Source organism: Cohnella luojiensis (genome assembly GCF_004564235.1).
In the GTDB taxonomy this organism is placed as follows: Bacteria; Bacillota; Bacilli; order Paenibacillales; family Paenibacillaceae; genus Cohnella; species Cohnella luojiensis.
The window spans coordinates 1-57671 of sequence record NZ_SOMN01000029.1 but is presented as its reverse complement, the minus strand read 5'-3'; the positions used below and the strand labels follow the sequence as shown (position 1 = coordinate 57671).

The following is a 57671-nucleotide window of genomic DNA, read 5'->3' as shown; positions in this document are numbered from 1 at the left end:
GACGCTGCGGGAAGGCCCGAAGCGCGATGATCCAGGAGCCAGGAAACCTACCTGTTTTCGACAAACACCCAAGGTACCTACGAGGAATAGGGGAGGTGTGGCGGCATATCCGCGGATGAATCGCTTATGGGCTTCATAAGCGACCGCGGCGGAGAAAGGCAGTCCTGAACATGGCTTCAGGCAGCTTTGACATCGCGCGAAAGCGAGATCGGCTCTGGCCCTCACGCGAACATCTTCCGAATCGGGGAGATGTTTTTTTGTTGCCTTCACTCGGCATGGGAAGCGTAACTCCGCCGCGAGGCGGGGACATTCGAGGAGGAGCGTGGAAAGATGAACGGGGAAGCATTAACGAATGCGTTTGGAAAGCTGAAAACATGGCTGCGCGCCGGATTAACACTAGCATTGGCGTTGCAACTGGTATTGGGCTCATGGGCGGGTATCGTACAGGCAGCCGAAACGACGGAGACGGATAGCGGGAAGTCTGCGGCGGCCGCGCCGACCAGGGAGCAAGTGGGGGCAGCGGTTAACGAGCTTCAAGGCATTCTTGGCAAAGCGGACCCGGTGAGCGATTGGGTCGCTTTCGGGTTAGCCCGTTCGGGACTTCAGGTGGGAAGCCGTTATTTACCTCAAGCCAATAAGAGCGTGGACGGCGGGAGCCTACGCTTGGTTACGGACTACGCGAGAGTAGCGCTAGCCGTTAACGCCAATGGCGGGGATGCGCGTAAAGTCGGAGCGGGCAAGGTCGACTTGCTCGGCAAGATCGCGAATTTCGAGAAAATAACGGCGCAAGGTCCGAATGCCCCGGCCTACGCCTTGCTTGCGCTGGATGCGGCGAGCTACGTGCCGGGAGCAGACGATCGTTGGTCGAGGGACGATCTGGTGAAGTGGCTGGTCGACCATCGCAATACGGACGGCGGCTGGTCGCTTGGCGGCGGTAATAGCGACGTCGATGTTACGGCCATCGTATTGACCGCGTTAGCGGGCTACAAGGATCGCAAAGAAGTATCTACTATAATAGATGGCGCTTTAGCATGGTTGTCCGGCGTTCAACGGGAAACGGGCGGCTTCGGCAATCCGGCGGAAACTAGCGAAAGCTCCGTACAGGTGCTTATCGCCCTGACATCGCTTGGACTTGACCCGGCAAACGATTCGCGATTCGTGAAGAACGGGAAGTCCACCTTGGCAAGATTGCTGGAATACCGCCAGCCGGATGGACAATTCTCGCATTTAGCGGCAGGTAAGGCCGATGGGATATCGACTTTCTACGCGTTGCTAGGGTTAACGGCCGTAGAGCGTTGGATGGACGGTCTTCCGGGCTTGTATTCCGGCGTTTCGGCGGCAGCGAAAACGAGCGTGATCGTGAATGGCCCATCAGGAACGGTGGCGAGTGGATCGGCAGCGGGGAAAACCGCTCTCGAAGCTCTGGTCAATGTGCTGAATGCGGCAAAAATATCGTATCACGTAGATCGTCATCCGCAATTCGGAGCGTTGCTTCAAGCGATCGCGGGCGTTGAGAACGGCAAGTTCGGCGGATTCGACGGCTGGCAGTATGCGGTCAAACGCGACGGGGTTTGGGTAACGATCGGGGAAGGCATGGGCACGTTCGCGCTTCAAGCCGGAGATGAGCTGTCCGTGTACTATGGAGGCGGAGAGACTACGCTTATCCACTCCGTGAAGCTCGAGCCTTCCGCGCCGCGCGAGGGACAGCCGGTTTCCGTGACGGTGGAGAAGGAAGCGTTCGATTGGGATTCGGGCAAGGTAGTCGTCAGCGCGGCAGAAGGTGCCCAAGTTAAGGTTGGCGGAAAGACGGTTAAGACGGATAAGGATGGCAAAGCGAATATTGCCGCACTGAAAGCGGGCTCCTATACGGTGACCGTAGACGGCTATCGCAGCGATGCGCCTCCTTCTTATCTCGCATGGGCGACCAAGCTGGAAGTAGCTTCGTATACGAAGAAAGTATCCGTTCGCGTGGAAAGCGACGCCGGAGTGCTTGCTTCCGGACACGCGCAAGGCGGAACGGCGCTGGAAGCGGTGGAGCAGCTGCTCAAAGCCAAAGCCGTTCCGAATGAAATCAAAGATTCCGCATATGGAAAATATATTAACTCTATCGGCGGGGTAGCGGCCGGCAAATACGGCGGTTACGACGGATGGTTGTTCGCGGTCGTACGCGGCGGCTCTTGGGTCATTCCCGCCGAAGGAGCAGGAACGTTCTTGCTGGAGGACGGAGACGAGGTTGTCGTCTATTACGGCGGAGATGCGACTAAGCTAGCCGATCCGGTTACGGTGTCGCCCGCGCAGCCGAAACCCGGCGAGGATTTCAAGGTGACGGTCACGAACCGCGCATGGAACTGGACGACGAACGAATTCGATTCGTCTAAGCCCGTAGCCGGCGCTAAAGTAACCGTAGGCAAAGCGACGGCGGTTACGAACGACAAAGGTCAAGCGGCGTTGAAAGGATTGGCTGAAGGGTTGTACACCGTGGAAGTGACGGGATACGCGAAGGACGCGGCTCCGAACGTCGTGCGGGCGGTTGTCTCCTTGCCGATCGCAGGCAGCTATGCCGATCAGATCGCTGTCGCGGCATGGGCGCAGGATGCCGTGAAGATTTCCCGAGCGGCTCCGCTATTGCGAGGAGTGGGGGATGGCAAGGCTTCGTTCAAGCCGAAGCAGGCCGTAACCCGCGCGGAGTTCGTCTCGGCGCTGGCCCGCGCGCTGGGCTTGAAGGGAAGCGCCGGCGGTACGGCGTTCAAAGATATTCCGAGCGACGCGTGGTACGCGAAGGACGTGGGCGCAGCGGTAGGCGCTGGCCTGGTGGGCGGCGTGTCCGCGAGCAAATTCGCGCCGGATGCGACGCTCACCAGAGAGCAAGCGGCGATCCTGTTAACGCGCGCGCTTAAGCTGAAAGCCACGCAATCCGTCGCGCTGATGGATGCGAAGCTGATCAGCGTTAGCGCGACGGCGTCGGTGCAGGCGGTCATTCAGCAAGGCTGGATGACTCCGTACGGAGGCAAGTTCGCGCCGAAGGCATCGCTTTCCCGCGAGCAAGCGGCCGTTATTGTCGTTAGAGTTCTGGAAGCCAAGCATGGATAGCGATGTTATGTATTGTATTTGAAGCGAAGTTACCACTTTAGAACATGGATAGTGATGTATTTCATCGCTGTTGGTGTATGAATTACAATAAGGGGCATGAAATTTACTCAACAGCGATGTTATTGATCGTACTTTGATTTCTAATAGTGCCGTATTGGTTGAATTACGTTGATTTTCATTGCTTTTCTAAATAAGGTAGGAAGGGGGAAGAGAGATGAGGAAAATCGTGTCGTACCTTTTCGTTGCCGCGTTGTGCCTAATGATCGTAGGGTGCTCAGGTGAGAATGCAGTGGAGTCCACCAGCACGGCAATGAGCTCACCTGTACCGACGGCGAATGAATCCGCGTCGACGTCGCCGAGCGAGACACCTGTGAGCACACCGGAACAGCCAAGCAGCGAAGGCGCTTCGACCGAACCCTCATCTTCTTCCTCCCCCGAACCTTCGAAACCGGCCATGGAAACGGGGAACGGCGAAGAAGCTCCAACCCAAACCCCATCGCTATCGCCGGCTTCACCTCCGAAGGCGACTCCATCACCGGAACCTGAGGCGGCGACGCCTGCTGTTGATTACATCACTTTATCTATAGTGGGGAATGCCGAATGGGGAACGATTCTTGCCGCGGAAAGCGTCATCCTAGACAAAGGGGATTCGGCTGCGAGCGTGCTTAAACGAGCAGCCAAAGCGCATCGCCTATCCTTTGAAATCCGCGGAAGCGGCGCGATGACTTACGTGGAAGGCGTCGATGGACTGTACGAATTCGACGATGGACCGACGAGCGGCTGGAAATTCCGCGTCAACGGCGTCGTCTCCGACATCGGAGCGGGCACTTACAAGCTGAAGCCCGGCGATCGCTTGGAGTGGTTCTACGTCTCCGAAGATGACGAGGCCAAGGAAGATAAGGAGTCCGCATCATGAAGGAAGGTTTCGGGTTCCGTTCGCTTCATCCTATCGTAATAGGGACTTACTATGCCGGAGGGATAACCTTCGGCATGTTGTTGTTTCATCCCCTTATTCTACTAGCGGGTTGGGCGGCCGCGGTAATCATTAACGTACACCTCGATGGCGGTAGAGAATGGCGAAAATGGAGCCTCCCCATGCTGATCGGCATCGTGCTGATCGTCGTGGTGAACCCTATTTTGTCCCACAGGGGTCGTACGGTGTTGTATTATTTAGGGGATATCCCGATTACGCTCGAATCCGTCATATACGGCGTGACGCTAGCGATGTCGATGCTGAACGTGCTGACGTTCTTCGTGACCTATCGCTTAACCATGACGGAGCAGAAGTTTCTGTACCTCTTTACGCGGATCTCTCCTAAAGCAGCTTTGATCGCCATGATGGCCATGGGCTTAGTCCCGAGGCTGCGCCGCCGGATGCAGGAGTTGATGCTTATCCAGCGGACGCGCGGTGTCACGGTGCTGGAAGGAACGATTGCGCAGAGGGCGCGAAACGGCGCTCGACTGATCGGCACGCTCTTGTCCTGGACGCTGGAGGATGCCTTGCAGACGGCGGATTCGATGCAGGCGCGTGGTTATGGAACGGGGACGCGCAGCTCGTACCTGGATTACCGGTTCCGCATGCGGGACTGGGGGACAATGGGGGGCCTATTGGCTTGTTCTGCCTTATTGCTCCTCACTTGGGGGAACGGACATGGCTTTATGGTTATTTATCCGCGGTTAGGATCGTTCGCGTTATCTCTGGGTGACGGAGTGGCATTAGCCGCATATATAGGGTATTTATTATTACCGCTAGGATGGGAATGGAGGGATCGCAGGGCATGGCTCATTACGAATTACGGAAGGTAACTTTCGCCTATCCGGAACAGGCTTCGCTTGCGCTCTCTGACGTTTCCCTATCCATTAAGCCGGGGGAATTCATCGTGATATGCGGGCCTTCGGGCAGCGGGAAGTCGACGTTGCTTAGGATGCTAAAGCGCGAAGTGTCTCCGGGCGGCAGAATGAGCGGCGCTATCCTGCTCGACCAGGTGCCGCTTCAGGAATGGCCGGCTCGCGAGCTTGCCGCTCATGTCGGTCTTGTCATGCAGAATCCGGACAACCAGCTGGTCGTGGACACGGTCGAGCATGAGCTGGCGTTCGGGATGGAGAACTTCGGTATCCCGCGCGATGCCATGCGTCGCCGGATGGCGGAGATGGCCGGTTTCTTCGGCTTGGAGCCGCTGCTTGACCGCAAGACGGACGAGCTCTCCGGAGGCCAGAAGCAAACCGTGAACTTGGCGGCCGTGCTGATGCTGCAGCCGAAGGTGCTGCTTCTGGATGAGCCGCTCGCGCAGCTCGATCCGCTGGCCGCCCGGGAATTGCTCGGCATGATCAAGCGGCTGAACGAGGAGTGGGGCATCACCGTCATCATGAGCGAGCACCGCATTGATGAATTGCTTCCGCTGGCCGACCGGGTCGTGCGAATGGGGCATGGAAGGGTCTTGTTTGAGGGAGATTCGCGCGCATTTGCCCTGGAAGCGTGGAACCGTTCGGACGAGGACTGGGCGAGCGCTCTCCCGTCGATTACGAGATGGGCGCTGGAGCTGGCTCCGCCCAAGATGACGCCGGCGGCGGACGAACCGCCGCTCACGGTAAAGGAAGCCAGGAAGTGGTTGGAGCGGGCGGGAATGGTCGGCAAGTCGGATGCGCGGTCGGCAGCCCATTCGGTTGACCGCGGGAAGACCTCTTCTACTACTGCGGAAGGGGAGCTTCTTGCGGCGCGGGGATTATTTTACGCTTATGATAAGCATTCGCCTGCCGTGCTCATGGGTTTGGAATGGCAAATCCGGCGCGGGGACTGGGCGGTTCTGTTCGGCGGCAACGGAAGCGGGAAGTCTACCTTGCTGCAGCTGTTGGCCGGGCTTCGTATCCCGCAGAGGGGTTCCGTCCATTGGGAGGGGACGCCGTTCGCGCGGATGAGCTCGAAGCAACGTTGCTCGGCGATCGGTTATCTGGCGCAGAATCCGGTCCTTCACTTCGCGTACGATAGCCTGCGCGAGGATTTGATGCAAGCTGCGAGCCGGGCGGGGGCGGACAACCCGGAGCAGGAAGCGAGGAAGATGGCTGAACGATTCGGTATCGCTCATCTCTTATCCCGGCATCCTCACGACATGAGCGGGGGCGAGCAGCAGCTGGGGGCACTGGCCATAACTTTGCTGGGAAAACCTCGCCTTCTATTGCTGGACGAACCGACCAAAGGACTGGATCCGCTGGCGAAAATGAGATTAGGCGAGCACTTGCGTCATATCCATGATCAAGGGACTACTTTGCTAATGGCGACGCATGACGTAGAGTTCGCCGCCGCGTATGCCACTCGATGCTCGCTTCTCTTCCATGGAGAGATCGTCGCGGACGGCGAGCCGGAGGCTTTTTTCCAAGGCAACCTATTCTACGCGACGCCTTTGCACCGTCTGATCGCGCTTGGGGAGGCTGGATCCCGATGAGTGGTAAGAGTAGGAGAAGGAGCCGGTCACTCCCCTCCGTGAAATGGATCATCGTTCCGATCGCGATCGCTTATCTCGCGCTGGCTTACTTGTCGCTGCAAAGGGGAAACTCTCTGCTCATTGGAATCGTGCTCGTGCTGCTCTCGATTATCCCCTTCCTGCTTCGCTTCGAACGCCGGGAGCGGAAAGCCCGCGAGCTCATGCTCATCGCGGTCATGGCCGCGGTCGCCACGGTGAGCCGAATCCCGTTCGCCACGCTGCTTCCCGGATTCACGCCGGTAACCTTCGTCGTCATCGTCTCCGGGGTCGTTTTCGGAGCGGAAGCGGGGTGGATGGTCGGCGCTGCGTCGGCGCTCGTATCCAATCTATTCCTGGGGCAAGGACCGTGGACGCCTTGGCAGATGTTCGCGTGGGGGTTGGCCGGCTATACGGCGGGATTGTTCGCGCATCGCAGCGGTTGGCGTCGCGGGCGGCTTCCGTTGTCGCTCTTCGGAGCGGCATGGGGATTTCTGTTCGGTTGGATCATGAACGTGACGCTAGCCCTCGACCAATGGGTCCAGACACATTCTTGGGAAGCCGTGGTCGGCAAGTACGTAACCGGACTTCCGTTCGAGATCATACACGCCGTCGCTAACGTGTTCTTCATCCTGACATTCGGTCCCTCGTGGATCGCGCTATTGGAGAGATACCGGCGTAAGTACGGGACGCTTGAACGATTGGAGACCTTAGAGGAGGGGACTTACGATGAGCAAACATCCGTTGTTCAATGAAGAGGAGCTTCAAGCAGGGTTGCAGGAGCTCGCGGAATGGAAGATCGAGGACGGCAAATGGCTGGTTCGCAAGCGGCTGTTCGGATCGTTCCGGGATGCCGTAGTGTTCGTGGGCAAGGTTGCCGATATCGCGGAGGACATGAATCATCATCCGTTCATCGGAATCGATTTCAAGCGGGTGACGCTGAGGCTCACGACCTGGAATTCCGGAGGATTAACTTCTCTGGACATCGATTCCGCTAAGGCGTACGATCGTTTATAATACAAGTTGTTGTGCTTCATGTAGGGGAGTGAGACCTTTGATTCGCCGTTTTCTATCTTTCTATGGTCCCTATAAAGGGTTATTCACGCTCGACTTCAGCTGCGCGGTTGTGGTTGCCTTATTGGAACTCGGGTTCCCTATAGGCGTGCAATGGATGATCGACAAGCTGCTTCCCACCGGGAATTGGGGACTCATTACTTGGGTCTGCGCCGGCTTACTGGCCTTATATATCGTCAGCATGGGATTGCAGTTCGTCGTGGCTTATTGGGGACACAAGCTAGGCATTAACATCGAAACGGATATGCGCAAGAACCTGTTTCAGCATATCCAGAAGCTGAGCTTCCGTTTCTTCGACAATACGAAAACCGGACAAATCATGAGCAGGATGACCAACGACCTTTTCGATCTCGGAGAGATGGCCCATCATGGTCCTGAGGATATGTTCATTGCGCTTATGACCCTTGTAGGCGTGTTCGGCATCATGTTCATGGTGAATTGGGAGCTGGCTTGCATTACGTTTATCGTCGTCCCGTTCCTCGCTTGGATTATCGTTTACTTCAACCAGAAGCTGAACAAAGCGGCCACGCAGATGTTCGAACAGATCGCCGACGTGAACGCGCGCGTTGAAGATAGCGTTTCCGGAATTCGCGTCGTAAAATCCTTCGGCAACGAGAGCTTCGAAATGGAGCGGTTCACGAAAAACAACCAGGGCTTCCGCTTGGCGAAGCTTCGCTCCTATTTCACGATATCCCTCAGCGCCTCGAGCATTTACATGCTGACGCGGTTCATTACGCTGGTGGTGCTCGTTTTCGGCGCATGGTATGCATATCAGGGGAAACTCACGTACGGCGAGTTAGTCGGGTTCCTGCTGTACATTAACATTTTCCTCAAGCCGATCGAGAAAATCAATGCCCTTCTAGAGCTCTATCCGAAGGGGATGGCCGGCTTCAGAAGGTATTGCGAGCTTATGGATACCGAGCCCGACGTCAAGGACGCGGAAGATGCGATCGAAGCACCGAAGCTGAAAGGGAACATCGAGTTCAGCAACGTGACTTTCGGCTACGAGAACCATGCGCACGTGCTTAAAGGCGTGGATTTGCAGATTCGCGCGGGAGAAACGGTTGCCCTCGTCGGCCCGTCGGGAGCGGGTAAATCGACGCTATGCAGCTTGATTCCGCGATTCTACGAGATTGATGACGGCGCGGTGACGATCGACGGCATCGACATTCGCAAAATGACGCAGCATTCATTGCGCAATCAGATCGGGATCGTGCAGCAGGACGTCTTTTTGTTCAACGGAACGATTCGCGAAAATATTGCCTACGGACGCCTCGACGCGACGGAAGAGCAGATTTGGGACGCCGCGCGCAAAGCCCATTTAGAGGGAATGCTGCAAGGATTGCCGGATGGGCTCGACACGTTCATCGGGGAGCGGGGGCTGAAGCTGTCGGGCGGGCAGCGGCAACGCTTGTCCATCGCGCGGATCTTCCTTAAGAATCCGTCCATTCTCATCTTAGACGAAGCGACGTCGGCGCTCGATACCGAGACGGAGACGATGATCCAGCAGGCGTTGGAGCAGCTCTCGCACAATCGCACGACGCTCATTATCGCGCATCGCCTCGCAACGGTAAGGCATGCCGACCGGATCGTCGTGGTCACGGAAGACGGGATCGCGGAGCAAGGTAAGCACGAGGAGCTTATTGCGGCCGGCGGAACATACTCGCGGTTGAGCGCGGCTCAATTCAGCGGGGTCGGTACGGTTTAGAGAATAGTGTTTACGGGCTGTCTGCGGGTGAGCGATTACCTGTGGGCGGCCTTTTTTCTTTGTAGCTGGAGAGCTGCCTTTTGACGATATCCCCTTCGCTCAGAGGGGGGGATGGCGGAGCTAAGGAAGGGATTTAGCTAACTCTGCTTAACTATCTCCGTCCGCCGTGGTCGAATCGAACCGAGATAGTAGCAAAAGCGTACTTTCTCCGTCCGCCGTGGTCGAATCGAACCGAGATAGTAACAAAACCGTACTATCTCCGCTCGCCGCGGTCGAATCGAACCGAGATAGTAATAAAACTTTACTATATCCGCCCACCGCGACCGAACAGCACCGAGATAGTAACAAAACTTTACTATCTCCGCCCGCCGCGACCGAACAGCACCGAGATAGTAACAAAACCTTACTAACTCCGTCCGCCGCGGCTGAACAGTACCGAATAAACAAAGGAAATTAGCTAAATACGCCCACCGTGATCCCTTTTTGACGATATCCCCTTCGCTCAGCGAGAAAGGGAAAGGGGGAGAGCGAGAAAGACGGAAAGGGGAGAGCGAGGAAGACGGAAATGGGGAGAGTGAGAAAGACGGAGAGGAGGAGAGTGAGAAAGAAGGAGAGGGGAGAGCGAGAAAGACGGAGAGGTGAGAGCGAGAAAGGCGGAGCGGGGAGAGCGAGAAAGACGGAGAGGGGAGAGCTAGAAAGGCGGAGAGGTGAAGAGAGCAAAACAAAACAAAACAAAAAAACCGCGAGACCAACCTCGGCATACCGCCAAAAGGTAAGGGTCCCGCAGCCGAAAAGGCTTCTTTCTAGTCGTCCTTAGATACTTTCGGGAGTAGCGCCAGCGCGTAGAGAGCCGCTAGACCGACGACGGTATACACGATGCGCGAGCCGACTTCATCTGCGCCCCCGAAGATTTCGCTGACGACGTCGTACTCGAACAAGCCGACGGCAAGCCAGTTTAATCCACCGAGGATAACGAGAATCAGGCTAATGACATTTAGCGCCTTCATTCAGAAACAGCCTCCTTAATGGGGTGATCGCACCCTTTTCTGGTGAAACTGCCTGACTGGAGCATGCTGACTCTTGGTTGTTCTTTATAGTTTTATGAGCAGCAATTACTAGTTATGCCATACCATGCACAACACGCCGACGATCCCGTGGGAAGCTCTGCGATCGTATTCGTCCGTGACGACGAAGCCCGATTTCTCATACACACGGATAGCTCGCTTGTTCCACTTCTCTACCTCGAGATCAATCTCATAACCTGGTCGGCGACGCAGCGCTTCTTCAACGACCAACCCCGTCAAGATTGTCCCCCAGCCCCGATCGCAGCAATCCGGCCGCAGACCCATTCCGATTCGCAATGTCCTATCCATAGGAAAAAGCTGAACATAACCGACCAGCTGACCGTCATCCGCATTTCGTACGGATACGTATTGCTCAAGACGGATTCGCGCATCTCCGAATTCCCGTCCTTGCTTCACCATCGTCTCCCAGGGAGGCCATCTGAACAACTCGTAAGGAGCGGGATATCGCCAATCGCAGATCGCTTGGCCGTCCTTTTCCGTCATAGGAGTTAACCTGAGCAGGATATCTGCATTCATGAGATCCCCCCCTTTTTTTATCCCCGTCATAAATCCTCTTAGGCCTTATTATAATAGTTGAAGAGAAATGGCGATACTGCGGGATTTCAATCTGCAAAATTTGTCGAAAAACATATTGTTAATTATGGGAAATACAATTAGTATTAACAGGTGCTATATGCACAATATTGGAAAAGGTGGAATTAGACGCATGCCGACAAATGCAGAGTTAAGGGCAATGGCAAGGGGAAGTTTGTCAGGAAATTGGACGAGCGCTGTGCTTCATATGCTTTTGTATTGCGTGATTCAGGGCGTGATTCAGTATTTTATCGAGGAGATGCCTTTCGTAGGATGGGTCGGAAACCTTCTTGTCTCTGGAGCTCTGACTTTCGGTCTCGTCAGTTTTTATTTATTGATCTCCCGCGGAGAGAAACCCGAAACTTCGGTCCTGTTCAGTGGATTCAATCGATTCGTGAATACGTTCTTGCTGAGCTTGTTAATGAGTATTTTCACGATTTTGTGGACCTTATTGCTTATCGTCCCCGGAATCATAGCCGCGCTGCGATATTCCCAAGCCTACTACATATTAAGAGATAATCCGGAGATCGGCGCCATGGAGGCGATCCGTCGAAGCAAAGCCCTGATGGACGGACAAAAAGGGAAGCTGTTCATGCTGACGCTCTCCTTCATCGGATGGTTCCTGCTCACGATCTTGACTCTCGGAATCGGAATACTGTGGCTTGCCCCGTATGTGTATACTGCATTCGGTCACTTTCATAATTCCTTGATCTCGCGTTCCGCAACGCTGCCTCCGCCGCCTAATCCTTACTCGGGCGTAACCGTCTGAACATAAGACAAATATAAGTGAAGCCGGGCCTTTAGGGTGCTCGGCTTTTTCATTTTCCGAAGCGTATAAGACGGACTCAATGGCAAGCAAAAGTGGTATTATAGAAGAGTTGCTTGACAGGATTGTTGTAAAGGGGATCGAATAATGGCTCGGCTAGTCTTCTTAGGATGTATCGCATATTTAGCAATCGGGCTCGGGCAAATGGTGATCGGAACGATCATGGAGCCGATGGTTGACGCCTATGGCGTGCAGTACGGCGACGGCGGACAATTGGTCATGAACCAATTTCTGGGCATGATGGTCGGCATCACGCTGGCTCCTTGGCTCATAGGACGTGTCGGGAAAAAGACGCTGCTGCTCTCCGCGCTCGTCATTATGTTATTAGCGCAAACCGTGTACTCCCTCCAGCCGGATTGGGGAATCATGTTAGCCGTGGGACCCTTCGCAGGGTTAGGCTTTGGCATAACGGAGGCAGTCGTTGGCTCGTTTATAATCGGCTCCGCGATGAGTAACGCTAACGTGGCCATGAGCAGGGTCGAAGTGTTCTTCGGGGGCGGAGCTCTGCTCATGCCGTTCGCGGGCGCATTTCTCATCTCGAGAGGGCATTGGGTCGCTGCATTCCTGGTCGTTGGCGCCGTAACGGTGGTTACGTTGGCATTGTGGCTCTTGTTCTGGCCGAAAATATTGGATAAACCTCACGAGAGCGCCGAGCACGGGGAAACACGTTTAATGAAGATGCCGCATCGTGGACCTACATTGGTCGTTTTGGCGGCATGCTCGCTATTCTTCGCGGTTTACGTCGGATTCGAAATGAGCTTTATCCACTACTTGCCCTCGTTGCTGGTGAATAATAACGGGTTGTCGGAATCGACGGCTTCGTTGTCTTTGAGTATTTTCTGGGGGGCCATGGTGCTGGGGCGTTTGGTGTCGGGGCATGCCGCAGATCGTTGGGGCGGAGGGACTTATATGCTGGCAACCTGTATCTCCGCGGCGGTATTGTTCGTAATGATGGGCGGGCTGGAAAGCGTATGGGCGACGTTCGTGCTTACTTTCTTGACCGGACTGGCGATGTCGGGGATGTTCGCCGTTGCGCTCGTGTTCGCCAACCGGGCGGTTCCGGGAATGACGGAGCGGACGACAAGCTTACTAATGGCTTGCGGAGGGATCGGCGGGGCGCTAATGCCGAGATTGACGGGCTGGTTCCTGGACGAAAATGGAGCGGACGCGACTCGCTGGTTATTCGCCGGTTTTGCGGTGGCGATGCTTGCGGTCATCGTGTGGGCTTTGCTGTCAGCGAAGTCTTTGGAGCGGTTGCGGGCGGGTTCGTTGGGGGAAGAAGCTGCTTGATTAGCAGAAGTGCTGGAGATAAGATTTGAGTAGAAGAACAAGGCGATTTCGAGAAGTAGAAGAACAAGGAAATAGAAATAGTAAATTTACATTCGATAAAGGTGGTTGTCCTCTCTCATGAAAAATATCGTGCCCGTTAAATGGTTGTTGGCCCGTCTGTACGAGCCGGATATCGTTATCGTGGATTGCAGATTCCAATTAGGCAAACCGGAGTCCGGCCGCGCGGCCTATGAAGAAGCGCATATACCGGGAGCCGTGTATTTGGACTTGGAGAAGGATCTGTCGGCGCCGATCGGAGAGCACGGAGGGCGCCATCCGTTGCAGGACCTGGCTACGCTAGCGGCTCGGTTCGGACAAGCGGGCATCAGCAACGAGTCACGGGTTGTCGCCTACGACGACCAAGGCGGAGCGATGGCTTCGCGGTTGTGGTGGCTGCTTCGTTATCTGGGCCATACGAACGTTTTCGTGTTGGATGCGGGATTCTCGGCATGGCGGGATGTCGGATGTCCGGTGTCAAGTGAGCAGAAAGTCATTATTCCTGCGAGATTCTTGGCATCCGTGCAGCATAACATGCTCATTGAAATGGACGAGGTCCGCGAATCTCTCGGGACTGGACGTTTCGTGCTATTGGATTCACGCGAAGCCCCGCGGTATCGCGGGGAGGCGGAGCCGATCGACAAAGTGGCCGGGCATATCCCGGGCGCGAGGAACTTGTTCTGGGCCGAGGGCCGGCGGGCCGATGGCACGTGGAAGGACGCGAACGAGCAGGGCGAGCGGTTCGCGGGCTTGGGGTTGAAGCAGGACGACGAGCTTGTCGTCTACTGCGGCTCTGGGGTGACGGCGACTCCCAACGTTTTGGCGTTGGAGGAGGCTGGGTTTACCCGCGTGAAGCTGTACGCGGGGAGCTGGAGCGATTGGATTAGCTATGCGGGGAATGCGGTGGCGACGGGCGAAGAATAAGGATGGAATTTTCCATAGTAGTATGAGAGGTTCAGTACAGAGCAAGGGGAGAAGGAAGTCGTTGCTCTGTATTTTTTATTTACAGAAGTCAACGCTGAGTCAACAGTTAGATTCAGAAGGTGTTTACATTATTATCTTTAAGAGTAAGTTCTCATACTTTGAGTAGTACCTCAACCCAAATGTTCCTCGATCAAAGATGTACATTGAATCAACAATTGAAGTTTGTTTTGGGCAATTCAACAAGAAGTCAATATTTAGAGTTAAGGATTATTAAGCTGAACCTCATCATAAATTATTTTCTTTAGTTCGAGCGATTGGATTAGTTCTGAGGGGAATCCGGTGTGACGGGGAAAGAATGACGTTGGAAGTAAACAATTTTCTTCCTCTGAATGGACGAAAGAATAGGCTCTGATTGAAGTCAACAACCTAAGCGAGTGAGATGAGTTACATCAGGTAAAATATGTATTTTAATTATGGAATAAAAACCCACCGTCGGCGAAGCAGCCTAGGAGTGGGTTTTTACTTTCTCTTTATTAGGTTAATAGTCATTTTCATAACATTTGAACTCATTTGATTATTTGTAGGTATTTAGTAAGTTGTTTATAAGATTTCCGACACTGCTACCTAAATTGTTTTTTAAAGTAGCAGGGTCCTCACAATGGAGTTTTGCTCTTTCAATAGCAATCATAATATTTGGTTTGAAAATATCAAATTGAATATTATTCTTACGATAAGAACCTAACTTGTCTACCAAAAGTGTCTCTACATATCTTCTATTTCGTGATATTCTTTTATTTTTTAATAACTCTGCTGCATTGAACTCTGAACAGTCAGTAGTGTGAAGTAATAACCAAAATTCAAATGATGGATTGGTGATTCCTAACTTGTAGTTATTTTCATGGCAGATTTTAATAACTTCATCATACTGACCTTCTTTGAAACTCTGTTGATCTCTGTCAATTATTATACAAACAGAGTCATAGTTTTCATCAAAATCTAGCAAATCTTTTAATGTTTTTAGTTTATCAATAAAGACACTTAATTCCAGGCTCTTTATTTCTAATTCTTCAATAGTAGCCACAACTTCGGACAGATGATAGTCGATTTCTTCTCCATTTATAGCACTTTCAATTGAAGAAGTGAAATCATCGAATTGTGATAAATCATATTTCTCTATTATTGAATTAATAAACATAAGTAACTCTTCTTTTGATTCTTTTATACGTGAAACTTCTTTTAATGATAAATGTAATTCTTCAACTATTTTTTTTTGATTAGAAAAGCTACCGTCATCTCTCTCCAAAGTTTTTACATGTAGAATATCTTTAATACCTAACTCATCTCTATTATTGAACAAACCCTCAAAGTACTGTTTTTCTGTCTTTTCTCCTTCAAAAACAAAGATGAATTTCTTTTTTGGATATTCAGTTTGGGACGGCCCTCTACTCCCAAAAGTTTTAGAGACTCGTAAACTCAATGGTTATTCATCCCCAATATCATCAAGGTTGTTTAAAAAGGCAACGTTCTTAAACTTTGGAACGGCTCCATATCTACCATCAAGGTAGGAATTAATGATTTTTTTATCAAAACGAGTTTTATATTTCTCGAGAGAATAAAGCTCTGAACTTCCATTCTCAGATTTCTCTACAAACCAAATTTCATCTCTTCTTAATAAGTCAAGATCCAGAATTCTATCTTCATGAGTTGTTACGATTAACTGTATTTTTTTATCTTTTAATATTTCTAAAAATAAATGTATGAATTGATATGTCAAGTTGGGATGCAGGCTTCTATCAATTTCATCTATTATATAAACTTTATCCTCTTCACCAATAAGAATTTCAAGCAGGTCTAGTAATCTTTTGGTTCCATCGGATTCTTCTCCTAAAGTGAAATCACCACCGCCACCATATAAGCCATGTGAAAAATGCATTGTTTTAATATCTAAGTTTTTTTCGGTATCTAAGGTAATCAAGTGTAGATTGTTTTGTGACCTTAAGTGGACAACTCCTTCAGAATCTTCATCTCCAATTAACTCTTCTTCGATGTCTTTAATCAATTTAGATGGAAAAACCCTATTAAGTTCATCTAGTGAAGTATCAACGAGCTTAAATTCCGTAATACCAGTACCAAGACTTTCAAGCAACTTAAATAATTTATCGTTATTATTTCTATCATTCTCTAAAAAGAACTCTGTGCTACTTATCGGCTTATCTGGGAAATTTATATCTAAAGTTTTATCAAACCAGTTGTAGATCTCACTAAATATCTTAAATTCTTTAAACTTTTTAAAAACATCTTCCTTATTTCTATTAATCTCACTTAAAAAAAGAACCTTACTATTAGATATTATATCTTCAGAATATATTCTAAATCTTGTTTGGCTGTCTTCGTTTTCAAATATTAGATTATGATTGAATTCTGTTAATGTTAAGTTTCTTTCATAAATAAGTGATTCACCAGATGTCTTTAATTCATAAAGCCATTCCCCAGTAAACTTGCTTTCTGCCAGTATCAGACTAAATCCATATGCAAAATAGCTGTCTCCAATATTAAATTCATATTCAAATGTTGTTGGAAGCGTTGGGGCATCGTTATTAAGTCTAAAAAATTTATTCTTTGAAGAAGGTAGTATTCCTTTTTGAATAACATTTTTTGAAAAGCTAAGCGCTTTAATGAGGTTGGATTTGCCAGCCGCATTAGGTCCATATATCGTTGCAAGTCTTAGAAGGTTGATATTTTTACCTTTTAGCAAATGTTCTTCTTTATTTCTCACAGTGCCTGGAATCATTGTGAATTCTTGTTCTTCAAAGAACGAAAGAAAATTTTTCACATTAAATCTCATTAACATGGGTGAAACACCCCTATTCATTAGAAATATTTTATTTATAGGTGAAAAAATCACCCACAACTTAATAATACCTCAATTTCAACGAAAAATACCATCTTATGAGAAAATTTTTTTAATTTTGATCAGCGCATTTGAAATGACGAAATATTTCTTGCTTCTCTTTTGTTTAATGGAAAAACAAATAATGCAATAGTTAGTCTCAATTCAAATGTAAAGAATTTTATTCATAAATGACAATAAACTTTTGAAAATAACTCAAGCTGGAGTGATTGGATTAGTTATGAGAGGAATCCGGTTGCGGTGGGAGAAGAGGAACAATTGTAAGAGATAAAGCTATGTAATATTGCATAAAACAGAGCAGGGTGAGTTAAACAACTATGCTCTGTTTTTTATGGTCTTGGTCAACTCGAAAACAACACAGGATTTGTAAGAAAATAAATAAATTCTTTGAAGAAACAGTTAAGTCACTCACTTAGTTGATTCAATACGAATTCAATATTTATAGAAACTATCAAGCACAACACTAAATATTCATGGTATATTATTCCTATGTCAAATTTTGGGGGTATATTCAATGGGTATTACTTTTGAACTAGCTCTTAGTCTAATTTCAATTAGCTCACTTGCAATTAGTTTTTATTCAATAAAAGAAGTTAAAAAGATGAAAACAACTATAAAAGTTAGAGGTGAGGGTAATATTACAGCAGGTGGAAGTATAAATGTTAAGAAATAAAATAAACATTGATGGAAACGGAAACATCACCGCTGGCGGAGATATAAATCTAACTTTTCAGGAAACGAATATTCCCTTAAGATTCTTCGATGAAGACATAAAGGAAGTTATCTTGAAGTTTTCTCAAGTTGCAAAACATAAAGTAGAAGTAACGGATGAAGTTAATAGAATTAAGGCTGAAGTGAAAAATCAAATTAATCTGTTATCACAGGAATACTTTGAGTCAATTATCAATGGGAGCATGTGTTATTTTCAACAAATCGAAGATTTTTTAAAAGCACCTCGTAATTCGACTTTATTAAAAATGTATGAAGATACTATTTTTGAGTTAAATCAGATAATTACAATCCGTAGAGATGAGTTCAAAAAATTTGATTATATCTTTGAATGTCTTTACAACTTTATTCTGACAAATAACAAAGCAGAACTTAAGACTGATAGGAGATTAATTTGGGTAATGCTTCATTATATGTATTGGAAATGTGATATAGGAGAAGGTGGGGAATGCTAAAGCCTCATAAATATCTAGACCTTGATCATAGTGTATTAAGAATTAGCACAAGAATATTAGAAGAGTTAATGAAAATGAGAAAAATGGAGTATATCGATTTATTTAACATTTTAGAAAAGGAATTTGGAGATGCGACAGATGAAATATTTCTTCCGGCGATTAACTTTTTATATTTACTTGATAAGTTAGATTACAGTATTCAGAGCGACACACTGGAGCTGATTCCATGAAAATAGTGCAAATATATTCAAATAAGAAAGAATTTAAGGATGTCCATTTTAATGAACATCTCAATATCATTCTCGGGGAAGTGAAGGATAAAAAGAATACAGAAACAGATTCACATAACTTGGGGAAATCTACATTAATTTCTTTAATCGATTTTTGTTTACTTAAAGGTAAATCAGATAATCTTTTTTTGTTTAAGAATTATGAACTTTTTATTGATTTCATTTTTTTTATAGAGCTTAAAAAAGATGATAACAACTTTGTAACCATAAGGCGAGCTGTTGAAAATAACACAAAAATTTGTATCAAGTTTCATGAAAGGCCAAACCAAAACTACAAAGAGAACCTGTATTGGGATTATGAAAATTTAGCATTGAATGCTACTGAGAAGAGTGAAAATCCTAGACATATTGTAACTGAATTTTTTAGTTTAGAGTTTCATGAGAAATATGATCTTAGAAAGCTTTTGGGATACTTTCTAAGAACGCAGTATGATTATGATGAAGTATTCAAACTTCGCAAATATAGTGGGAAATTAATTGATTGGAAGCCTGCTTTATTGGACTTAATTGGTTTCAAGGGAAATCTTCTTGGAAATAAGCTTGCTCTTTTTAATCAAATTGAAGTAACAAAAGAATATTTGAAAAAAATGAAATTAGAACTTTCAGTTACTGATTTTGAAAGCGATGTAATTAATTCATTAATTGATGCAAAAATAACTGATAAACAAAAAATTGAAGAGCAAATTAACTCTTTTGATTTCTATAAGACAGAGAGAGAGATAAACAGAAGCTTAGTTGAAGAGATAGAATCAGAGATAAGCCGTTTAAATTCAATAGAATATAGGCTAACCTTTGAAATAACTAAGATTAAAGACGCGCTTTCAAGAAAGCTTATGTTTGATCTAGATAAAATTGAAAAAATCCTATCTGAAGTTAATATTTATTTTCCCAACCAAGTGAAGAAAAAATATGAACAGTTAGTTGAGTTCAACCAAGTTATAACTCAAGAGAGGAATAAATATCAAGAAAGCACTCTCTTAAAGAAAAATGACGAGTTAGAAAAGGTCAGAGAAAATCTAAAAAAATATAATGAACAGAGGATGGAGAAACTCTCAGCGCTTCAAGAAGAGGATTCTTTTACAAAGTATAAAAAATATCAACAACAAATAATCGAAATTGATGTTGAAATAAATCAATTATTAAATAAGTTAGAGCATATTGATATTATTAAAACTATTAATAAAAACCTTGATAAATTAAAAAAAGACTATGAAGCAGCAACCGAAAAGCTTCTTGTGCACCTTGAAGAGCCTAATCAAACCTATATCAAAATAAAAAATTTCTTTCGTGAACTTGTACAATACATACTTAATGAATCTTCAATAATTTATTTCAATGTCAATAAGGAGAAAAATCCAGATTTTCATGCAGAGTTTGTAAATGTTGATGAAACCAAGATAACTTCACAGTCGGATGGCTATTCGTATAAAAAAATGCTTTGTGTATGTTTCGATTTAGCCGTTTTAATGACATATTCAAAGTCAAATTTTTATCATTTTGTATATCATGATGGTACGTTCGAATCAATGTCCGACATGAGAAAAATTAAATACTTACAAGCTGTGAGACATGTTTCCAAAAAATATGATATTCAGTATATCTTCACAGCTTTAACTGATGATATTCCACGCGACTCGAATAACCAAACAATTCAATTTGAGGAAACAGAAATTGCTTTAGTTTTGGATGATAGACCGGATGATCTTGGAAGACTTTTCAGTAAGCGATTTTAAATCTTTTAGTTGGTGAAATTGGATTTCGTACGATGAGAATCTTATTGCCACTGGCCACGAAGAAGAGCGGAAAGGGGATAGTATTTAAGCGATTGTTCGATCAAATAGCGAGAGTAATCAGAACGCCGATTACTGAGCTAATGTGGCCTTGTTGGTTCTCGCTGGTGAGGAGGTGAAAGGGGTTGGCGCTTTGCCGCCACCAGTTGCTGTGCGGTGCCGCCTTTTGCTGCGCAAGAGGGAACCCGGTACGGCATAGTAAAATCGGCATTCGGGTGTAACCTGGGATTGTATGCTCCGTCGCTTTCTCCGATCGACGAATCAATGGCGCTGACGCTTCATCGTCAAGATCATGGCGCTCCCCGGAGGAAAGTGACGCCCCGTCGATTACCGCCACGTTGGCAAAATGAAGCTGACGGAGCAACGACAAATAATGCCCCCGGATCGGCATTTCTGGCGCATCCCGATGTACCTTCTGCATGCTTCCCGAAAGGCATACGACGGCTGAAGCGACTGGATTAGTTATGAGGGGAATCCGGTGGAGCTTGGGGACGAAGAGAAGGCTTAAGTTGTATAGCAGTATGTGTGTTTGGAATACATCGCACTGGGGGCCATTCCCTGGGGTGATGTATTTTTTATGCCCCGAAGCTAAGCAACAAAAAAATATCTAATATCATCATAAATTTATTGAAAAACAATAAAAATATGTTAAAATCAAATCAAATCAATCCAAACCTAAGTGAGGGGCTTTGTTATGAAACGAAGAACAACTTTCTTTCTAAAGGCGGCGGTTTTTGTTATTGGTATTGCAGTACTTGCTTTGTGCGTCTTTTTGGTGCCTGAGATCGCGAATTATGCAGCGGAATTGTATCCGGAAAGGGCTTACTTGAAACCTCTTGTGTTCATCGATTTGTATGCATCGGCGATCCCTTATTACTTTGCTCTGTATCAAGCGCTTCAACTTTTAAGCTACATTGACAAGAACAAAGCGTTCTCGGAATTATCCGTACGGGCTTTAAAGAATATCAAAAACTGCGCGATCGCAATCAGCGGCTTATATGCGGCAGGCATGCCGCTCTTCTATCTCTTGGCGGAAGTAGACGATGCCCCGGGGATCATCGTTATCGGATTGGTGATCGTATTTGCCTCCATGGTGATTGCCGTTTTTGCCGCCGTTCTCCAGAAGCTTTTACAAGAAGCTATTGATATCAAATCGGAAAACGACTTGACGGTCTGAGGTGAATAACATGGCGATTATCATTAATATCGATGTGATGTTGGCGAAACGCAAAATGAGCGTAACGGAACTCTCGGAAAGGGTCGGAATCACGATGGCTAATCTGTCTATCTTGAAAAACGCAAAGGCAAAAGCGATTCGATTATCAACTTTAGAGGCGATATGCAAGCATTTGGATTGCCAGCCGGGAGATATTCTGGAATACAAAAGCGACGAAACTCAAGCGTAGGGGGGCATAACCATGGACAATAACAATCTAATTACCGATAACATCGATAATCCTCATGAGCTGGAGCGAATGTTTAGACAAGAACCCGAAGCTTTCAAAAAGGCGTTCGCTTACGCATGGGAACAAAACCCCGATTCCCAGGTTCTTGCCGTTTGGCAGGAAAGACTGCATTTCAAGGAGACGGAAAACACGGAGAAGGCTTCCTTGCTTCGGAGACACTTCTGGTACATGGGCCTTTTAGCCATCATGGCCGGGATCAGCACAAGGATCCTTTTTCATTTTACCGAACAGGAAGCAATAGCCCCTATTAACTTGGTTTTCGGCATCCTTCCCTTTATGGCGATCTATTTCGTATACAATAACCCATCCACAAAAAAGGTGATCTATGCCCTTACGTCGTTATTCCTGATCTCCGGATTGTATCTTAATCTGCTCCCATTAGATTATAAAGACAGCATTATCTTGGCTTATCTGCACTTTCCCGTTTTCTTATGGGTAGTGTTGGGGCTTGCGTTTACGGGAAATGAATACGACAAAGGCGGTGCAAGATTAGCCTATCTAAAATTTAACGGAGAATTTGGCATCCTATACGTCAGCATGGCCATAAGCGGAATGGTGCTAACGGTATTAACGATGCAGTTATTTAGATTAGTCGGTACGGACATTTCGGAATTTTATTTTAAAAATGTCGTGTTATTCGGCGCTGCCGCCCTGGCTGTCGTAGCTGCATTCCTGGTATCGAGGGACATTAAACTTGCTAAGAATATAGCGCCATATCTAGCCAAAATCTTCAGTCCGCTTGTACTGGCAACATTGGCAGTCTATCTTGTAACGGTGATTTGGGTCGGAAAAAATCCGTTCTTGGACCGCGACTTCCTCCTGGTCTTCAACGGGGTACTCCTTAGCATATTGGCCGTCACCATCTTCTCCATTACCGAACGCGGAACGGACGAGAAAACGAACGTTTCCGATTATATTAATTTTGCGCTCATTGCCCTTGCTCTTATCATTGACGGTGTAGCTTTATCGGCCATCGTGTTCAGGCTTTCTTCTTATGGGATTACGCCCAACAGGCTTGCCGTTCTAGGCATAAACGTATTGATCTGTGCCAATCTGATTTGGATTATGCTCTCCTATGCGCGTTTTCTGCAAAACAAAACCGGTCCTTCAACCCTTCAAGATGCCGTTACGAAGTATTTGCCGGTCTACGGTTTGTGGGCAGCTTTAGTTACACTTATTTTTCCTTTAATTTGGTAATTAATCCAGAAAAACATCTAACCCCAATCAGAGGTGTTAGATGTTTTTTTATGCACGAGTGCTTCTAACTATTAGTCCTATGCTCTACGAGCCGGAGGAATACTTTGGGGATTTCTAAACACATTTTCAGGGTCGTATTTCGCTTTGACTCTCCGTAATCTAGGGAAGTTCGCTCCATAGTAAACCGGCCCGGAATTTTTGATCCCTTGGTCCGGAACGTTGATATAGGACCCAACGATAAAGGGCTGTAACTTCCGGCGCGTATTGTTTAGCCGAGAGTGTATAAAAATGAAATTGTGGAAGGACTTTCCGACTCCGCAAGGAACTATCTTAATGAGCGAACATAATGTTCATTCGATTACTTCTCAAATAATGGGGGATGGAACGATGAACGTTAAGGAACAGACGATTATTCATTTAACTGGAAACAGAATGAAAACAACGGATCAAGAGATTTATATTGTCGGCAAAATAGATGAGCCGCTTATCTTGATATTGGAAAACGTATTAAGCTACATAGAATGCGATGCTTTAGTTGATTTGGCTAAAAATAGAATGGAGCGAGCTAAAATTGGCAAGTCTCACGTCGTAAGCGATATTAGAACAAGCAGCAGCATGTTCTTTGACGAAGGCGAAAATGAATTGATTCAAAGAATTGAAACCAGAGGTTCAGAACTGTTGAATATACCGGTATCACATGCCGAGCCGCTGCAAATTTTACATTATAAATCCGGTGAACAGTATCAGCCTCACTATGACTATTTTACATCCGGAAATGTGGTCAACAATCGTATTTGCTCACTGGTGATGTATTTAAATGACGTGGATGAAGGCGGCGAAACGTATTTCCCTTCTCTTCATTTTTCGGTAACGCCTAAAAAAGGCAGTGCCGTCTATTTCGAATATTTTTATAACGATTATCACTTAAATGAACTAACGTTGCATGGGGGAAACCCTGTTGCGGTCGGGGGGAAATGGGTAGCAACACAGTGGATGAGAAGACAAAGTCATCGCCAAATTTAAAACGCATAGCAGAATTCAAGTCCAATACAGAGCGCGGTGAAATGAATTCCGTCGCCTACTCGTTTTAGTTCTAATCGATTTCTAACCTCCGTATCTTTACGGTGGGAAAATGTATTGTCACAGACACATCAAATGGTTGTTCGTTTTATAGAGTCTGTTATTCGCTCTGGATCGGTGATCTCGCCAACCTTGTACAAGGAAGTTTTAAACCTCGTTAAGCACTGTTTAGATCAAAGTGTTCAATTTATTCAATTTCTCCAGTACTTAAAACAAAATAGTGAACCCATTAAAAAGAATCCAACGGCAATTGTTGTTCTTAACCATATCATCCGTGAATCTGAATATTTTGTCGGGATCGCACAGACGCTATTATACTCCCAACGATGAAGAAGTCCGCTTATTTGTGCGCAATTTCCCATGATCCGACGGCTGGAGCGATTGGATTAGTTATGAGGGGAACCCGGTGGAGGTTGGGGAAAAAGAAAAGTTGAAAGATAAATAGCAGTGTATCAGTTATGAATATGTTACAAATTGGAAATAAAACCCAACGAAGTACTCAGAACTCCTCGTCTGAGGGATCTGGCCTTAATTGATGTATTATTGAAGTCAACACCTTAAATAGCTATAAGTCAAATCAACACGAGGGGGTAGTTGCTTCATTGCGAGTAAGGACGGTTCATTACTTAGAAGAGCTGATGTGGAGGAATTAAATGACTGTCGGAATGATCGCTTCGTTCAAGGAGGCTACATGGAAGTATCATCCAAGATCGGTTATGGTAGCGTCTTCTCAGTGTTCCTTCCTGCCGATCCCGTGGGTCCACTAGTATCGTCGATAAGGGAGACGTTCATCGTCTTATGGAAGTGGCAAAGCCGCAGCCGGTACATTTCGATACGGGGGAAATCAAGCTGCACTATTACAATTTCACTTTCGTACGACATTAACCGGTCCTATCGGGAGCTGGCGGCAAAAGGAGCGACATTGAGCGAGATAGACGAGCATACGGGAATCCGGTTTTTTGAAACGTTCGATCCGGACGGCAATGTGTTCAACATCGTGGAAACGTTCGAGAATTCTCCTTACTATGCTCACAAAATGAAATATAAGAGATAAACCGAAAAGGGCTGAGCGCATGGAGGAGGATAATACGGACGAAGGGTACGATTCTTTTACGAGAATGACGCTGCCGATGCATGCCGACCTGAAGCGCTATTGTAGGTTCAAGTCGGGTTCGGCATGGGATACGGACGATTTGTTCCAGGAGACGCTGATCAAAGCTTACCGTTGGCATGTTCGGTTCCCGGAGAGGGAAATTACAAAGCCGTTCTTATTTCGGATAGCGGCCAACGTTTGGATTGATTTTTGCCGCAGCCATAAGCTGCAGCCGCAACCCGTTACAGATGAAGGAAGAGCGGTTCGTCCCGTACACTGAATGGAACTACTGGGATGTGCGAGAAGCGCTAGAGTTGTTGTCGAAGTCAACAAGCGGTTCCTGAAAATGTTTACAGCGGTGGTCTGACCGAGCCTGGTCCATGCAGAGCTAGAGATTGGAACTTGCAAATAGATTAAAAATTTTGAATACATCGCCATGTGACCTAGTGTCCCGGCGATGTATTTTTCTATGTTAGTAATAAATGCCGCGGAGTCAACAATTTATAAACTTTTTATTCACCACTAATAATCTCGTTATACTGTTGCGAGATTTTATTCCAATCTGAATTTTCAGTGTTGTAATAGTTAACTAACTTTATAAGTCTATCGTTAATGCTTTGGTTCACTACTTTATCTCGCTGGAATTGAATGTCCAAAGCAACCAGTAATATTTTTGCTTGATCCAAATCTCCTACGTTGGTCGAATTAATATCTTCTATAGGAAAGAATTTTTCCAACATATTGAACGCTGAATTACTGTCTTCTTTTGAATATATTAAATCGTAGAGTATCTCGAAATTTTTTGCATATTCCACACTCTCGATGGTTCTATAAAAAGCGGGATCGGAAAGATCGGCATTCGGTGTTCCAATGTAAAACGTATTGCCGCCTAAATCAGTCATCATAAATCTTCGATCATCTACTAAGTATTTCAATTTTGATATTCGCGGTATGCCGGAACGAGGGATTTTCCTGATGTGTCGTTTCAATCCAGTAGTGAAATCTTCATATACCCGGTTTACATCGTCAACTTCGATATAGCACATCTGGGGATTTTCATTAGGTAATATTCTCTTGGTTCCATAAAAGTGCAGCTCAAGCGAACCGTAACTTACAACTGCATAAGGATTGGGCCGAGTGTAAATTTGAATAGTTTTGAAGCCCAGACCCTCATAAAAGGACACCTGTTCCTTTATGGATGGACAGGGTAAAATCGGTTTAACTTTATTCATTACTAGCCACCTCTTCTTTCGAGAATTTAGCTTACACATCAAGCGTACAACATTAATGCAAATGATAGGGTTTGTTGAAATTTATTGATGTGTTAAGCTATCGAAAAGACATAAACCCGTCATATGCTTTAATAATAAATTATAGGATTAATAAAGGAGGTTGAGATGAAAGGGATTGAGATAGCAAAAAAATTAAATATAAGCACGAGCGCATTAAGGCATTATGAAGCTTGGGGACTTGTTCCTTACGTCGAGAGGGCGGCAAATGGCTATCGCATTTATACAAAGGAACACGAGGCTTATTTCCAATGTATACGTGCGATGTATGCTGGTTTTGGAATGGATTTGATTCGAGAGGTAATGCCGCGCATTATTCGCGGGGAAAAGCTTGATGCCTTATGGCTAATTAACAAGGCACAAGTAAAGCTGCATGCTGAAAAAGAAACCGTACAAAGAACAGTCGACATGCTTGATTTGAAAGAGCTAAACGATCTGCCGAACTACCGCAATAAAAACTCGTTTTCGATTGGTGAGGTAGCTGAAGAAGCGAACGTATCTGCTTCCGCGATTCGGCATTGGGAGAAGGAAGGATTAATCAAGCCTGAGCGTCAACAAGAGAGTGGATTCCGTATCTACAGCTCTTCAGATATTCGTAAAGTGCTTATCATCCGAACTGTTCAAAGAGTAGTGTATTCCTTAGATACCGTTCGTGAAGTATTAACGGAGCTTGATAAACATAATGTTGAGCAGGCTAAGGAAATTGCACTTAAATCTCTTGAATACATTGATTATGCATTGGTTGAGCAAGTGCGAGGCATCTCCTATTTGCAAAATCTATTAGACATAGTCTCAGGTGCTACCTTGTCTGAGGCGTGACCTCTGCAGACTGTACATGTAAATAAAAGCCGAGGCACACCAACATCTGTTGGTGTACCTCGGCCCTGCTTTATTCTAGGGAATGCCTTATTCAGCCCACACTCGTTCATCCTAAAGGTGAACTGTGGTCTTATATCTTTTTAAAATGGACTGATTTTAGAAGAAGCCACAGCTTTTAGAAAGAAATCATGGGCTTTCGTAATCTGCAGGTTTTCATAATCTTTCCGAGGCATGTGCTCCTTCAGTATAGGTAATGCCTCTTCTGCCCGGGAGGGCACATTGCGGATCCTTTCAGACGGAGATTCTTCCTAATTAATTGTAATTGGAGTAGATAATTGTTGAAAGAAGGCACTTCCGTGTAATATATTAGGATATGTAAGTAAATAAATCTAACACAGAGGCTATATGATGAAAAAACCCAGAAAAAATCTATTCAGATTTACGATTAGCCGAAAGCTTTTTGCGGGATTTACGGCAGTGTTGCTTATCCTCGTGGCTACGGTCGCACTGGGCTATTTCCAAATATCCAAAGTGGAAAGTCAGTACACCGCCATCGCGGAAGATCAGGCGAATCACCTGTTCCTTCTCCAGAAGCTTGAACTTAACGTCAAGAAAGAGCAATCGAGTCTCCGCGGTTACCTGTTGCTGGATGATGCCGCCATCATGCAGGAGTACAACGACGCGCACAGTGAATACAAGAAGTTGAGCAGCAGTCTGGAAGAATCGATTTCGGATCATAAAGCCGTCGCGATGCTTCAGGAAGCGGTCAGCCTAGAGAATAACTATTACTTCATATCGAACAAGGCGATAAGGCTTAAAGTCGGCGGTAATATGGATGAAGCGATGAAAACGACATCCAATCAGGGCCAGGAAATTCTAACCAAGTTCGAACAAAAAGCCGAAGAGTTGTCCGATTACCAGAAGACCCTATTGGATCAAGAAAACCAAGCGGTACATAAGGAAGTTGAATTCATCAAGCTCTTGATCATTCTGGCAGGTTCGGCCGCAGTAGTCGTCAGTCTCGTCATCACTTGGTTCATCGGACGCATCATATCTAGGCCGATCGTAACGCTTGTGCAGACGGCTAGCCGAATCGCTGAAGGCGACCTTGCCTCGCAAATTATTAATATAAGGAACAATGACGAGGTAGGCGATCTGTCGGCTTCTTTTAACGAAATGTCGCACCATCTTCGCCAGCTTATTCAGCATGTCAGCTCAAGTGCCGAGCAGGTTGCCGCATCCTCCGAGCAATTAACGGCAACAAGCGAGCAGGCTTCCTTGGCATCGGGCCAAATTGCCGAGACGATGCAGCAGGTCGCCACGGACGCTGGATACGGGTTCCAGCACTTGGAAGAAGCGTCCAAGACGATTGGGGAAATGTCTGCGGGTGTTCAACATATCGCTAACAGGACGCATATGGTTTCGAATACCGCGAACGTAGCGTTCGAAAGGGCGTTGGAAGGCGATATTGCCGTTCGAACGGCAATCGAGCAGATGAGCTCCATTCACGATACGGTGGCGGGTTTATCCGTGCAGATCAATGGACTAGGAGAACGTTCGGCACAAATCGGGAACATACTGAATTCCATCTCCGACATTGCAAGTAAGACGAATATATTGTCATTGAACGCCGGAATCGAGGCTGCCCGATCGGGCGAGTATGGTAAAGGATTCCTCGTTATCGCAAGCGAAATACGCAAGCTCGCGGAGCAATCGTCCCATTCCGCGGAACAAATTGCTCATTTAGTCGAAGCGATACAAGCTGAAACGCAACGGGCTGTTATCATGATGGGAACCGCTACCAAAGAAGTATCGATAGGAATAGAGGCGGTCCATTCGGCAAGTTCGTCCTTCGAGCAGATAAAGGGCTCGGTTACCGCCGTTAACGACGAAATCCAGGAAGTTTCCACGTCCATCCGGCAGATGGCGGCAGGCGCCGATCATATCGTCGGCGCAATGAAAGCCGTAACTCTTGTTTCCGAGACGACCGTATCGGGAGCGCAAGAGGTGTCTGCATCTACGGAAGAGCAGCTCTCTTCGATGGAGGAAGTATCGGCCTCTGCCAAGGCTCTGTCCCGTCTGGCCGAGCAGTTGCAAACGCAGATCGATAGGTTCAGATTGTAGGGCGAATACCGAATTTTGGAGTTGCTTCACCATTCGGGTTGCGTGCTGCTTAAGGGCACACCAAGTATAACCTTGAACCAATGTATGGTCGTTACGGAGTCATAAACTTTCCATGCAAAGCATGTGCCGACAGGGACATCCTCTTTGTCCGCGTACACGGCATTGTAAAAGTCCGTCATGAACGGATGATATTCACTAGCCAACTCCGGATCATCGTAAGGGCATCGCGCCTTCCATAGGTCTAGCTCCTCTTTCCTACAGGTTCTTACATGAAATTCTGAACTTAGTTCGCTAGTTGCGGAAAGATTGAGCTGTTCGCACATCATAAAGAGGTTCAATTCGGTTGTTCGGATCTGTCAAATATTTACAGAGGATGAACTTATAGATAATTAACAGTCTGTGAAGCTTAGGTACAGGGCATGGTGAACTAAAAGCCATTGCTCTGTATTTTTATTGTTTGAAGTAAACACGGAGTCATTCCGAGAAGAAAATGGAATTGCACGTATCCATGACAATCGACGATTAAACATGAATGGAGATATAGAAAAATGAGTTTGTTGACAGTTGAGCACTTATCGCACTCGTTTGGTGATCGGGTATTGTTTAAGAATGTGTTCTTCCGTTTGCTTGAGGGGGAACATGTCGGGTTGGTTGGTGCGAATGGTACAGGAAAATCTACGCTTATGAATATTTTGACAGGCAAGTTGTTGAAGGACGAAGGCAAGGTGGAATGGACGCCCCATGTTCGTTACGGTTACTTGGACCAGCACACGAAGCTTGAAGCAGGTAAAACCATCCGAGACGTTTTGAAGGATGCATTTTTGCCTTTACTCGTATTAGAAGAGGAACTTAACGATATTGCTGCGCAGATGGGCGATGCTGACCCGGATCTGTTGGATCAGCTATTGGAGCGTATGGGAGAGATTCAAGAGGAGCTTGAAATTGGAGACTTCTATTTAATCGACGTGAAGGTCGATGAAATGGCATATGGTTTAGGCCTTAATGCGATCGGGCTTGACCGAGACGTTACGGCGCTTAGCGGTGGACAGCGGACGAAGGTTCTGCTCGCGAAGCTGCTACTTGAGAAACCTGGTGTCTTGTTGCTGGATGAGCCGACGAACTATTTGGATGAAGAGCATATTAATTGGCTGACGAATTACTTGAAGAAATATCCCTATGCATTTGTTCTTATTTCTCATGATACGGGCTTCATGAACCAGATCGTCGACGTTATCTATCATCTTGAATTTACGAGAATGACGCGTTACTCAGCCAATTACGAGAAGTTCCTGGAGATGGCTGATCTGAACAAAACGCAGCATATCGACGCCTACGAGAAGCAAAAGGAGTATATTAAGAAGCAAGAGGAATTTATTAATAAAAATAAGGCGCGAGCTTCTACCTCCGGACGCGCGAAGAGCCGCGAGAAGCAACTCGACCGTATCGACCGCATCGATAAGCCAGAGGAAGCGGCAAAGCCGACCTTTAATTTTAAAGAATCCAGACCTAGCGGTAAGACCGTATTTGAAACAGAGGGAATGGTGATCGGCTACAATAAGCCGCTTCTGCCTAAGATGAACATGGTCGTCGAGCGAGGCGATAAGATCGCCATCGCAGGCTGCAACGGCGTCGGCAAGTCAACGCTCCTGAAGACGATTCTTGGCGTTATTCCTCCGCTGGAAGGCCAGACGTATCAGGGCGATTATTTATCTCCTGCTTATTTCGAGCAAGAGGCTAAGGCTCCAACGATGACTCCGCTGGAGGACGTATGGGATGAGTTTTCCTTTATGAACCAGCATGAGGTGCGGGCAGCACTTGCCCGTTGCGGACTTAAGAACGAGCATATTACACGCCCTCTTAATCAGCTCAGTGGCGGAGAGCAGGCGAAGGTTCATCTTTGCAAGCTGATGATGCAAGAAAGCAACTGGATTCTGCTTGATGAGCCGACGAACCATCTAGACGTCGTCGCCAAAGCCGAGCTGAAGCGAGCGTTACAAGCCTACAAGGGTACAGTCGTTCTCGTCTCTCACGAGCCTGAGTTTTATGAGGATTGGGTAACCAAAACATGGGATGTAGAAGCCTGGTCCATGCTGAGCTAGAGGAGATGGATAGACTAAGTCTGGGTTGACCGAAACAGGTAATGCCGAAATGAATCAACATGAAATCAACAAGTCTTGTAACAACCGCTCAAGTCTCAAAACTTGGCGCATTCCCAGGTTTCCATAAACGGTTCTGCAAGATCATGCCAATTAGGCCGAAGCTCCCGACTGTAATCCCGACGATTAAGAAGGTATGAGAAGCCCCCCATAGTCCGATCAGTACTCCACCGGTGAGCGGAGAGATCACGAAAATGACGCTGCTCAAGGAATCAAGTATCCCGCTGATCCGGCCGATCGCGTCGGGAGGCGTCTCCTTTTGCAGGATGTAGTTCATGCCTGTGGAGGTAAAGCCGGTACCGATACCGCCGATGAAAGAAGCAAATAAAATAAACCAAAGCGGGGTGTCTTGCTGGAACATGCTGAAGGCAGCAAACATGAATCCGATCAGTGCCACACCTCCTCCAAGCAGCAACCCGTAGAATGAAAGCTGTCTATACCGGCGCAGCCAGGCGACGCTCGAAAGTCCGCCGGATCCGATCGCGGTTACGATCCAACCGATCAACTCGGATCTTTGCGGCATTATATCGCGTAACAGAATAGTAATCTGTGCATCAACCATCTGAATTCCGGCAAGCCCAATTAAGCAGAAAATAATGCTCACCAGCAATACGCGGGTTTGTATTAGAAGCATCCAACCATCTCGCCAGGAGTCGCGAAGCATGAGCCTTTCCTTAGACGTACCTTGTGTTGCCTTAACGATCCCTTGCTTAGCCGGTATCCATAGAAGCAACAATGCCGACAGGGTGAAACAGGCTGCATTGACCGCCATACAGCTTGATGGGGAAAAGGTGGCAGCCACCGATGCGCCTAATAGCGGACCGAGCACTTTGGACAGCTGAAAGACCGCTCCATTGAGCGACGTCGCTTGCAAGAGCTCATCAGTCTTGACAACGATTCGCGTCATGGATTGCTGGGCTGGATAGTGAAAGACGCGGGCGGTGGAGCGTAGTGCGATTAACCCGATCAGTACCCATTCATTCGATGCAAAGATCATCATTAAGGTGATCAGGGCACGGATGAGATCGGCGAAAATCATCAGATTTCGCTTGTTCCATTGATCAGCCATAATCCCTGCTAATTGGCTGAACAGAATGCCGGGCACAGCGAAAGAGAGTGGCATGAGCGCTAATGTCATTGCGTCTACTCTCCAGATATAGCCCAAGAGGATGGAAACAGCCATGAAATCAAAATAATCACCAAAAGCGGAAAGACCGTAGGCGGCAAACATTTTGGTGAAAGAGCGATTACTTTGCAACATACGACAACCCCCTGCTCTGAATAGTTACAATCGTAGCAGGGGATTGTCAGAAGATTATCAGAGGTGGCGTCCTAATACATGTTCCGTTTTAACCAGTAGATCTTTAAAATGGTATTCCGCTGCCATTAGATTCCATTGCAGTTGATATTTTAGGCGATAAGTCTCGTCGCGTACGTTAGTTCCGAAATACATGAGGGTTGTCTTCAAGCTGCCGAGCAGGTGGGGGATAAAATGTGTCTGTCGTATCGTTTCAATTCCTTCATCAAGCACTTTTCTTGCAGATCGAATCGCCCCTTGTTGGTAAAGGTAGAACGCTTTGGATACAAGGAACGCCCCTCTCTCGCGCTGCATTGGATGGCGGATAAGAAGCGCTTCGCATTCTTGCAGCTTTAATTCAGCCGCATCCATATGGCCTTCCTGAAGCTCCAAATGCATCTCTTTTAACAAATAGATCGCAGTGAAGCTGGGGGAATTCAAATCGGTGATGGCGTGCCTCATCGCTTCTAACTGTTCGCGTGCCTTCTTCAACATTCCCGATTCAATATAGAGAAAGATAACATTTATTTGCAGGTCGTATTGCCAATCTTGAGTCAGCATGTCGCTTTTGGCAATCAGGCGTTCGAAATAATACAATGATGCTTTATAGTCAAACTGGATGTTCGCATGAATAAAAACCGCATAAGCAGCCTTCTGCCACAGGCTGATGCTGTCCGTCGTGATCAACCAGTCAAAGTCGCCGCGAACAAAATGAATATAGACATCGTAAAAGGGGTCGCCGGGCAAGCGAAGTATGTCACGGTTTGCCGATAGCAGCTGCATCGCCTGGCCCATACCTAGCCCATGATACTTGGACATCATTCGGTTAACATTAGCCGCGAATTCTTCATCTTGCAAGAGTGGGCTTGCTTCCTGTTTCGGAGCAATACGCGTTAGCTTGTAGCCTTGTCCGCGAATGGTCTCCACGCTTAGCAGATGAGACCATTTTGACAGTTTTTTGCGAATACGGTAGATGTGATCGTCTACGGTTCGGTCGCCGGGTGTCTCAAGGCGCCAGACGGAATCTAGTAATTGTTCCCGCGAAAAGGACCGCCCAGCATGCTCGTAGAGAAAACGGAGCAGAACAAACTCCTTAGGCAACAGTTGGATGCTTTCTCCCGCATGAACGGCCCGATAGGTATCCGGTTCGAAATGGATCATTAGACTCCTCCTGCCCGAATGTAGTTTGGCGAAACTAGTCAACTGCATGAAGAGTTCTTGAAGAACATTCTACAGCTGGAGCGATTGGATTAGTTACAGCAACAACCCCGTCGCTACTGGAGATTCAGAATAACAGAGATACATATATTGGTACATCGCATTAAGGGTTACACCCTGTAGCGATGTATTTTTTTGCTCCGGGGTCAAAGTTCTTAAAGTACGGGTCGGGCCGAACTAATGCTCGTATGCCCGTGAATACAAAGAAATGCCGGTACAGGCCACCATAGCGGCGACTGCCCCCAGCCCCATCTGAACGGAGTCTACAAAGATAGATATAAACAATGAAAGCCAACGTAAAATCAACAAAAACCGAACGTACGTTTAATGGGCTTATCCGGATATCTGTTCCATATGTGCCTTTAGCAAGTCTATAGTTTTGTTGTAGTTTTCTTCTGTGATATCTTTACCGAGCTCTATGCTTAATTCAATCCACAAAGCATTCTCCTGCAACTGTTGTTTACCCCACTGCGCATAATCGAGGGCATTGTAATGATGTGAGTTAGAAAGAAACGGACCGGCGCCTTGATTCAGTAAATACGCCACAACCTCGAATTGACCGAGACTGGCGGCTTCTTGCAGTAAGGTCCTTTGCCAATTGTTAAAGGTTAGCGACGCGTACTCATTTTTCATATAGTCGACCGGAAACCCCTTCTCAATGAGCAGCTTGACCATATCCAAACTTTGGACGCTAAAGAGGTAAGGCATCGTTCCGTCGACACCGAGCGGTAGCGCCGCAGACCTCCAGTTGGTCAGATGCTGACGTACGTACTCCACATCATTCCCGATAATTGCGGAGTTTAAAGCTTTTTGCAGCGGGGACAGAACCCAGTAAATGTGATCTCTATCCCAATGGAGCTCTCCACCACTCATTGTCACAGTGAAACGCAATGGCAAGTATATGGTGCCTTTTTCTATGAGTGGAGGAGCGTTAAGCTTGTATACTTTGCCGTCAACCGTTGCCGTCAAGTCATTCAGCTTCATCGTAATGCGATGAAAGTCGCCGGATAGCGTCCACTCACTATTCTTTTTCACCCATGTCAGCTTCATCTTTAATTGTGAAGTAACTGTACGTAGAGGAATCATATTTTCCATGCGGTTTTTATATTTGAGTTGCTTATAGGGAGTTGGCTGGCCGTCAATATACAAGTCCGCTGGTGTAGTTGCCCTCGCAGCTGAAATTATTCCCCCGAAAAAGCCACTGGAAAGAAGCAGTAAAATCATCGGAAGAATGACAGCAATTCGTACTTTCATAAATTGAGCCCCCACATAAGGTCGATGTAATGATATTACCATAATATAAGCGATTTGGAGTTCTTTGACGATGAGTAATCAGAAGATAGAGATCGGAAGAATTAGAAACAACACTCGAACCATCCCTAAATCACCGTTTACAATATTGTTGATTTATGTATAAACTAATGCTTAATTGTGGAAAAAGCTTGAATTCTATTAAGCTGCAGAAGGTTCTTAATTATCCTACTGATAACAACAAAGGAGTTACACCACGTTATGCGTATTTTTCGTAGTTTTGTCCTGTTGCTTGTAGTCGTTCTTGTTACTCCATTTTACGCGTCGCAATTCGTTGAAGCAGAAGAAGTCGTGTTCGCGGATCCGGGTCTTGAGCAAGCCGTTCGGCAGCAACTTGGGCTTACGGGCAGTATTTCGCAATCCGACTTGGATCAGTTGTTTTCTTTGGAGTTAAAAGAAGGAAACGTTAAGTCGTTGATTGGATTAGAGCATGCGCATAATTTATATTTTTTCACGTCCAATAACAATCCGATAGAAGATATCAGTCCACTCACTAATTTGCGCGATCTAAGCATAGTTACGATAAACAACGGAAACGTGTCCGATTTATCGCCCCTTGCTTCTAAAGCTGATTTAGGCTTTGTGACTATGAAAAATAATCGCATTCAAGATATTCGTCCGCTATCAGGACTACCGAAATTATCTTATCTCGATCTATCGGGAAATCAAATTTCGGATATCTCCTCATTGTCTGGTCAATCCTTAATGGAGCTGTATTTGGCAAAAAACCCAATTAACTTTAAGGAAAATAACAATAAGAACACATTAATTTCCTTAAGACAAAATGGCGTCAAAATAGATATCGAAATAGAGGACACGACTACGGAGAAGCCTCCGACTTCGCTGGAAGCAGTGGTAGAGGCCGATTTTCCTTTTGATTATGCCGGAGATTTCAGCGAAGAAGGATTGGCGATGGTTGCAGTAGGCGGCGAATGGCGATTGACGATAGCTTATTTGCTGTATGGCGCCAAATGGGGATTTATTGATCGTGCGGGCCGCTATGTGGTCGAACCGAAATATGACTGGGTGCAGGGATTTGCTGATGGGATGGCGGCAGTGGAAAATGGAGAAAAGTTTGGTTTTGTGGATACAAGCGGACGGGAAGTCGTTGTTCCTCAATATGAGAGTTTTTCTCCATTCAAAGAAGGCATGGCAACAGTAAAGAGAAACGGAAAGTGGGGGGCTATCAATCGAACCGGAAAAGAAGTGGTCAAACCGCAATATGATCAAATTGAGGGTTTTCAAGACGGCTTGGCGAAGGTACTAAAGGGTAGAAAATGGGGATTGATCAATACGGCCGGCAAAGTGCTCGCACCCCTGCAATATGACCAGATTGACGGCTTCAACGAAGGCATGGCGGCTGTAGTTAAAAACGGCAAGCGCGGGTTTATCGATCGGACAGGCAAGGAGGTCGTCAAGGCGCAGTATGACACGGAAGCGGGTACATATACTGAGTTTGCGTATTTCAACGAAGGGCTTGCCGTTGTCAAAAAAGGCGGGCGTGTGATATTTATCAATCGTGCGGGAAAGGAAGTATTGAGAACCTCCTATACCGAAGCTTTGGATTTCAGAGACGGTCTGGCATTGGTTTTCAAAGGCGGCTCAGCCGGGTTTATTGATCCCAAGGGCAAGGAGATCGTTAAACCGCAATATAATTATGCATTCTCCTTCCGTGAAGGGCTGGCTCGTGTCAGTAAGAATGGCAAATGGGGATATATCGACAAGAAGGGCAAGATCGTAATCAAGATTCAATATACGGGCGCTAATGATTTTTATAATGGCATGGCAGCAGTTGAGAAGAATGGAAAGCAAGGGTTTGTGGATAAAAGCGGTAAAGAATGGGTTAAGCCGGCGTATGATTATGTTTGGTATTTTTTCGACGGCATAGCACTAGTGAAATCCGGTTCAAAATACGGCTATGTCGATAGAAAAGGCAAGGTGATTGTCAAGCTGAAATACGATCACGCTCTGGAATTTCATGAAGGGTTTGCGGTGGTGTCTCTAAATGAGAAATACGGACTGATTGACAAAACTGGGAAGGAAGTCGTCAGTCTTGATTATGATTATATTATGGATATTAAAAATGGCATGGCCGTTGTTGAGAAAGACAGGAAATACGGTTATATCCGCATTCCTCTCGACAAGTCGGCATCCTAGGCGACAAGCAATGCATCTCGGATCTTCAGACTCCTTCGTTGGCTACATGTAGACAACGAAGGAGTCTTTATCTTTATGCCGGAGGAATACTCTGAGGATTGTTAAACACATTTTCAGGGTCATATTTAGCTTTTACTCTCCGTAATCTTGGGAAGTTCGCTCCATAGTATACCGGCCCGGAATTTTTGATCCCTTGGTCCGGAACGTTGATATAGGACCCTACGATAAAGGGCTGTAACTTCCGGCGCGTATTGCGAACGAGGGCGATATTTTTAGCGGCTTCGGATTTCTTGACCCATGAGCTGTTCCACTCTACGTAAAATTTCGCCTTGCGCCAGAAGAATGCAGTTGCTTTAGGCGATACGCGGCTTACGGCTCCGCCCCAGTTGAGGAAAAAGAATCCCGCCGGAGTATTCCCCTCTGCTTTCTCTAAAAATTCGCGCATGGACTTAATGGCCGCATTCGGGAACGGACGCCTGCCGAAACCGGAAGAGAACTGGTTACTGAACTTTTGAGTAAGCACCGGATCGGGAGGCAATAAGAAGTTCACTGTTTGCGTGTAGGGTAACAACTTAATGAGTTTCTTGGGCGTTCCGACGCTCGTAACGGGCTTTAATAGGCGGACGGCCTCCGTTTTCGATCCGAGGAACAGCCCTGTCATCGTTACATTGCCACCCTTTTTCGGACCGATATTTAATTCGCTGCCTAGTCTGGTATCGACGGAAGGCGCCCATCGTTGCCAGGCTTTGAGTACCTCTTCGAATTGATCCCATGGCCAAGTGATGCGATATACGGTCGCCTTCTCCGGAGCGCGAATCGTTTTGAATTTGTACTGGGTATACACGCCGAAGTTACCGCCGCCGCCCCCGCGGGAAGCCCAATAGAGATCGGAGTTACACTTCTTGTTGGCCCGAATCACTCTTCCCTTCGCGTCAACCATCTTGAGTTCGAGAAGATTATCGCTGATGAGGCCAATCGTCCGTTGCAGCGGCCCGATTCCCCCACCGAGCGTGATTCCGCCGATCCCAACGGAAGGGCTGTCGCCGAAGCCGGCAATGAATCCTTGCCGCGCGAGCGTTTTCGCGATTCTTCCCACTCTATTCCCCGTTCCCACGACTACCGTTCCGTTTTTCTTATCCAGCTTGATTGTCTTCAAGTCGCTTACATCGATGACAATGCCCCCGTTGACCTGCGACAGGTTGACTTCCAGGGAATGCCTTCCGCTTCTTGCGCGAATAGGGACTTTGTTCTCGCGGGCCCATTTGATGGCGTTTGCGACGTCTCGTGTTCTCTGAGCGAAGACAAACACTTTGGGGAATTTGTTGGTATGGGGATCCCAGTTCTTACGTGCCGTGTCATACCCCGGGTCACCTTTGAAGATAACTCGCCCGGTAAGCTGCGTTTTTGTTTTCAGTAATCCCAACTCCCTTTAGGCAAAATTTCACACTGTAATCCGACAAAAGGAACCCTATATCGTATGAAGGACATCTGACTAGGGAGTGGGCCAGTTTAGAATATTACGGATATAAATTTATTGGCCGAGAGTGCATAAAAATGAAATTGTGGAAGGACTTTCCTACTGCGCAAGGAACTATCTTAATGAGCGAACATAATGTTCATTCGATTACTTCTCAAATAATGGGGGATGGAACGATGAACGTTAAGGAACAGACGATTATTCATTTAACCGGAAACAGAATGAAAACAACGGATCAAGAGATTCATATTGTCGGCAAAATAGATGAGCCGCTTATCTTGATATTGGAAAACGTATTAAGCAACTTAGAATGCGATGCATTAGTTGATCTGGCTAAAAATAGAATGGAGCGAGCTAAAATTGGCAAATCTCACGCCATAAGCGATATTAGAACAAGCAGCAGCATGTTCTTTGACGAAGGCGAAAATGAATTGATTCAAAGAATTGAAACCAGAGGTTCAGAACTGTTGAATATACCGGTATCTCATGCCGAGCCGCTGCAAATTTTACATTATAAATCCGGTGAACAGTATCAGCCTCATTATGACTATTTTACATCCGGAAATGTGGTCAACAATCGCATTTGCTCACTGGTGATGTATTTAAATGACGTGGATGAAGGCGGCGAAACGTATTTCCCTTCTCTTCATCTTTCGGTAACGCCTAAAAAAGGCAGTGCCGTCTATTTCGAATATTTTTATAACGATTATCACTTAAATGAACTAACGTTGCATGGGGGAAACCCTGTTGCGGTCGGGGAGAAATGGGTAGCAACACAGTGGATGAGAAGACAAAGCCATCGCCAAATTTAACGGGCGAATTTCACCCGAGCGGTATTTTTGAAACCCATACTTCAGTTGGAGCGATTGGATTTCGTATGAGGGGAATGCGGTGGCAACAGGCGAGGAATAAGAACGGAAAAGCGCATAGCAGTGTGAGAGGTTGAATACAGAGCACTGGGGAGAGATTCCGTTGCTCTGTATTTTTTATATGCCGAAGTCAACATGGATCAACTGCTCATTCCGCGATCTAAGCATTGGCTTCAGAAGATGTACTGGTCGTTGCCACAAACGGGTGCAAGCCTCTTGAAAATGTCGACATCTCACTTCCGGACAAAGTGCGATTAGAAAGCTTTATTCCTCATCACGAGCTGCTGCCCTATGTGGATGTGATGAATACGAATGCAGGGTATGGAGTTTCAATCGTCTGACGCCATTCAAAGCACCGCGGAAGAGCTGGTTCGGCTTGCTGCATTTAGCTAACGAACTAAGGAACATGTATGACGAAAGGAACGACGAATACCTTTCCTTTCCTCTGGAATTGCCCCCAGACTTTATAAATCCCACTCTCGGGGAAGGTGACGCCAAAAACCGCGAGCGGACCGGAAGAAGCCCAATTAAAAGGATGGACGTGAATATACTGCTTCAATTGAGAATCGACGATGATGGTATGTCCGACTGAACCCAGATAGTACTCAAGATCGTCGATAGGCTTTCCCGTCTTCTCGTCCCGGAAGGCGAAGGTCATTCCCGTTTGCATCTTGGCCATGAGATGACCGAATCGGAGTTCAACTTGAACGCCAGATACGGTTGCGGTTAATGAATCGCTCGCTTCTAACGGTGCATTAAGCAACGCGGCGCCGGATACTTTAACCGATTCGGCTCGCGTCAGCTCGCTTAGTCCGCTCGGAACGAAATCCGCAAACATTTCATAATCCCCTCCCACAGTGAAAGAGACCGCTATCTCGAACCGGCCATTTCCTTTGTAGTCGGGATGAATATGCTGAAATTGCTTCAAGTCCTTGCTGATGACAACCAAATGCAGCAGCTTTTCGTTGTTCCAATCGAATTTTTCAACGGCTTTTCCAGAAGAGTCGGTAATGTTGAGCGCCAGTCGGCGGGTCTTCCCTGGTGTTGGTTTTCCTTCAGGCCAAGACCATATCACCTTTATACCTTTCTCGGCAACCGTCTCGGTTTGCGCGCTCGCATGATTATGTCCTTTGGACATAGCCATAGGATCCAGGAAGGGGTCCTCCATATCTTTGTCTACGGCTGGCATAAAAGCCATGTCCTTCATACCGCCCGATATGATATGTTCCGCCTGTCCGACAATGCCGCTATCCGATTTATCCGAATTGATCAATCCTGTGGCAAAGATAGCGACAGCCCCAACGATAAGTACGAATGCTGCCATCTGCGGCCATTTGATTTTCATATGAGGTGCTCCTCCTTAAAAGGTTGACGGAAATGGGAAAAGCCGGGTTCTTCCACATCGGAAGGAACCCGGCCATTTTACCTTAATAAGCGGAATTCGCCGGCTTCGGCAAATCAAGCGTAGGCGTCCGATCCAGGAAGTTAAACGGTTTTAACAGCATGGATACCCATTCCGTCGACATCATAGGCCATTCTTCGGAGCGAGGAACATGTGTCGTACCGGTCGTTACCCATACAACGTCATCTTCGTTATAGATATTACGATCTTGCTGAGCCCATGAACCCAGTCCGGTATCCTTAGGATTTTGGTTGATGTATTTGCCTTCAGGGTAGATTTCGTTTTCTTTGTAAGGTGTAATCCAGATATGTTTCTTCAGGTATCCTGCCCGCTGCATAAGATAGTCGTCATCCGTAAACAACGGATCCTGGGCGAATGGATGCGTACCGCCCGAATTCGCGATAATTTGGTAGCCGGATAAGTATCCCATTTTGTTTTTAACCGCTGGATTCGTCACGAGAAGAATCTTGGACGGATCAAATTTCTGCGCAGCTTCAAGCTCGGTATGATACGTTTTCTCTTCCAAGATCATTTCGCTTTTACGATAAGCATTATCTGTGGTCGGAACTGCTTTCGGCGCGATTTCTAGGGCGGTGTTCTTCTGCCCGTCTACATCCATGTCAAGGCGGAAGCTGTAAAGATGCTGGTGATACACGGCTACAATATTTTTGGCGACCAAGGTGCCGTTGCGGATTTCCGCATTATTGGGATCGATGTATTGATCCTGAAAGCTGTTCACTTTGTCCGTTATTGCGCTCTTGTTCGCTTCATAGCCGGAAGCGCCGACATCGATTTTAATATTGCCGTTCTGCTGAAATACGTAATCGAAAGTATAGTCGTAATTGCCTACCGTTGAGATGAACCGCACCACGAGTTCATAACGTGCGCGCGCCCCAATGGTACCGTCGTATTCCTTGTGAGTCCAATCCGAATCCGCATACCGTTCGAATACACCAATAACCTTGGGTAAGGTGTAAGGTTTGCCTTGAAAATCACTTAAGGTTGCATCGATAAACGAGGTGTTATCCGGCACGTCTGCTCCGACGAGCAAAGGACGTCCCAATCTGCCCATCCCGTATTCTCCAGCATCCATATAAGTCTTAAAGTACCAGTTCAGACCAGGGTCTCCATACGGCACGGTCATGCCGCCAAGTCCGCCGCTGTACATGACTTTTCGATCTGCTCCATGATCGTTGAACGTGGCTGCGGAGATGATTGGCCCCCTCCGCGGATCAAGACGTACGTGGAATTTCCATCCTTGCCAGCTGATTTGCTGTCCTTCGATATGGTAGTTGGCGCCTTTGGGCTGTGTAATGACAATCGGCTTGGCCGGTTCGCGCTTGCTCTTCTTATCGCCTTTTTTGTAGCCTTCGTCAAACAAGGGTATGGGAACGATTCCGTCGTCTTCTACTTTTAGCACTTTTTTCTCGTCGATGTCGACTGTAACGATGAGATTGTTAACCAGAAGCTCAATACTGCTGCCGTCACCCAAGATAACGGTCTCGAATTTGTTTATTCTCTTGGTCGGATCCGTATCGTTAGGGCCGTAATAACCGGCGGGTAATCCGTAGATAAGCACATTTGACAAGTCCGTAATCCCACGTTTTTTCAGGGCGGCGAGATACTCCGGATTTTTCTTCACCACCTCCGAAGCAATTTCGGACGCTTCTTGATCATTATAGTAATAGCCGCCAGTCGTGTTTTCTTTCCACTCTACAATTTTCTTCTTATCCAGATCCACGACACCCTCGAACACTTTGCGTTTCTGAGTGATGACGAAGGAAGCCTGCCGCGGAAGCTTATTAGCCGCATTTTTCTTGAAAACGGCGGAGCCTGTTACCCATTTCCATACTTTGCTTTTGTCAGGCTCCTTCAAATTGATTTCGCTGAATCTCATATCTGATGCGTAATTGGGGCTGTGCTTAAGCAAATACGTGACGGAATTGATTTCCTTGGACGTAAGCGGGTTTAGCGGATCATAAGGCGCTTTCGGAGCCACAACGGTCGCCGCCGAGGTATTCGAGAAGACTCCAGGTACGGAGGTTGCTAGAATCAACCCCACAAGCACTATCCCTACCAATCTCTTTTTCTTTTTCATCTGTCAGTCTCCCTCTCATCGAAAATATCATCTCTTTTAAGTCATATTTCCTGACATAAGATACCCGATTTCCGTTGGGTTCCTTGTATAAATTAATCTTATAGGTCGAAAGTAAGCTGACAAACAGGGTTAAGGGAAAATTAAAGATAAATAAAGGTAATGCCAAAGTAAAGTTCACCTATTGGAGTTAGAATATCTGACATAGATATTGAATAACGCTAAGAATAAAATTATAGTGGCTATATACTTGTTACAGCGAGAGGTGAGGCACTATGCCCAAAGAATTGATTTTGCTCGTGGATGACGAGGAGGATATCGGAGAAATACTAGACCTTTATTTAACAGCTGAGGGATACCAATTCATACATACGATGACTGGGGCCGAAACATTGCAAATCGTCAAACAATCAACTCCGCACTTGATCGTGCTCGATGTGTTTTTGCCGGACATAGACGGACACGAATTGTGTAAGCAATTGCGTCAGATGACGAACGCTCCTATTTTGTTCCTGAGTTGCAAGGATTCCGAGTTGGATCGCATCATCGGACTTAGCGTAGGCGGAGACGATTATATTGGCAAACCCTTCAGGCCCAATGAACTGGTAGCTAGAATAAAGGCGAACTTGCGTAGATCGACGATCTATCAAAATCATGCCGATGTGCATCTCCCCACGAACCGGATCTCATCCAAATCGCTGCAAGTTCATCTCCTGTCCCATGACGTGTTCGTTCATGGAAGCCTCATTGAACTTTCGACTAAAGAATATCATTTGCTTGTCTATTTCATGAATCATCCGAAGCAAGTACTGGCCGCAGAGCATTTGTTACGGACGATTTGGGGCTACAATATCGGGCTAGATACTAAAACCTTACAGGTGCATATTGGAAGCTTACGGAGAAAAATCGAGGAGAACCCGTCCAATCCGAAGCTAATCGTTACGCTGCGGGGAGTCGGGTACAAATTTTGCGAGGAAGCGGATGCGGTTTAAACTCCGTCGCAATCGAACACTCGCCGCCCAAATTTTGCTATTTATGCTGCTTGGTTCCTTACTGCCGTTAATCATTCTTGGCGTGCTTAACGGGCAAACAGCACGAGCCCACTTCAATCTCTATTCCGAGTCTCAACTCGGATTGACGGAAGCCCAGTATATCGAGCTTTATGAAACCTATTTGAAAGAACAAGTTAACGTGATCAATGCGGAATTACAGAAGATCGAGAATGCGGTAGAGGACATTCGGGCAGTATCCGAAGCCGTGTTCTCCGAATCGGATAAGGACTCGGTCGCTCCAGTACAGTTAAATGAAATCAAGAATGGCTTGTATCTTCGTTTTGTTCCACTAGAGGGCCAAAGCTTTCAACAATTATATAGCGTTCGAGACTCGGAACATATTAAGAAGGATTTATCCAAATCGATGAGCTTAGATCCGATATTCGCTTCGGAAATAAAAAGGAACCCTAATATTCTGGCTATCTATTACATTCATCCCGAAGGAGCTTTTAATTACTTTTCCTCAACGATGAAGGTGATTGACAACAGAGACAATATTGACTGGGGAAACCTTTCTGTAGGAAATTTGCCTTACTATCAAGATGCTTTAACCATCAAGCCCAATGAAAACAAAGTTGTCTGGTCCAAGCCCTATGAAGACGTGGCCTCCAACGACATTTACATGTTTACCGCCTCAGCTCCCATATACGACCAAGAAGGACAACTAAGAGGAGTTGTCGCTGCTGACGTATCGATAACGGATTTCGTACAGAACATCTTGAATGTGCAATTCAACGATGAATATGCCTACGCCTTTCTGCTTGGCAAGGACCACCGATTGATTACCATTCAAAACCGTGGCCAAACGGATTTTGCTCGTTTGAGCTTAAACTTATCCACTTCATGGGACGGAATTGATGGGTATACGGAGCTTAAGGCGAATGGCCAAACCAAAATGCTGTTCACCAAAACCGTACCCTCTACCGGTTGGATGCTGGCGTATGTAATACCGAAGGAACATCTGTTATCTGCCGTCACCAAGTCCAGTCGGGAATTGACCAATCAAACGAATCAGCATCTCATCAAACAAAATTTACTCATTACCCTGGCAGCGGTTGTCATCTGTATCTTGTTATCCATTTTTCTATGGAGAAAGATTTCCCGGCCGATCCAGTCTTTGAAGAATGCTTTTATCGACGTCGGTAATGGCAATTTCAGCGTTTCTACAAATGGCAGCCCATTTCACGAATTCGATCATCTATCAAAAACGTTTAACCGGATGTCAGAAAGAATCGGTGAGCTGATGGGCGCTCAAATCCAATTAAACGAAGAATTAGAGGGTAAGGTAACAGAACGCACGCTGGCTTTATCCGATCTCAACGAGGAACTGCAGCTGCGGATTGAAGAATTGATTCGTATCGAGGGTTGGCGAAAGAAATGGATATCTCACATTTCGCATGATCTTAAAACGCCTTCAACTGTAGCGCAAGGATATATCGATGCCATTCTGGACGGAAAGATCCCCGCGGATCAGAGCGAACGTTACTTGGTGAAAATTGAGCAGAGAATTCAGACGATCACGGCATTGGTTAAGGACCTGAACGATCTAAGTCTTCTTGAGACGGGACAAATTAATCCGATTCTTATACCCATTGACGCGGATGATTTCTTTGAAGCTCTTATGTACAAATGGTCCGACCCTTTGACTTGGCGCGATACGATTCTGGTGAGAGAGCCGGGACAAAGCCGTGCCACCATACAGGCGGACGAGCACTTGGTGGGGCGGGTTGTGGATAATTTGGTCAGTAATGCGATGAAGTACTCCCCCAGTCAATCCCGTGTCGTATGGTCGATTCGGGAATCCAATGGCTTTGTCTACCTCGTCATTAAAGATGAAGGAATCGGAATTCCGGAGGAAGCCATCCCTTATATTTTCGATTCATTCTATCGGGTGGACTCTTCACGCAACAGCCGGATTCCAGGCAGCGGACTTGGACTAACCATTGCGCGCGAAATCATGCTCCTCCACGGCGGAACGATTGAAGCCTTCAACAATCCAGACGCAGGCTGTACGTTTATCGCGGGGTTTCCATTCAACAACGTACAAACAAGAAGTTGAAGAAAGTAGATGGAAGCACCTCAGCATTCTTCACTGCCGTCGAGTGTTATAAGGAATATAAGTCTTAAGGAGGTGATGACATCACCGCAGGATTCTCTGGATGCAACGGAATTGGAAACGTGGATCACCACGATTCAAAAAGGAAATACAAGGCAAATGATTGCGATAGTCGGCAAAATAGACGAACGTTGAGTCAACAGTTTATAAGCTGAGGCAAGACAGACAACAAGTCGGTTGATTTTTACAAAATAATAGTTGCAATAACATCTTATTTGACATATCCTAATATTAGTTGCAATAGCATTCTAATTAAGAGGAGAGTAAAATGAGCGAACATTGGAGGCTCACTGACAAGGGCGTAACGGATTCTCACGGTCAATACATCTCAGCCATCTATCGCCATATGCAGATATTGATTTCAGCCGAGCTGGCACCCTACCAAATCGGAAGCGGCCAGTATATTTTTCTGATGGCGATAGCATTTCAGCAGCCAATCACGCAGAAGGCGCTGAGCGAGAAGCTGCTCATTGACAAGACGACGACCGCCAAGGCGATTGCCAAGCTGGAAGCTGAAGGATACGTGCGGAGGGAAGCCGATCCCGCCGACAACCGCTACCAGCTGCTCTATTTGACAGAATCGGGACGCGAGGTGGTGCCGAAAGTGCAGGAGGCGCTGGGTCGCGTCAAGAGCAAAACCCGGAAGGGCATTACCGACGAGGAGTATGACTTGTTGTTAGGCCTGCTGAAGATCGTGCTTCGCAATCTGAGCAAGCAGGAGGAGATGCTGGAATGAGCGGGACCGGAGGAACTGGCCTGACCGAAGAGCTGCTGTCTTGGACTGGCGTGACTATCCATCCTCATCGGTTTGGAGGGGTAGAATATCAGTTGAACGGAAAGGAAATCGGGCATCTTCATGGCGACAGACTGTTTGACCTGCTCTTGCCGAAATCCGAGCGAGATCGATGGATTGAAGATGTGAAGGCGAGGCCGCATCATATGTACCCCGATTCGGGCTGGGTGTCGGTGTATTTGAATACCGAACAAGATGTCGCTCATGCGATTGAAATCGCACGCTCTAAGTATGATCAAATGAACTTAAGGAGGATGTAAAGGATGATAGCCATTCCTTTTATCGTTGTGGAGAACTGCAAAGACGAAATCAAGTATTATCAAAGCGTTTTTGGCGGCGAGATTGCGATTCTGCGCAAGCAAGGGGAAGAGGTGCTTAATGCGGACCTGCATGTGGGGGAAGCAATCCTAAAGTTTGCCGATACTCAAGCGGCGAAGCCTGTGCTGAAAGGCGACTACGTAAGAGTCTTTCTGAAAATCGAGATGGAGAAAGAGTTTCAAAGGATCTACAGTGAATTTGCAGCCAACGGGACGATTAATACGGCGGTGTACGAAGCTCCATTTAATGGACTGTTGGCCATCGTTACCGACCGGAACGGCGTGTGCTGGGTGTTGTCCTATTATCGAACCTAATGCCGAGAAATCGCCATCAGAGTGCTGGAGCGATTGGATGAGGCTTTAAGCAATTGTTTTATCTGCAACGTATATGTTAGAATGGCTATAGAAAGACCGAGTGCAGCAAACACTCGGCCTATACAATTGGCTTGGATGGGATGTCCCTTCAAGTTAATGAATGGCACAAAACCCACCTTTGGCAGCTAACCTTGGGGTGGGTTTTTACTTTCTCTTGTAGTTATTAGCAATGTAAGTTAAAAGAGCAATGACAAAAGTTGAAAATCCGATCATGATGAGGATTGCATCCTTTATTTCCATGGCTTCACCTCCTTTCGAAGGGAAACCATGCCCACCCAAGGTATTCAATTGTACAAGCTAATCTTACATCTTCTCACAAATGCGATCAAGCGTTCCTATATCATAAAGCTTCCGGCGCAAAGGTTTTCTGGTAAGTGAGTTGGCACAAACGACCATGTGAAAGTAAAGTTTTCAGTTACTTCGCCCGATACACCCGTTCGGGCCTCCCGACGGATCCGTATGATAAATCGGCGGTCACCTTCCCCGTACTGACCAGGTATTCGAGGTAACGTCTGGAGGTGGACCGGCTCATGCCCAATTGGGAGCATACTTGCTCCGCGGTGAAGGAGCGGTTCATTCCCATCACGTAACCTGTCACTTTCTCCAGCGTGAGCTGATCGATGCCCTTGGGATAAGCGGAACGCAACTTGTCATTGTCGTTCAACCGGAGCAGTTCGTCGATTTCTTGCTGGTCAACGGTTGCCCGTGAGCCTTCTTGCTCAAGCAGGGTGATTTTCTCCCGGAAGCTTTTATACTTCTCCAAGGTTTCCTGCAGCCGCTCGAAAATGACAGGCTTGAGAATATAATCGAATATGCCGCCATGGATCGCTTCCCTCACCGTGTGCAGCTCTTTGGCCGCCGTGACCATAATGACATCGGTTTGCTTGTGGCTTACCTTGATATGCCTCAGCAAATCGAGCCCGCTCACGTCGGGCATGTATAAATCGAGCAGCACCAGATCGGGCGTCAAGATTTCCAGAAGCTCCCTCGCCTGCCGGCCGTCGGTCGCGATTCCCGCCGCTTCGAAGCCTTCGACTTTCCCCACGAAACGCCTGTTGATTTCCGCATTCCGTACATCGTCTTCCACGATCAATACCTGAATCATTCCGCGTCTCTCCTTGTCTTCGGCAAGGCAACGGAAAAGCGGGTACCGCCGGCTTGCCCGGAATGGAACTCGATCGATCCGCCCAGCTGGTCCACAGCCTGTTTGACCAAGGCCAAGCCGAATCCGCGCTTTTGCTCGTTTTTCGTGGAGAAGCCTTCCCTGAAAATATGCTCGGACCATTCCGCCCGAATGCCGGGTCCATTATCTTCTACTTCCATGATCAAGTCCCGCCCCAAATCGGTGAGCAGGACGGTGACAAGCTTCTCGCCGTCCTTCTCCATGACCGCCTCCATCGCGTTGTCAAGCAAATTCCCCAGAATCGTCACCAGCGAGTTGCGGTCGATCCATGGCGGCACGTCGCTGAACGTGCTGCCCTCATCGATGTTCAGGCGTATTTTCAGCTCTCGCGCCCGGTTGATTTTGCCGAGCAGTAGTCCGCCGACGATCGGATCGGGGATTTCCTTCAGAATAACCTTAAGCAAATCGATCTGCGTATCGGATTCACGGGTGATGAACTCGATGGCCTCCTGGTAAGATTCGAGTTGAATCAATCCGGAAATCGTATGCAGCTTATTGGAAAATTCGTGGGTCTGGGCACGCAAGCCGTCGGCATACTGTCTCATCTGGCTAAGCTGCTGCGTGATCAAGTACAGCTCGGATTTGTTACGGAAACTCGACACGGCGCCGATCACGTTGCCATGAGGGCCCTTGACCGGGAGGCGGTTCACCACGACCTCATGGCCGCCGACGATCGCTTCGCTGTCGTATTCCGCTTCGCCGGTCCGGATGACTTCCGGCAGGGTGGAGTAGGGAAGGATGTCGAGCACGTGCCTACCCAGGATTTTGGATTTGTCATCCGTTCCCAGCAGGCCTAGAGCATTCTGGTTCACAAGGGTAATAACCCCTTTGCCGTTCACCGCAATGATGCCTTCATGAATGGATTCCAGAACGGCCTGTTTCTCCTGATACAATCGGCCGATATCTTCAGGCTCCAGCCCGAAGATGGAGCGTTTCACCTTGTTCGCGATAAAGACAGCCCCGGCGGCGCTGAGCAGAAGGGCGGCAAAGGCGATCGCGATGACGATATTGCGGAAACGGATCGCTTCTTTGTTGATGTCCTCGAAGAGGAAACCGACGGAGACAACGCCGATGATTTCGCCGTTATCGCCATAGATCGGGGTTTTCCCCCGGAGCGACAAGCCGAGGGTGCCGGTGGCTTCCGAGATGATCGATTTTCCTTCAAAGACGGGTCCGTTGTCGCCCCCGACCATCGTTTGTCCGATTCTCGACGGATTGGGGTGGGCATACCTGATTTCGTCGCGATTGCCGACCACGATAAACTCGGCGTCAGTCTGCTTGCGGATCTCCTCGACCAACGGCTGGATAGTTTGGGACGGGTCGGGATCGCCGAAGGCTTTCCTCAGCTCCGGAATCGAAGCGACGGTTTTCGCCAGATTAAGCGCTTTCGATCCGACTTGGTTCTTGTAGGTCGAAGTCCACATTTGCTGAAAAGTGAGGGACATCGTAACGATCAGAGTGAAGGTGAGCGTGCACATCAAGAGAATCAGCTTCGTTTGCAGTCGCATGCTCGATCACATCGCTTCATGAATTTTATGAACAAAATGAACGCAATGACGTTAAATCAACTAATGCGCACAAACTATTCAGCAGTCTTGGGACTATGATACCATCGAATTGTGTAAGCGCTGTCAATCAATTTGGAACTATAGGTAATATATCATAAGGGGGAACGATCGTGGCATTTAAAAATTGGAAGTTGAAAATGGGACTATTGACGATCGCGGCGTCGGTTACCTTGACGGCTTGCGGCGACGCGGGCGGCAAATCGGGAGACTACCCTTCAAAAGCGATCGTAGTCGTCGCGCCTTCCGGAGCGGGCGGAGGCTGGGATAAAACGGCGCGTTCTTTAACCAAGGTCCTCTCCGAGGCGAAACTGGTCGATCAGACGATGACCGTAGAGAACAAGCCTGGCGGAGGCGGGGCCGTATTCTTGGCGGAATACGTCGCGCAGGATAAGAAGAATCCGTATAAGCTGTTCGTGAGCTCTCCTCCGATCCTGATCAACAACCTTAAGAAGGAAGGAAACAGTCCTTACGGTTATAAGGATACGACTCCGCTTGCGCAATTGACCAAGGACTATGGAGCCATCGTCGTAAAGGCGGACTCCAAATATGCGGACATCAACGCCGTGATGAACGATCTGAAAGCGGATCCAACGAAAGTGACGGTTGCAGGCGGATCATCTCCCGGTTCGATGGACCATTTGATCTCCGTCTTGCCGGCATACAAATTCGGCGTTGATCCGAAGTCGGTGAAGTACGTCTCGTATGACGGCGGCGGGGAAGCCATCGCGGCGCTTCTCGGCAACAATGCGGATGTCATCGGAACGGACATCTCCAGTGCGGCCGAGTATCTCAAAGCCGGTAAAGTGAGAGTGCTGGCGGTCACTTCCGCGGAAAGATTGTCCGGCGATTTCAAAGACGTGCCGACGCTCAAAGAGTCGGGGATCGACGCGGAATTCACCATTTGGCGCGGCGTGTTCGGACCTAAAGAAATATCGGACGACGAGAAAGCTTATTGGGAGAAAACGTTAAAGTCGTTGAATGATTCGGAGGAATGGAAGAAAGAGCTCCAAGCCAACGCGTGGGAACCGGAATTCAGAGCATCCGCCGACTTTACCAAGTTCCTCGAAGATCAAGAAGTGCTGATCAAGGATATGCTGACCGCACTGGGCATGGCGAAATAAAGCAAGCCGTCAAACAATCGCATTGACGAAGGCGGGCGCCAAGTACCCCCTTCGTCATTTTTTCCAATCAGAATGAGCAATGGGGTGAGGAAAGTGAACAAAGCGTATGACCGCTATGCGAGTGCCGTGTTTCTGCTCATCGGCGTTTCATTCGTATGGGAAAGCCGGAAAATCAGCGAGAGCTCCTACGGCAGCAACGTGGGCCCTGATATCTTTCCGATGGGGCTGGGCATCATTATGATCCTCCTCAGCATCCGGTTGTTCTATGAAGTGATGAAAACGAAAACTTCCGCTTCCGAAGAGAAATCCAATCCGGATTACAAGCGGTTTCTGCTAATATTGGTCGCGTCCCTGATTTATGCCTATTTTCTGGAAGACATCGGTTACGTAATCGGCACTTTCTTGTTCCTGTTGTTCTCGTTTCAAGTCATCGAAAGAGGAAAGTGGCTCGTATCGTTGATCGTATCCGCCGTTTTCTCTTACGGAGTTTACTATTTGTTCGTTAAAATTCTGGAGGGAAGCCTGCCCGGTTTTCCATCCTGGATGAATCTGGGCTAGAAGGAGGCCATTGTATGAGTGTTTTGAACTTCTTGGCGGACGGCTTCTCATCGGCGCTGCAGTGGCACAACCTTCTGTTCGCTTTCATCGGCGTTCTGATCGGTACCGCCGTGGGCGTATTGCCGGGGATCGGCCCGATGAGCGGGGTAGCGCTTCTTATCCCCGTGACGGCCACGATGACCGGGGGCCAGGATCCCGCAAGCGCGGCGACGAGCGCCATCATCCTGCTCGCAGGCGTGTATTACGGCGCCATGTACGGCGGATCGACAACATCGATTTTGCTGAATACACCCGGTGAATCCTCTTCGGTCGTGACCACGCTGGACGGTTACCAGATGGCCAGACAAGGAAGAGCGGGGGCGGCCTTGTCCATTTCCGCCATCGGTTCCTTCGCGGCCGGCATCTTTTCTTTGCTGGCTCTGGTGCTGCTGGCCGAACCGTTGTCGAATCTTGCGATCAAGTTCGGGCCCGCGGAGTATTTCTCCCTGATGCTGCTCGGGCTGGCGGCGGTCAGCGGCCTTGCCGGCAAATCCATGACCAAGGCGCTGATCATGACGGTCATGGGGTTGCTGCTTGCCACGATCGGCATGGACAACGTATCCGGCGTGGCCCGGTTTACCTATGATTTTCCTATTCTTTACGGAGGCTTGGAGTTTCTAACCATCGCCGTCGGCTTGTTCGCGCTTGGCGAGGTGTTCAAGACGATCATTAACCGGGAGTACCAGGCGGGCGAGATCGCCAAGGTCGGGCGCGTTCTGCCCACCCGGCAGGACCTGAAAGCCAGCGCAGGCCCGATCGCACGCGGCTCGGTTCTCGGTTTCTTCATCGGCGTGCTTCCCGGCGCGGGGGCTACCCTTGCTTCTTTTTTCAGTTACATCATTGAGAAGAAGATTAGCAAGAATCCTGCCAAGTTCGGAAAAGGAGCCATCGAAGGCGTAGCGGCACCTGAATCGGCCAACAACGCGGCTTCAGGCGGCGCGATGGTTCCCTTGCTCACATTGGGCATTCCGGGTTCGGGCACCACGGCCATCCTAATGGGTGCGCTAATTATGTACAATGTCCAACCGGGTCCGCTGCTTTTTGCCGACCATCCCGAGGTGGCCTGGGGACTCATCGCCAGCATGTTCATCGGCAACCTGATGCTTCTGATCCTCAATATGCCGCTTGTCAAAGTGTTTGCCAAAATCATCGAGACGCCGCCGAGATACTTGCTGCCCATCATCATCGCGATATCCGTATTCGGCGTCTATGCGGTTCAGTATACGACATTCGATCTGCTGCTCCTGATCGGTTGCGGCATTGCGGGTTATTTCCTAACGAAGAACGATTATCCGCTGGCTCCCCTTGTGCTGGGACTCGTGCTGGGCCCGATGATTGAGAACAACATGCGGCGCGCGTTGACCGGCTCGAACGGGGATTTCTCCGTGTTTCTCGCCAAGCCCTTGTCGGCCGCGTTCCTGCTAGTTGCGGTGCTCTGGCTCGTTGTTCCGTTATTGCTCAAGATGCGCGGCAAGAAGGTCCTCGTCAATGAGGAAGCGTAAGCGTTGAACATCATCTATGCGGAAGGGGAAGATACGAAGTGGCAACAAGTTCGAACATCATTATCCGGATGGAGATTCAGAAATCGAAAATCACGTTCGGTGAAGTAGCCGTGGCAATCGGAGAGTCGGGCGGGGATATCGTAGCAACCGACGTGATCCATTCCGCCAAGGATTCCGCGATCCGAGACATTACGGTTCACATCCCCGACGACAGCAACTCCAGGCTTCTGGACCGTCTCTCCAGCCTGGACGGCTTGAAGGTCATCAACGTATCGGACAGGACCTTCCTTGTCCATCTGGGCGGGAAAATCGAGATTCAAGCCCGAATGCCGGTCAAAAACCGGGAGGATTTGTCCCATGTCTATACGCCTGGCGTAGCCAAGGTGTGTAAGGCGATCCATCAGGATGAGAACAAAGCGTTCTCACTCACGATCAAGCGCAACACAGTGGCCATCATCAGCGACGGCACCGCGGTCCTAGGCTTGGGGGATATCGGTCCATTCGCCGCGATGCCGGTTATGGAAGGGAAGGCGATGCTGTTCAAACAGCTGGCCGGCGTGGATGCTTTTCCGATTTGCTTGCAGACCAAGGATACAGAAGAAATCATTCGCACCGTCAAAAACATGTCTCCCGGGTTCGGAGGCATCAATCTGGAGGATATCAGTTCTCCCCGCTGCTTCGAAATCGAGGAACGGCTGAAGCGCGAGCTCGACATTCCCGTGTTTCACGACGATCAGCATGGCACAGCCGTTGTCATGCTCGCGGGTCTTCTGAATGCGCTGAAGATCGTCGGCAAAAGGATGGAGGACATCAAGGTTGTCGTCGTCGGCATAGGCGCGGCCGGAGTGGCCTGTTCGAAAATGATGCTGGCTGCGGGCGTTTCGAATTTGATTGCCGTCGACCGGCAGGGGGCGATTGCCGCAGGCGAGGAATATGCCAATCCGATGTGGCAGTGGCTCGCGGACCACTCCAATCCGTATCGCTCCAAAGGGTCCTTGTCCGAAGTGCTTGAGGATGCGGATGTATTCGTCGGCTTGTCTGGCCCGGGCGTGCTCAAAGTTGAAGATTTGAAGAAAATGGCCCGGGACCCGATCGTCTTCGCGATGGCGAATCCGGAGCCGGAGATCGAACCTGAAGCCGCGGAACCGTATGTGCGCGTAATGGCGACAGGCCGGAGCGATTATCCGAATCAAATCAACAATGTGCTGTGTTTCCCCGGTATTTTTCGCGGCGCTTTGGAATGCCGCGCCCGTACGATCAACGAAAGAATGAAGCTGGCCGCCGCGGAGGCGATCGCCTCCACGGTCGGAGCCGAAGAGCTGAATGAGCAGTATATCATCCCCAGCGTCTTTCATGAAGAGGTCGTTGTTAAGGTCAGGGCGGCGGTTATTCAGGCCGCGATCGAAACCGGAGTGGCCAGAAGAATCCCTCGGGATTTCCGGTAATGGACGTTTTGTTTCTGATCCTGCTTCAGGTGATTTTTCCCGTATTCGCCATGCTCGCGGCGGGCGCGGTGCTTCACCGGAAGTATCGGTTTGACATGAAGACTCTCTCCAGGCTCACTACTTCCGTTTTTATGCCCGCCCTGGCGTTCGTCAATATCTACGAAAGCCAGATTGCAGGGGATTTGCTTGCGGATTTGATCCTATTTTTACTCGTTCAGAATTTAGGTCTGATGGTTGTCGGCAACATTGCCGCCCGAGTGGCGGGACTGGACCGCAAGGTGGCTTCAACCTTCAAGAACAGCGTGGTGCTGAACAATTCCGGCAACTACGGCTTGCCGGTCAGCCAGCTCGTATTTGCCGGCAATCCGGCGGGTATGTCGATCCAGGTGATCGTGACGATTTTTCAGAACCTGGTTACGCATACCTACGGGCTGTTCAACTCGATTTCCGTTCAAGCGAAGGGTGTAAAGACCTTTGTCGAAATGGTTAAAATGCCCATCTTGTACGCGTTGCTGGCAGGGGTGGCGCTGAAGGGATTGGGCGTCGCGATACCGGGCTTTATTTGGAAGCCGGTCGAGAACGTGGCAAACGCTTTTTTGGCTGTCGCCTTGTTTACATTGGGGGCTCAGGTGGCTTATTTGAAAATCCGGCGGCCTTCCTTGCTGCTTACGCTGACCGTGATTGGCCGATTGCTCGTTTCACCGTCACTGGCCTTGCTCATCATCACGATCATGGGTCTGGAGGGCGTTACCGCGCAGGCACTGTTCATCGCCAGCTCCTATCCATGTTCCAGAAACACGGCATTGTTTGCTCTGGAATACGACAACGATCCTGATTATGCGGCGGAGGCTGTACTGCTAACCACCCTATTAAGCGCCATAACGGTGACCGTTGTCGTCTATCTTTCTAAAATCTTCTGGTAGGAGGAGCTTGTATGAGCGGAATCGCGACCACAGCCATTATCGAAATCAACCGGACAGCCAACCGGTATGAATCCAGCATCGTTCTGCACGCCGACAACAAATACATCGACGTCAAAAGCATTCTCGGCTTGACCTTAACCCTGATACGGGATGACGTTTACCGTCTTGATGTTCATGGACCCGACGAAACGGAAGCGAGAAAGGGCATGAAGGAGATATTTGAGAAGCACGATCTCGCGGTACGGTTTGAAGTTTGAACTAGATAAACACTGCTTAAACATTCTTGTGATTGTTCATACAAACAAAGGCCGGTAGACTCACTCTTTCGAGCAGCTACCGGCTTATTTAGCGGTCATGCGCAACGTTTTGTTAAATATTGTTATTATGCCTCAAAGTAATAACCACATTTCCTTTTTTGTGACCTTGATCGACATAGCGGTGCGCCTCTATCATTTGCTCCAGCGGATAGCAGCGATCAATAACCGGTTTCAGCCGGCCCGTCTCCGTAAGCTCTTTGAGAAAAATCAGATCTTCTTTGTGTAGGACTGCTGTCCCGCCGATGACGGCGTTGAGATAATATCCGTTGTTCTTCAGCGATCTTCTACATTGTGATCGCGTAGTCTTGCCTACCGTATCAAAAATAAATATCGTAGGTCTCGCCGTTTTTCGTAAAATCCTCTTGCGTGTAGTCAATGACCTTGTCGGCTCCCAGAGTTTTCACCATTTCAACATTCGCAGTACTGCATACCCCAGTCACTTCCGCCCCAATGTACTTGGCAAGCTGTACCGCAAAAGTGCCTACACTACCCGAAGCGCCATGGATGAGGACCTTTTTTCCAGGATGGATGTTGCCTCTTCTGAGGAAAAACAGAGCGGTATTTGCTCCAATAGAAAGAGCAGCGGCTTCCTCATAGGTCATATTATTCGGTTTTGTTACCACTGCCCCATCCTCGGGCAGACATTTATACTCGGCGTGGGCACCAATTTTCGCCTTGAACGTCGATGCAAAAACCTGGTCGCCTGCCTTGAACTGTGTTACATCTTTGCCGACTGCTTCAACTTCACCGGCTAGTTCCATTCCGAATATCGGATTTCTTGGTTTTCTGAACCCTAAAGCGATTCGAGCGGGGAGCCAGAACATTGGGGGGACTTTGACACTCCACACGGCTAAAGCCGTGGGATTCTTAGCTAGTTGGTACGTCCGCAGTCTGTTTCCAGTTTGGACAACTGCTAAGTTTGGGGCTGTGCCATCAGCCAATCCTAAGACAGTGCGTATAGCATCTTAGGCTGACAGATTGTTACCATCTGCCATAGGTTGTCGCATGATATTGATTGCGCCAACCCGATCACGGTGTGCGTGAAACCCGCATGAACACCTATACGTTCGGTCCAT

The 57671-nt window shown here is 47.8% G+C and carries 53 protein-coding genes, 2 pseudogenes and 1 riboswitch (1 of these 56 running past the window's edge); of the genes and pseudogenes, 37 read left to right on the top strand and 18 right to left on the bottom strand.

Annotation, left to right across the window (positions count from 1 at the left end; translation table 11 throughout):
* A riboswitch (cobalamin riboswitch) is annotated at positions 1 to 69 on the top strand (it extends 119 nt beyond the left edge of the window).
* 261 nt (positions 70 to 330) lie between these two features.
* From E2980_RS17595 to E2980_RS17565, 7 genes are all read left to right on the top strand, one after another.
* A complete protein-coding gene (locus E2980_RS17595) occupies positions 331 to 3090 on the top strand; it encodes an S-layer homology domain-containing protein (protein WP_135153539.1) in 2760 nt (919 codons plus the stop codon).
* A 214-nt stretch (positions 3091 to 3304) separates the two neighbouring features.
* Positions 3305 to 4006 (top strand): DUF4430 domain-containing protein, encoded by a 702-nt coding sequence (locus E2980_RS17590; RefSeq protein ID WP_135153538.1) that lies wholly within the window; start codon positions 3305 to 3307, stop codon positions 4004 to 4006.
* On the top strand, positions 4003 to 4896 hold the full coding sequence (locus tag E2980_RS17585; protein ID WP_135153537.1) for an energy-coupling factor transporter transmembrane component T: 894 nt from the start codon (positions 4003 to 4005) through the stop codon (positions 4894 to 4896). Before E2980_RS17590 ends, E2980_RS17585 begins: the two co-directional genes overlap by 4 nt.
* Positions 4869 to 6530, top strand: coding sequence for an ABC transporter ATP-binding protein (locus E2980_RS17580; protein WP_167747170.1), 1662 nt, complete (start codon positions 4869 to 4871; stop codon positions 6528 to 6530). The genes E2980_RS17585 and E2980_RS17580 overlap by 28 nt, the downstream gene beginning before the upstream one ends.
* Entirely contained in the window at positions 6527 to 7300 is a 774-nt protein-coding gene (locus tag E2980_RS17575; protein WP_135153535.1) for an ECF transporter S component, read from the top strand. The genes E2980_RS17580 and E2980_RS17575 overlap by 4 nt, the downstream gene beginning before the upstream one ends.
* The gene (locus tag E2980_RS17570; protein ID WP_135153534.1) at positions 7275 to 7562 is read left to right on the top strand and encodes a 4a-hydroxytetrahydrobiopterin dehydratase; all 288 of its coding nucleotides are present in this window, start codon (positions 7275 to 7277) and stop codon (positions 7560 to 7562) included. The genes E2980_RS17575 and E2980_RS17570 overlap by 26 nt, the downstream gene beginning before the upstream one ends.
* Before the next feature lie 37 nt (positions 7563 to 7599).
* A complete protein-coding gene (locus tag E2980_RS17565) occupies positions 7600 to 9327 on the top strand; it encodes an ABC transporter ATP-binding protein (protein WP_135153533.1) in 1728 nt (575 codons plus the stop codon).
* An 803-nt stretch (positions 9328 to 10130) separates the two neighbouring features.
* Here E2980_RS17565 and E2980_RS17560 read toward each other — a convergent pair.
* Complete coding sequence (locus tag E2980_RS17560) at positions 10131 to 10334, bottom strand: DUF378 domain-containing protein (RefSeq protein WP_135153532.1); 204 nt, start codon at positions 10332 to 10334, stop codon at positions 10131 to 10133.
* Positions 10335 to 10442: 108 nt separating this feature from the next.
* Complete coding sequence (locus E2980_RS17555) at positions 10443 to 10928, bottom strand: GNAT family N-acetyltransferase (RefSeq protein WP_240703077.1); 486 nt, start codon at positions 10926 to 10928, stop codon at positions 10443 to 10445.
* Between the two features lie 190 nt (positions 10929 to 11118).
* Between E2980_RS17555 and E2980_RS17550 the strand changes: the two genes are divergently transcribed.
* The 3 genes from E2980_RS17550 (at position 11119) to E2980_RS17540 (ending at position 14061) form a co-directional block, all read left to right on the top strand.
* Positions 11119 to 11754, top strand: coding sequence for a DUF975 family protein (locus E2980_RS17550; RefSeq protein ID WP_135153531.1), 636 nt, complete (start codon positions 11119 to 11121; stop codon positions 11752 to 11754).
* Between the two features lie 144 nt (positions 11755 to 11898).
* Entirely contained in the window at positions 11899 to 13101 is a 1203-nt protein-coding gene (locus tag E2980_RS17545; protein WP_240703076.1) for an MFS transporter, read from the top strand.
* A gap of 117 nt (positions 13102 to 13218) precedes the next feature.
* Positions 13219 to 14061: a sulfurtransferase gene (locus E2980_RS17540; RefSeq protein ID WP_135153529.1), complete on the top strand. Its 843-nt coding sequence runs from the start codon at positions 13219 to 13221 to the stop codon at positions 14059 to 14061.
* A gap of 574 nt (positions 14062 to 14635) precedes the next feature.
* Here E2980_RS17540 and E2980_RS17535 read toward each other — a convergent pair.
* Both E2980_RS17535 and E2980_RS17530 read right to left on the bottom strand, forming a co-directional pair.
* The gene (locus E2980_RS17535) at positions 14636 to 15538 is read right to left on the bottom strand and encodes an RloB family protein (protein ID WP_135153528.1); all 903 of its coding nucleotides are present in this window, start codon (positions 15536 to 15538) and stop codon (positions 14636 to 14638) included.
* A 3-nt stretch (positions 15539 to 15541) separates the two neighbouring features.
* Entirely contained in the window at positions 15542 to 16912 is a 1371-nt protein-coding gene (locus E2980_RS17530) for an AAA family ATPase (RefSeq protein WP_167747169.1), read from the bottom strand.
* Positions 16913 to 17486: 574 nt separating this feature from the next.
* Between E2980_RS17530 and E2980_RS24305 the strand changes: the two genes are divergently transcribed.
* The 4 genes from E2980_RS24305 to E2980_RS17515 are packed head-to-tail and all read left to right on the top strand — an operon-like array spanning position 17487 to position 20179.
* Positions 17487 to 17645 carry a hypothetical protein gene (locus E2980_RS24305; RefSeq protein WP_167747168.1) on the top strand — a complete coding sequence of 53 codons (159 nt, stop codon included), beginning with the start codon at positions 17487 to 17489 and terminating at the stop codon, positions 17643 to 17645.
* On the top strand, positions 17632 to 18156 hold the full coding sequence (locus tag E2980_RS17525; RefSeq protein WP_135153526.1) for an ABC-three component system protein: 525 nt from the start codon (positions 17632 to 17634) through the stop codon (positions 18154 to 18156). The genes E2980_RS24305 and E2980_RS17525 overlap by 14 nt, the downstream gene beginning before the upstream one ends.
* Positions 18150 to 18386 carry an ABC-three component system middle component 7 gene (locus E2980_RS17520; RefSeq protein WP_135153525.1) on the top strand — a complete coding sequence of 79 codons (237 nt, stop codon included), beginning with the start codon at positions 18150 to 18152 and terminating at the stop codon, positions 18384 to 18386. The genes E2980_RS17525 and E2980_RS17520 overlap by 7 nt, the downstream gene beginning before the upstream one ends.
* Positions 18383 to 20179 carry a DUF2326 domain-containing protein gene (locus tag E2980_RS17515; protein ID WP_135153524.1) on the top strand — a complete coding sequence of 599 codons (1797 nt, stop codon included), beginning with the start codon at positions 18383 to 18385 and terminating at the stop codon, positions 20177 to 20179. Before E2980_RS17520 ends, E2980_RS17515 begins: the two co-directional genes overlap by 4 nt.
* Positions 20180 to 20279: 100 nt before the next feature.
* Here the strand turns inward: E2980_RS17515 and E2980_RS17510 are convergent, their stop codons facing one another.
* The gene (locus E2980_RS17510) at positions 20280 to 20627 is read right to left on the bottom strand and encodes a hypothetical protein (protein ID WP_167747167.1); all 348 of its coding nucleotides are present in this window, start codon (positions 20625 to 20627) and stop codon (positions 20280 to 20282) included.
* A 303-nt stretch (positions 20628 to 20930) separates the two neighbouring features.
* Here E2980_RS17510 and E2980_RS17505 point away from each other — a divergent pair, with 303 nt between their 5' ends.
* The 3 genes from E2980_RS17505 to E2980_RS17495 are packed head-to-tail and all read left to right on the top strand — an operon-like array spanning position 20931 to position 22899.
* A complete protein-coding gene (locus E2980_RS17505) occupies positions 20931 to 21413 on the top strand; it encodes a DUF2975 domain-containing protein (RefSeq protein WP_135153522.1) in 483 nt (160 codons plus the stop codon).
* Positions 21414 to 21423: 10 nt separating this feature from the next.
* Complete coding sequence (locus E2980_RS17500) at positions 21424 to 21642, top strand: helix-turn-helix domain-containing protein (protein WP_135153521.1); 219 nt, start codon at positions 21424 to 21426, stop codon at positions 21640 to 21642.
* Positions 21643 to 21654: 12 nt separating this feature from the next.
* The gene (locus E2980_RS17495; protein ID WP_135153520.1) at positions 21655 to 22899 is read left to right on the top strand and encodes a DUF4153 domain-containing protein; all 1245 of its coding nucleotides are present in this window, start codon (positions 21655 to 21657) and stop codon (positions 22897 to 22899) included.
* 77 nt (positions 22900 to 22976) lie between these two features.
* Here E2980_RS17495 and E2980_RS17490 read toward each other — a convergent pair.
* Positions 22977 to 23147, bottom strand: a pseudogene (locus tag E2980_RS17490) (BBE domain-containing protein); the annotation flags it as partial.
* Positions 23148 to 23286: 139 nt separating this feature from the next.
* Here E2980_RS17490 and E2980_RS17485 point away from each other — a divergent pair.
* From E2980_RS17485 to E2980_RS17470, 4 genes are all read left to right on the top strand, one after another.
* On the top strand, positions 23287 to 23922 hold the full coding sequence (locus E2980_RS17485; RefSeq protein ID WP_135153559.1) for a 2OG-Fe(II) oxygenase: 636 nt from the start codon (positions 23287 to 23289) through the stop codon (positions 23920 to 23922).
* Positions 23923 to 24036: 114 nt separating this feature from the next.
* Entirely contained in the window at positions 24037 to 24309 is a 273-nt protein-coding gene (locus E2980_RS17480) for a DUF2935 domain-containing protein (protein WP_420808658.1), read from the top strand.
* A 361-nt stretch (positions 24310 to 24670) separates the two neighbouring features.
* A complete protein-coding gene (locus E2980_RS17475) occupies positions 24671 to 25033 on the top strand; it encodes a VOC family protein (protein ID WP_135153519.1) in 363 nt (120 codons plus the stop codon).
* Positions 25034 to 25052: 19 nt separating this feature from the next.
* A complete protein-coding gene (locus E2980_RS17470) occupies positions 25053 to 25352 on the top strand; it encodes an RNA polymerase sigma factor (RefSeq protein WP_135153518.1) in 300 nt (99 codons plus the stop codon).
* Between the two features lie 232 nt (positions 25353 to 25584).
* On the opposite strand, the gene E2980_RS17465 is transcribed toward E2980_RS17470, so the two are convergent.
* Positions 25585 to 26304 (bottom strand): VOC family protein, encoded by a 720-nt coding sequence (locus E2980_RS17465; protein ID WP_135153517.1) that lies wholly within the window; start codon positions 26302 to 26304, stop codon positions 25585 to 25587.
* Positions 26305 to 26469: 165 nt separating this feature from the next.
* On the opposite strand from E2980_RS17465, the gene E2980_RS17460 reads away from it, so the two are divergent.
* The 3 genes from E2980_RS17460 (at position 26470) to E2980_RS17450 (ending at position 31403) form a co-directional block, all read left to right on the top strand.
* On the top strand, positions 26470 to 27180 hold the full coding sequence (locus tag E2980_RS17460) for a MerR family transcriptional regulator (RefSeq protein ID WP_135153516.1): 711 nt from the start codon (positions 26470 to 26472) through the stop codon (positions 27178 to 27180).
* Positions 27181 to 27588: 408 nt separating this feature from the next.
* Positions 27589 to 29304, top strand: a complete 1716-nt coding sequence (locus E2980_RS17455) for a methyl-accepting chemotaxis protein (RefSeq protein WP_167747166.1) — start codon at positions 27589 to 27591, stop codon at positions 29302 to 29304.
* A gap of 548 nt (positions 29305 to 29852) precedes the next feature.
* The gene (locus E2980_RS17450) at positions 29853 to 31403 is read left to right on the top strand and encodes an ABC-F family ATP-binding cassette domain-containing protein (protein WP_135153514.1); all 1551 of its coding nucleotides are present in this window, start codon (positions 29853 to 29855) and stop codon (positions 31401 to 31403) included.
* Positions 31404 to 31491: 88 nt separating this feature from the next.
* Here the strand turns inward: E2980_RS17450 and E2980_RS17445 are convergent, their stop codons facing one another.
* The 3 genes from E2980_RS17445 to E2980_RS17435 all read right to left on the bottom strand — a co-directional run bounded on the left by E2980_RS17445 (position 31492) and on the right by E2980_RS17435 (position 35229).
* Positions 31492 to 32721, bottom strand: a complete 1230-nt coding sequence (locus E2980_RS17445) for an MFS transporter (RefSeq protein ID WP_135153513.1) — start codon at positions 32719 to 32721, stop codon at positions 31492 to 31494.
* 57 nt (positions 32722 to 32778) lie between these two features.
* Entirely contained in the window at positions 32779 to 33918 is a 1140-nt protein-coding gene (locus E2980_RS17440; RefSeq protein ID WP_167747165.1) for a winged helix-turn-helix domain-containing protein, read from the bottom strand.
* Between the two features lie 390 nt (positions 33919 to 34308).
* A complete protein-coding gene (locus E2980_RS17435) occupies positions 34309 to 35229 on the bottom strand; it encodes a stalk domain-containing protein (RefSeq protein ID WP_167747164.1) in 921 nt (306 codons plus the stop codon).
* A 258-nt stretch (positions 35230 to 35487) separates the two neighbouring features.
* Between E2980_RS17435 and E2980_RS17430 the strand changes: the two genes are divergently transcribed.
* On the top strand, positions 35488 to 37443 hold the full coding sequence (locus tag E2980_RS17430) for a WG repeat-containing protein (RefSeq protein ID WP_135153510.1): 1956 nt from the start codon (positions 35488 to 35490) through the stop codon (positions 37441 to 37443).
* Positions 37444 to 37516: 73 nt separating this feature from the next.
* Here the strand turns inward: E2980_RS17430 and E2980_RS17425 are convergent, their stop codons facing one another.
* On the bottom strand, positions 37517 to 38857 hold the full coding sequence (locus E2980_RS17425) for an FAD-binding oxidoreductase (protein ID WP_135153557.1): 1341 nt from the start codon (positions 38855 to 38857) through the stop codon (positions 37517 to 37519).
* Positions 38858 to 39096: 239 nt separating this feature from the next.
* On the opposite strand from E2980_RS17425, the gene E2980_RS17420 reads away from it, so the two are divergent.
* Entirely contained in the window at positions 39097 to 39732 is a 636-nt protein-coding gene (locus E2980_RS17420; protein ID WP_135153556.1) for a 2OG-Fe(II) oxygenase, read from the top strand.
* 454 nt (positions 39733 to 40186) lie between these two features.
* On the opposite strand, the gene E2980_RS17415 is transcribed toward E2980_RS17420, so the two are convergent.
* A complete protein-coding gene (locus E2980_RS17415) occupies positions 40187 to 41134 on the bottom strand; it encodes a hypothetical protein (protein ID WP_135153509.1) in 948 nt (315 codons plus the stop codon).
* 82 nt (positions 41135 to 41216) lie between these two features.
* On the bottom strand, positions 41217 to 43289 hold the full coding sequence (locus E2980_RS17410) for a copper amine oxidase (protein ID WP_135153508.1): 2073 nt from the start codon (positions 43287 to 43289) through the stop codon (positions 41217 to 41219).
* Positions 43290 to 43561: 272 nt separating this feature from the next.
* Between E2980_RS17410 and E2980_RS17405 the strand changes: the two genes are divergently transcribed.
* The 5 genes from E2980_RS17405 to E2980_RS17385 all read left to right on the top strand — a co-directional run bounded on the left by E2980_RS17405 (position 43562) and on the right by E2980_RS17385 (position 47879).
* Complete coding sequence (locus E2980_RS17405) at positions 43562 to 44278, top strand: response regulator transcription factor (protein ID WP_135153507.1); 717 nt, start codon at positions 43562 to 43564, stop codon at positions 44276 to 44278.
* Entirely contained in the window at positions 44268 to 46397 is a 2130-nt protein-coding gene (locus E2980_RS17400) for a sensor histidine kinase (protein WP_135153506.1), read from the top strand. Before E2980_RS17405 ends, E2980_RS17400 begins: the two co-directional genes overlap by 11 nt.
* 325 nt (positions 46398 to 46722) lie before the next feature.
* A complete protein-coding gene (locus E2980_RS17395; protein WP_135153505.1) occupies positions 46723 to 47190 on the top strand; it encodes a MarR family winged helix-turn-helix transcriptional regulator in 468 nt (155 codons plus the stop codon).
* Positions 47187 to 47507: a luciferase domain-containing protein gene (locus E2980_RS17390; protein WP_135153504.1), complete on the top strand. Its 321-nt coding sequence runs from the start codon at positions 47187 to 47189 to the stop codon at positions 47505 to 47507. The genes E2980_RS17395 and E2980_RS17390 overlap by 4 nt, the downstream gene beginning before the upstream one ends.
* A 3-nt stretch (positions 47508 to 47510) precedes the next feature.
* Positions 47511 to 47879 (top strand): VOC family protein, encoded by a 369-nt coding sequence (locus E2980_RS17385; protein WP_135153503.1) that lies wholly within the window; start codon positions 47511 to 47513, stop codon positions 47877 to 47879.
* A gap of 204 nt (positions 47880 to 48083) precedes the next feature.
* On the opposite strand, the gene E2980_RS24765 is transcribed toward E2980_RS17385, so the two are convergent.
* The 3 genes from E2980_RS24765 to E2980_RS17375 form a co-directional block, all read right to left on the bottom strand.
* Positions 48084 to 48152, bottom strand: coding sequence for a putative holin-like toxin (locus tag E2980_RS24765; protein ID WP_240703079.1), 69 nt, complete (start codon positions 48150 to 48152; stop codon positions 48084 to 48086).
* 202 nt (positions 48153 to 48354) lie between these two features.
* Complete coding sequence (locus tag E2980_RS17380) at positions 48355 to 49044, bottom strand: response regulator (protein ID WP_135153502.1); 690 nt, start codon at positions 49042 to 49044, stop codon at positions 48355 to 48357.
* Complete coding sequence (locus E2980_RS17375; protein ID WP_135153501.1) at positions 49041 to 50630, bottom strand: ATP-binding protein; 1590 nt, start codon at positions 50628 to 50630, stop codon at positions 49041 to 49043. Before E2980_RS17375 ends, E2980_RS17380 begins: the two co-directional genes overlap by 4 nt.
* 197 nt (positions 50631 to 50827) lie before the next feature.
* On the opposite strand from E2980_RS17375, the gene E2980_RS17370 reads away from it, so the two are divergent.
* The 6 genes from E2980_RS17370 (at position 50828) to E2980_RS17345 (ending at position 56535) form a co-directional block, all read left to right on the top strand.
* Complete coding sequence (locus E2980_RS17370) at positions 50828 to 51811, top strand: Bug family tripartite tricarboxylate transporter substrate binding protein (RefSeq protein WP_135153555.1); 984 nt, start codon at positions 50828 to 50830, stop codon at positions 51809 to 51811.
* A gap of 93 nt (positions 51812 to 51904) precedes the next feature.
* Positions 51905 to 52369: a tripartite tricarboxylate transporter TctB family protein gene (locus tag E2980_RS17365; RefSeq protein ID WP_135153500.1), complete on the top strand. Its 465-nt coding sequence runs from the start codon at positions 51905 to 51907 to the stop codon at positions 52367 to 52369.
* Between the two features lie 14 nt (positions 52370 to 52383).
* On the top strand, positions 52384 to 53910 hold the full coding sequence (locus tag E2980_RS17360) for a tripartite tricarboxylate transporter permease (RefSeq protein ID WP_135153499.1): 1527 nt from the start codon (positions 52384 to 52386) through the stop codon (positions 53908 to 53910).
* A 68-nt stretch (positions 53911 to 53978) separates the two neighbouring features.
* Positions 53979 to 55355 (top strand): NAD-dependent malic enzyme, encoded by a 1377-nt coding sequence (locus tag E2980_RS17355; RefSeq protein WP_135153554.1) that lies wholly within the window; start codon positions 53979 to 53981, stop codon positions 55353 to 55355.
* Positions 55355 to 56278 (top strand): AEC family transporter, encoded by a 924-nt coding sequence (locus tag E2980_RS17350; RefSeq protein ID WP_135153498.1) that lies wholly within the window; start codon positions 55355 to 55357, stop codon positions 56276 to 56278. The genes E2980_RS17355 and E2980_RS17350 overlap by 1 nt, the downstream gene beginning before the upstream one ends.
* An 11-nt stretch (positions 56279 to 56289) precedes the next feature.
* Positions 56290 to 56535, top strand: coding sequence for an HPr family phosphocarrier protein (locus E2980_RS17345; RefSeq protein WP_135153497.1), 246 nt, complete (start codon positions 56290 to 56292; stop codon positions 56533 to 56535).
* 112 nt (positions 56536 to 56647) lie between these two features.
* On the opposite strand, the pseudogene E2980_RS17340 reads toward E2980_RS17345, so the two are convergent.
* Positions 56648 to 57425: pseudogene (locus E2980_RS17340) on the bottom strand (NAD(P)-dependent alcohol dehydrogenase); the annotation flags it as partial.
* Between the two features lie 135 nt (positions 57426 to 57560).
* Positions 57561 to 57671: a zinc ribbon domain-containing protein gene (locus E2980_RS17335; RefSeq protein ID WP_167747163.1), complete on the bottom strand. Its 111-nt coding sequence runs from the start codon at positions 57669 to 57671 to the stop codon at positions 57561 to 57563.

Coding starts and splice junctions, on each gene's coding strand:
- E2980_RS17420 (WP_135153556.1), top strand. CDS start 39,097: ATGAACGTTAAGGAACAGACGATTATTCATTTAACCGGAAACAGAATG.
- E2980_RS17455 (WP_167747166.1), top strand. CDS start 27,589: ATGAAAAAACCCAGAAAAAATCTATTCAGATTTACGATTAGCCGAAAG.
- E2980_RS17475 (WP_135153519.1), top strand. CDS start 24,671: ATGGAAGTATCATCCAAGATCGGTTATGGTAGCGTCTTCTCAGTGTTC.
- E2980_RS17495 (WP_135153520.1), top strand. CDS start 21,655: ATGGACAATAACAATCTAATTACCGATAACATCGATAATCCTCATGAG.
- E2980_RS17335 (WP_167747163.1), bottom strand. CDS start 57,671: ATGGACCGAACGTATAGGTGTTCATGCGGGTTTCACGCACACCGTGAT.
- E2980_RS17355 (WP_135153554.1), top strand. CDS start 53,979: ATGGAGATTCAGAAATCGAAAATCACGTTCGGTGAAGTAGCCGTGGCA.
- E2980_RS17415 (WP_135153509.1), bottom strand. CDS start 41,134: ATGAAAATCAAATGGCCGCAGATGGCAGCATTCGTACTTATCGTTGGG.
- E2980_RS17540 (WP_135153529.1), top strand. CDS start 13,219: ATGAAAAATATCGTGCCCGTTAAATGGTTGTTGGCCCGTCTGTACGAG.
- E2980_RS17590 (WP_135153538.1), top strand. CDS start 3,305: ATGAGGAAAATCGTGTCGTACCTTTTCGTTGCCGCGTTGTGCCTAATG.
- E2980_RS17360 (WP_135153499.1), top strand. CDS start 52,384: ATGAGTGTTTTGAACTTCTTGGCGGACGGCTTCTCATCGGCGCTGCAG.
- E2980_RS17435 (WP_167747164.1), bottom strand. CDS start 35,229: ATGAAAGTACGAATTGCTGTCATTCTTCCGATGATTTTACTGCTTCTT.
- E2980_RS17450 (WP_135153514.1), top strand. CDS start 29,853: ATGAGTTTGTTGACAGTTGAGCACTTATCGCACTCGTTTGGTGATCGG.
- E2980_RS17430 (WP_135153510.1), top strand. CDS start 35,488: ATGCGTATTTTTCGTAGTTTTGTCCTGTTGCTTGTAGTCGTTCTTGTT.
- E2980_RS17585 (WP_135153537.1), top strand. CDS start 4,003: ATGAAGGAAGGTTTCGGGTTCCGTTCGCTTCATCCTATCGTAATAGGG.
- E2980_RS17505 (WP_135153522.1), top strand. CDS start 20,931: ATGAAACGAAGAACAACTTTCTTTCTAAAGGCGGCGGTTTTTGTTATT.
- E2980_RS24305 (WP_167747168.1), top strand. CDS start 17,487: ATGGGTATTACTTTTGAACTAGCTCTTAGTCTAATTTCAATTAGCTCA.
- E2980_RS17465 (WP_135153517.1), bottom strand. CDS start 26,304: ATGAATAAAGTTAAACCGATTTTACCCTGTCCATCCATAAAGGAACAG.
- E2980_RS17385 (WP_135153503.1), top strand. CDS start 47,511: ATGATAGCCATTCCTTTTATCGTTGTGGAGAACTGCAAAGACGAAATC.
- E2980_RS17410 (WP_135153508.1), bottom strand. CDS start 43,289: ATGAAAAAGAAAAAGAGATTGGTAGGGATAGTGCTTGTGGGGTTGATT.
- E2980_RS17575 (WP_135153535.1), top strand. CDS start 6,527: ATGAGTGGTAAGAGTAGGAGAAGGAGCCGGTCACTCCCCTCCGTGAAA.
- E2980_RS17405 (WP_135153507.1), top strand. CDS start 43,562: ATGCCCAAAGAATTGATTTTGCTCGTGGATGACGAGGAGGATATCGGA.
- E2980_RS17545 (WP_240703076.1), top strand. CDS start 11,899: ATGGCTCGGCTAGTCTTCTTAGGATGTATCGCATATTTAGCAATCGGG.
- E2980_RS17520 (WP_135153525.1), top strand. CDS start 18,150: ATGCTAAAGCCTCATAAATATCTAGACCTTGATCATAGTGTATTAAGA.
- E2980_RS17525 (WP_135153526.1), top strand. CDS start 17,632: ATGTTAAGAAATAAAATAAACATTGATGGAAACGGAAACATCACCGCT.
- E2980_RS17595 (WP_135153539.1), top strand. CDS start 331: ATGAACGGGGAAGCATTAACGAATGCGTTTGGAAAGCTGAAAACATGG.
- E2980_RS17470 (WP_135153518.1), top strand. CDS start 25,053: ATGGAGGAGGATAATACGGACGAAGGGTACGATTCTTTTACGAGAATG.
- E2980_RS17500 (WP_135153521.1), top strand. CDS start 21,424: ATGGCGATTATCATTAATATCGATGTGATGTTGGCGAAACGCAAAATG.
- E2980_RS17570 (WP_135153534.1), top strand. CDS start 7,275: ATGAGCAAACATCCGTTGTTCAATGAAGAGGAGCTTCAAGCAGGGTTG.
- E2980_RS17515 (WP_135153524.1), top strand. CDS start 18,383: ATGAAAATAGTGCAAATATATTCAAATAAGAAAGAATTTAAGGATGTC.
- E2980_RS17530 (WP_167747169.1), bottom strand. CDS start 16,912: ATGTTAATGAGATTTAATGTGAAAAATTTTCTTTCGTTCTTTGAAGAA.
- E2980_RS17580 (WP_167747170.1), top strand. CDS start 4,869: ATGGCTCATTACGAATTACGGAAGGTAACTTTCGCCTATCCGGAACAG.
- E2980_RS17380 (WP_135153502.1), bottom strand. CDS start 49,044: ATGATTCAGGTATTGATCGTGGAAGACGATGTACGGAATGCGGAAATC.
- E2980_RS17445 (WP_135153513.1), bottom strand. CDS start 32,721: ATGTTGCAAAGTAATCGCTCTTTCACCAAAATGTTTGCCGCCTACGGT.
- E2980_RS17375 (WP_135153501.1), bottom strand. CDS start 50,630: ATGCGACTGCAAACGAAGCTGATTCTCTTGATGTGCACGCTCACCTTC.
- E2980_RS17460 (WP_135153516.1), top strand. CDS start 26,470: ATGAAAGGGATTGAGATAGCAAAAAAATTAAATATAAGCACGAGCGCA.
- E2980_RS17510 (WP_167747167.1), bottom strand. CDS start 20,627: ATGCCGATCCGGGGGCATTATTTGTCGTTGCTCCGTCAGCTTCATTTT.
- E2980_RS17350 (WP_135153498.1), top strand. CDS start 55,355: ATGGACGTTTTGTTTCTGATCCTGCTTCAGGTGATTTTTCCCGTATTC.
- E2980_RS17400 (WP_135153506.1), top strand. CDS start 44,268: ATGCGGTTTAAACTCCGTCGCAATCGAACACTCGCCGCCCAAATTTTG.
- E2980_RS17390 (WP_135153504.1), top strand. CDS start 47,187: ATGAGCGGGACCGGAGGAACTGGCCTGACCGAAGAGCTGCTGTCTTGG.
- E2980_RS17345 (WP_135153497.1), top strand. CDS start 56,290: ATGAGCGGAATCGCGACCACAGCCATTATCGAAATCAACCGGACAGCC.
- E2980_RS17440 (WP_167747165.1), bottom strand. CDS start 33,918: ATGATCCATTTCGAACCGGATACCTATCGGGCCGTTCATGCGGGAGAA.
- E2980_RS17550 (WP_135153531.1), top strand. CDS start 11,119: ATGCCGACAAATGCAGAGTTAAGGGCAATGGCAAGGGGAAGTTTGTCA.
- E2980_RS17395 (WP_135153505.1), top strand. CDS start 46,723: ATGAGCGAACATTGGAGGCTCACTGACAAGGGCGTAACGGATTCTCAC.
- E2980_RS17370 (WP_135153555.1), top strand. CDS start 50,828: ATGGGACTATTGACGATCGCGGCGTCGGTTACCTTGACGGCTTGCGGC.
- E2980_RS17485 (WP_135153559.1), top strand. CDS start 23,287: ATGAACGTTAAGGAACAGACGATTATTCATTTAACTGGAAACAGAATG.
- E2980_RS17560 (WP_135153532.1), bottom strand. CDS start 10,334: ATGAAGGCGCTAAATGTCATTAGCCTGATTCTCGTTATCCTCGGTGGA.
- E2980_RS17555 (WP_240703077.1), bottom strand. CDS start 10,928: ATGAATGCAGATATCCTGCTCAGGTTAACTCCTATGACGGAAAAGGAC.